The organism is Nocardia terpenica, from assembly GCF_013186535.1.
Lineage (GTDB): Bacteria > Actinomycetota > Actinomycetes > Mycobacteriales > Mycobacteriaceae > Nocardia > Nocardia terpenica.
In genome coordinates this window covers 2272339-2328880 of sequence record NZ_JABMCZ010000003.1, presented here as the reverse complement: position 1 = coordinate 2328880, position 56542 = coordinate 2272339, and the positions used below count along the sequence as shown (strand labels likewise).

Annotated in this window: 51 protein-coding genes and 2 tRNA genes (2 of these 53 running past the window's edge); 19 read left to right on the top strand and 34 right to left on the bottom strand. The window is 69.0% G+C overall.

The genetic code is table 11. The annotated features are described in order from the left end of the window. Positions 1–965: the 3' portion of a short-chain fatty acyl-CoA regulator family protein gene (locus HPY32_RS32355; RefSeq protein WP_082870615.1), read on the top strand. It extends 457 nt beyond the left edge of the window; the window shows 965 of its 1422 coding nt (coding positions 458–1422); its start codon lies beyond the left edge, outside the window; it ends in the stop codon at positions 963–965. A gap of 1 nt (position 966) precedes the next feature. Here the strand turns inward: HPY32_RS32355 and HPY32_RS32350 are convergent, their stop codons facing one another. The 3 genes from HPY32_RS32350 to fakA form a co-directional block, all read right to left on the bottom strand. Next, complete coding sequence (locus HPY32_RS32350; RefSeq protein ID WP_067578554.1) at positions 967–1869, bottom strand: EamA family transporter; 903 nt, start codon at positions 1867–1869, stop codon at positions 967–969. A gap of 100 nt (positions 1870–1969) precedes the next feature. After that, on the bottom strand, positions 1970–4249 hold the full coding sequence (recG, locus tag HPY32_RS32345) for an ATP-dependent DNA helicase RecG (RefSeq protein WP_067578552.1): 2280 nt from the start codon (positions 4247–4249) through the stop codon (positions 1970–1972). Positions 4250–4252: 3 nt separating this feature from the next. Beyond that, positions 4253–6031 carry a DAK2 domain-containing protein gene (gene fakA / locus HPY32_RS32340; protein ID WP_373686685.1) on the bottom strand — a complete coding sequence of 593 codons (1779 nt, stop codon included), beginning with the start codon at positions 6029–6031 and terminating at the stop codon, positions 4253–4255. Positions 6032–6115: 84 nt separating this feature from the next. Here fakA and HPY32_RS32335 point away from each other — a divergent pair, with 84 nt between their 5' ends. Next, entirely contained in the window at positions 6116–6634 is a 519-nt protein-coding gene (locus HPY32_RS32335) for a GNAT family N-acetyltransferase (RefSeq protein WP_067578548.1), read from the top strand. Here the strand turns inward: HPY32_RS32335 and HPY32_RS32330 are convergent. From HPY32_RS32330 to HPY32_RS32320, 3 genes are read right to left on the bottom strand one after another with little or no spacing between them, the layout of a single operon-like run. Beyond that, complete coding sequence (locus tag HPY32_RS32330) at positions 6618–6890, bottom strand: hypothetical protein (RefSeq protein WP_067578546.1); 273 nt, start codon at positions 6888–6890, stop codon at positions 6618–6620. The genes HPY32_RS32335 and HPY32_RS32330 overlap by 17 nt on opposite strands. Before the next feature lie 43 nt (positions 6891–6933). Beyond that, entirely contained in the window at positions 6934–7611 is a 678-nt protein-coding gene (locus tag HPY32_RS32325) for a uracil-DNA glycosylase (RefSeq protein WP_067578544.1), read from the bottom strand. Between the two features lie 39 nt (positions 7612–7650). Continuing rightward, on the bottom strand, positions 7651–8562 hold the full coding sequence (locus tag HPY32_RS32320) for a thiamine-phosphate kinase (RefSeq protein WP_231951327.1): 912 nt from the start codon (positions 8560–8562) through the stop codon (positions 7651–7653). A gap of 232 nt (positions 8563–8794) precedes the next feature. Between HPY32_RS32320 and HPY32_RS32315 the strand changes: the two genes are divergently transcribed. Next, complete coding sequence (locus HPY32_RS32315) at positions 8795–9445, top strand: DUF3515 domain-containing protein (RefSeq protein WP_067578540.1); 651 nt, start codon at positions 8795–8797, stop codon at positions 9443–9445. Here HPY32_RS32315 and HPY32_RS32310 read toward each other — a convergent pair whose 3' ends face one another. Then, a complete protein-coding gene (locus HPY32_RS32310) occupies positions 9446–10549 on the bottom strand; it encodes a D-alanine--D-alanine ligase family protein (RefSeq protein WP_082870612.1) in 1104 nt (367 codons plus the stop codon). It abuts the gene before it with no gap. Between the two features lie 34 nt (positions 10550–10583). Next, positions 10584–11579 carry an NAD(P)H-dependent glycerol-3-phosphate dehydrogenase gene (locus HPY32_RS32305; RefSeq protein ID WP_067578538.1) on the bottom strand — a complete coding sequence of 332 codons (996 nt, stop codon included), beginning with the start codon at positions 11577–11579 and terminating at the stop codon, positions 10584–10586. Between the two features lie 188 nt (positions 11580–11767). Between HPY32_RS32305 and cofC the strand changes: the two genes are divergently transcribed. The 3 genes from cofC to HPY32_RS32290 all read left to right on the top strand — a co-directional run bounded on the left by cofC (position 11768) and on the right by HPY32_RS32290 (position 15729). Continuing rightward, complete coding sequence (cofC, locus tag HPY32_RS32300; protein ID WP_067578537.1) at positions 11768–12490, top strand: 2-phospho-L-lactate guanylyltransferase; 723 nt, start codon at positions 11768–11770, stop codon at positions 12488–12490. A 69-nt stretch (positions 12491–12559) separates the two neighbouring features. Continuing rightward, entirely contained in the window at positions 12560–14782 is a 2223-nt protein-coding gene (locus HPY32_RS32295; RefSeq protein WP_067578535.1) for an RNA degradosome polyphosphate kinase, read from the top strand. Beyond that, on the top strand, positions 14779–15729 hold the full coding sequence (locus HPY32_RS32290) for an NUDIX hydrolase (RefSeq protein WP_171983139.1): 951 nt from the start codon (positions 14779–14781) through the stop codon (positions 15727–15729). The genes HPY32_RS32295 and HPY32_RS32290 overlap by 4 nt, the downstream gene beginning before the upstream one ends. Before the next feature lie 99 nt (positions 15730–15828). Here the strand turns inward: HPY32_RS32290 and HPY32_RS32285 are convergent, their stop codons facing one another. From HPY32_RS32285 to leuC, 3 genes are all read right to left on the bottom strand, one after another. Beyond that, positions 15829–16461, bottom strand: coding sequence for an HU family DNA-binding protein (locus HPY32_RS32285; RefSeq protein ID WP_067578533.1), 633 nt, complete (start codon positions 16459–16461; stop codon positions 15829–15831). A gap of 156 nt (positions 16462–16617) precedes the next feature. Next, on the bottom strand, positions 16618–17226 hold the full coding sequence (leuD, locus tag HPY32_RS32280) for a 3-isopropylmalate dehydratase small subunit (protein WP_067578531.1): 609 nt from the start codon (positions 17224–17226) through the stop codon (positions 16618–16620). A 35-nt stretch (positions 17227–17261) separates the two neighbouring features. Further along, on the bottom strand, positions 17262–18686 hold the full coding sequence (gene leuC / locus HPY32_RS32275) for a 3-isopropylmalate dehydratase large subunit (RefSeq protein ID WP_171983138.1): 1425 nt from the start codon (positions 18684–18686) through the stop codon (positions 17262–17264). A gap of 107 nt (positions 18687–18793) precedes the next feature. Here leuC and HPY32_RS32270 point away from each other — a divergent pair, with 107 nt between their 5' ends. Together HPY32_RS32270 and HPY32_RS32265 are read left to right on the top strand one after the other, a co-directional pair. Then, complete coding sequence (locus tag HPY32_RS32270; protein ID WP_067578527.1) at positions 18794–19495, top strand: IclR family transcriptional regulator; 702 nt, start codon at positions 18794–18796, stop codon at positions 19493–19495. A 57-nt stretch (positions 19496–19552) separates the two neighbouring features. After that, positions 19553–20053 carry a pyridoxamine 5'-phosphate oxidase family protein gene (locus HPY32_RS32265; RefSeq protein WP_067578525.1) on the top strand — a complete coding sequence of 167 codons (501 nt, stop codon included), beginning with the start codon at positions 19553–19555 and terminating at the stop codon, positions 20051–20053. 215 nt (positions 20054–20268) lie between these two features. Here HPY32_RS32265 and HPY32_RS32260 read toward each other — a convergent pair. The 4 genes from HPY32_RS32260 to HPY32_RS32245 form a co-directional block, all read right to left on the bottom strand. Beyond that, positions 20269–20341: transfer RNA gene (locus HPY32_RS32260), tRNA-Glu, on the bottom strand. A 114-nt stretch (positions 20342–20455) separates the two neighbouring features. After that, positions 20456–20527 (bottom strand) — tRNA-Gln (locus HPY32_RS32255). A gap of 120 nt (positions 20528–20647) precedes the next feature. Next, positions 20648–22120, bottom strand: coding sequence for a glutamate--tRNA ligase (gene gltX, locus HPY32_RS32250; RefSeq protein WP_067578523.1), 1473 nt, complete (start codon positions 22118–22120; stop codon positions 20648–20650). Between the two features lie 13 nt (positions 22121–22133). Further along, the gene (locus HPY32_RS32245; RefSeq protein ID WP_067584557.1) at positions 22134–22907 is read right to left on the bottom strand and encodes a fumarylacetoacetate hydrolase family protein; all 774 of its coding nucleotides are present in this window, start codon (positions 22905–22907) and stop codon (positions 22134–22136) included. 119 nt (positions 22908–23026) lie between these two features. On the opposite strand from HPY32_RS32245, the gene HPY32_RS32240 reads away from it, so the two are divergent. Together HPY32_RS32240 and HPY32_RS32235 are read left to right on the top strand one after the other, a co-directional pair. After that, positions 23027–24211: an MFS transporter gene (locus HPY32_RS32240; RefSeq protein WP_067584555.1), complete on the top strand. Its 1185-nt coding sequence runs from the start codon at positions 23027–23029 to the stop codon at positions 24209–24211. 32 nt (positions 24212–24243) lie between these two features. Continuing rightward, a complete protein-coding gene (locus HPY32_RS32235) occupies positions 24244–24852 on the top strand; it encodes an MFS transporter (protein ID WP_067578521.1) in 609 nt (202 codons plus the stop codon). A gap of 193 nt (positions 24853–25045) precedes the next feature. On the opposite strand, the gene HPY32_RS32230 is transcribed toward HPY32_RS32235, so the two are convergent. Together HPY32_RS32230 and serA are read right to left on the bottom strand one after the other, a co-directional pair. After that, entirely contained in the window at positions 25046–26053 is a 1008-nt protein-coding gene (locus tag HPY32_RS32230; RefSeq protein WP_067584552.1) for a 3-isopropylmalate dehydrogenase, read from the bottom strand. A gap of 943 nt (positions 26054–26996) precedes the next feature. Further along, positions 26997–28595, bottom strand: coding sequence for a phosphoglycerate dehydrogenase (serA, locus tag HPY32_RS32225; protein WP_067578519.1), 1599 nt, complete (start codon positions 28593–28595; stop codon positions 26997–26999). Between the two features lie 675 nt (positions 28596–29270). Here serA and HPY32_RS32220 point away from each other — a divergent pair. Then, entirely contained in the window at positions 29271–29459 is a 189-nt protein-coding gene (locus HPY32_RS32220) for a hypothetical protein (protein ID WP_197696340.1), read from the top strand. Here the strand turns inward: HPY32_RS32220 and HPY32_RS32215 are convergent. From HPY32_RS32215 to HPY32_RS32165, 11 genes are all read right to left on the bottom strand, one after another. Further along, positions 29456–31492 (bottom strand): ATP-binding protein, encoded by a 2037-nt coding sequence (locus tag HPY32_RS32215; protein WP_067578517.1) that lies wholly within the window; start codon positions 31490–31492, stop codon positions 29456–29458. The genes HPY32_RS32220 and HPY32_RS32215 overlap by 4 nt on opposite strands. A 268-nt stretch (positions 31493–31760) precedes the next feature. After that, positions 31761–31964: a cold-shock protein gene (locus tag HPY32_RS32210; protein WP_067584549.1), complete on the bottom strand. Its 204-nt coding sequence runs from the start codon at positions 31962–31964 to the stop codon at positions 31761–31763. A 575-nt stretch (positions 31965–32539) separates the two neighbouring features. Further along, complete coding sequence (locus HPY32_RS32205; RefSeq protein WP_067578515.1) at positions 32540–32749, bottom strand: cold-shock protein; 210 nt, start codon at positions 32747–32749, stop codon at positions 32540–32542. A gap of 96 nt (positions 32750–32845) precedes the next feature. Further along, positions 32846–34687, bottom strand: a complete 1842-nt coding sequence (gene iolD, locus HPY32_RS32200) for a 3D-(3,5/4)-trihydroxycyclohexane-1,2-dione acylhydrolase (decyclizing) (RefSeq protein WP_067584546.1) — start codon at positions 34685–34687, stop codon at positions 32846–32848. Positions 34688–34728: 41 nt separating this feature from the next. Beyond that, positions 34729–35619, bottom strand: coding sequence for a 5-deoxy-glucuronate isomerase (gene iolB, locus HPY32_RS32195; RefSeq protein ID WP_067578513.1), 891 nt, complete (start codon positions 35617–35619; stop codon positions 34729–34731). Further along, positions 35616–36512: a Cgl0159 family (beta/alpha)8-fold protein gene (locus tag HPY32_RS32190; RefSeq protein ID WP_067578511.1), complete on the bottom strand. Its 897-nt coding sequence runs from the start codon at positions 36510–36512 to the stop codon at positions 35616–35618. The genes iolB and HPY32_RS32190 overlap by 4 nt, the downstream gene beginning before the upstream one ends. Before the next feature lie 25 nt (positions 36513–36537). Beyond that, entirely contained in the window at positions 36538–37479 is a 942-nt protein-coding gene (gene iolC, locus HPY32_RS32185; RefSeq protein WP_067578509.1) for a 5-dehydro-2-deoxygluconokinase, read from the bottom strand. Then, the gene (locus HPY32_RS32180; protein WP_067578507.1) at positions 37476–38258 is read right to left on the bottom strand and encodes an ATP-binding cassette domain-containing protein; all 783 of its coding nucleotides are present in this window, start codon (positions 38256–38258) and stop codon (positions 37476–37478) included. The genes iolC and HPY32_RS32180 overlap by 4 nt, the downstream gene beginning before the upstream one ends. After that, on the bottom strand, positions 38255–39307 hold the full coding sequence (locus HPY32_RS32175) for an ABC transporter permease (RefSeq protein WP_067578505.1): 1053 nt from the start codon (positions 39305–39307) through the stop codon (positions 38255–38257). The genes HPY32_RS32180 and HPY32_RS32175 overlap by 4 nt, the downstream gene beginning before the upstream one ends. A 17-nt stretch (positions 39308–39324) precedes the next feature. After that, positions 39325–40311, bottom strand: coding sequence for a sugar ABC transporter substrate-binding protein (locus HPY32_RS32170; RefSeq protein ID WP_067584544.1), 987 nt, complete (start codon positions 40309–40311; stop codon positions 39325–39327). 32 nt (positions 40312–40343) lie between these two features. Then, a complete protein-coding gene (locus tag HPY32_RS32165; protein ID WP_067578503.1) occupies positions 40344–41246 on the bottom strand; it encodes a TIM barrel protein in 903 nt (300 codons plus the stop codon). 264 nt (positions 41247–41510) lie between these two features. On the opposite strand from HPY32_RS32165, the gene HPY32_RS32160 reads away from it, so the two are divergent. From HPY32_RS32160 to HPY32_RS32150, 3 genes are read left to right on the top strand one after another with little or no spacing between them, the layout of a single operon-like run. Next, the gene (locus tag HPY32_RS32160; protein WP_067578501.1) at positions 41511–42515 is read left to right on the top strand and encodes a LacI family DNA-binding transcriptional regulator; all 1005 of its coding nucleotides are present in this window, start codon (positions 41511–41513) and stop codon (positions 42513–42515) included. A gap of 32 nt (positions 42516–42547) precedes the next feature. Then, on the top strand, positions 42548–44047 hold the full coding sequence (locus tag HPY32_RS32155) for a CoA-acylating methylmalonate-semialdehyde dehydrogenase (RefSeq protein WP_067578500.1): 1500 nt from the start codon (positions 42548–42550) through the stop codon (positions 44045–44047). Positions 44048–44071: 24 nt separating this feature from the next. Next, a complete protein-coding gene (locus HPY32_RS32150; RefSeq protein WP_067578498.1) occupies positions 44072–45079 on the top strand; it encodes a Gfo/Idh/MocA family protein in 1008 nt (335 codons plus the stop codon). A 107-nt stretch (positions 45080–45186) separates the two neighbouring features. Here HPY32_RS32150 and HPY32_RS32145 read toward each other — a convergent pair whose 3' ends face one another. Continuing rightward, positions 45187–46797, bottom strand: coding sequence for a peptide ABC transporter substrate-binding protein (locus tag HPY32_RS32145; protein WP_231951325.1), 1611 nt, complete (start codon positions 46795–46797; stop codon positions 45187–45189). A 143-nt stretch (positions 46798–46940) separates the two neighbouring features. Further along, positions 46941–47861 (bottom strand): LLM class flavin-dependent oxidoreductase, encoded by a 921-nt coding sequence (locus tag HPY32_RS32140; RefSeq protein WP_067578496.1) that lies wholly within the window; start codon positions 47859–47861, stop codon positions 46941–46943. Positions 47862–47935: 74 nt separating this feature from the next. Between HPY32_RS32140 and HPY32_RS32135 the strand changes: the two genes are divergently transcribed. Together HPY32_RS32135 and HPY32_RS32130 are read left to right on the top strand one after the other, a co-directional pair. Continuing rightward, positions 47936–48334 carry a MerR family transcriptional regulator gene (locus tag HPY32_RS32135; RefSeq protein ID WP_067578494.1) on the top strand — a complete coding sequence of 133 codons (399 nt, stop codon included), beginning with the start codon at positions 47936–47938 and terminating at the stop codon, positions 48332–48334. A 5-nt stretch (positions 48335–48339) separates the two neighbouring features. Continuing rightward, complete coding sequence (locus HPY32_RS32130) at positions 48340–49449, top strand: alpha/beta hydrolase family protein (protein WP_067578492.1); 1110 nt, start codon at positions 48340–48342, stop codon at positions 49447–49449. 6 nt (positions 49450–49455) lie between these two features. Here the strand turns inward: HPY32_RS32130 and HPY32_RS32125 are convergent, their stop codons facing one another. From HPY32_RS32125 to HPY32_RS32115, 3 genes are all read right to left on the bottom strand, one after another. Beyond that, positions 49456–51030 carry a peptide ABC transporter substrate-binding protein gene (locus HPY32_RS32125; protein WP_067578490.1) on the bottom strand — a complete coding sequence of 525 codons (1575 nt, stop codon included), beginning with the start codon at positions 51028–51030 and terminating at the stop codon, positions 49456–49458. A 172-nt stretch (positions 51031–51202) separates the two neighbouring features. After that, positions 51203–51907 carry a hypothetical protein gene (locus HPY32_RS32120; protein ID WP_171983137.1) on the bottom strand — a complete coding sequence of 235 codons (705 nt, stop codon included), beginning with the start codon at positions 51905–51907 and terminating at the stop codon, positions 51203–51205. Positions 51908–52452: 545 nt separating this feature from the next. Next, positions 52453–53214, bottom strand: a complete 762-nt coding sequence (locus HPY32_RS32115) for a bestrophin-like domain (RefSeq protein ID WP_067584538.1) — start codon at positions 53212–53214, stop codon at positions 52453–52455. A 189-nt stretch (positions 53215–53403) separates the two neighbouring features. Here HPY32_RS32115 and HPY32_RS32110 point away from each other — a divergent pair, with 189 nt between their 5' ends. Continuing rightward, on the top strand, positions 53404–53820 hold the full coding sequence (locus tag HPY32_RS32110; protein WP_067578486.1) for a PPOX class F420-dependent oxidoreductase: 417 nt from the start codon (positions 53404–53406) through the stop codon (positions 53818–53820). A 776-nt stretch (positions 53821–54596) separates the two neighbouring features. Further along, positions 54597–55169, top strand: coding sequence for an HNH endonuclease (locus HPY32_RS32105; RefSeq protein WP_216676401.1), 573 nt, complete (start codon positions 54597–54599; stop codon positions 55167–55169). Positions 55170–55268: 99 nt separating this feature from the next. On the opposite strand, the gene HPY32_RS32100 is transcribed toward HPY32_RS32105, so the two are convergent. Then, positions 55269–55676, bottom strand: coding sequence for a very short patch repair endonuclease (locus HPY32_RS32100; protein WP_228787810.1), 408 nt, complete (start codon positions 55674–55676; stop codon positions 55269–55271). 185 nt (positions 55677–55861) lie between these two features. Here HPY32_RS32100 and HPY32_RS32095 point away from each other — a divergent pair, with 185 nt between their 5' ends. Continuing rightward, positions 55862–56542: the 5' portion of a DNA cytosine methyltransferase gene (locus HPY32_RS32095; protein ID WP_067578484.1), read on the top strand. Its footprint extends 663 nt past the window's final position; only the first 681 of its 1344 coding nucleotides appear in the window; its start codon is at positions 55862–55864; its stop codon lies beyond the right edge, outside the window.

Below are 56542 nucleotides of genomic sequence, written 5' to 3'. Positions count from 1 at the left end.
ACAACCACATCGCCCAGCTGGACCTGGCCGCCGAGCGCCTGTTCGAGGAGTGCGGCCTGTCGATCGGATCGCTGGACCGGCAGCTGGCCCGGGTCGCCGAGGAGAGGGCGGGGGTGACGGTGCTGGTGCGCGGCGACGGCGCCGACCCGTCGATTCCCAAGCGGCACTTCGAACCCGAGACCCGCGTCCTCACGCTGGCGCGGCGGCTGCGCCCCGGCCAGCGCGCCTTCCAGATCTCCACCACGCTGGCCTTCCTGCTCTACGGCAAGATGCTCGACGAGGTGCTGGCCGAAACCCCCTCGCTCACCGGGGAATCGCGGGCGCTGGCGCGGGTCGGGCTGGCCAACTACTTCGCGGGAGCGCTGATCCTGCCGTACGGGAAGTTCCTGCGCTCGGCCGAGGAACTGCACTACGACATCGATCTGCTCGGGCTGCGGTTCGAGGTCGGCTTCGAGACGGTGTGCCACCGGTTGAGCACGCTGCAACGGCAGGGGCAGCGCGGGGTGCCGTTCTTCTTCGTGCGCACCGACCGGGCCGGGAACATCTCCAAGCGCCAGTCCGCCACCGCGTTCCACTTCTCCCGGGTCGGCGGAAGCTGCCCGCTGTGGGTGGTGCACGACGCGTTCGCCCATCCGGGCCGCATCCTCACCCAGGTGGCCGCCATGCCCGACGGCCGCCGCTACCTGTGGACGGCCCGCACCACCGGTCCCGGGCCGCACGGATTCGGCACGGCCACCAAGGAATTCGCGGTCGGCCTGGGTTGCGACATCGAATACGCCGACCGCCTGGTGTATTCGAAGGGATTGCAGCTCGACGAGCCGGCGGCGGCGGTGCCGATCGGCGCGGGCTGCAAGGTGTGCGAGCGCTCCGCGTGCCCGCAGCGCGCCTTCCCGCAGATCGGCCGCCCGCTGGCCGTCGGCGAGAACACCTCCGTCGATCTGCCCTATCCGCGGGCCACCCGCTGAGCTACCGCCCGGTCCGGGTGGCCCCCGCGGAAGCCGCCACCACGCAGGCGATTCCGGCCCACTGCGCGAAATTCATGAGCTGCCCGAGGACGACGAGCCCGGCGAGCGCGGCCACCGCGGGCTCGAGGCTCATGAGCACGCCGAACACCCGCGGCGGAATCCGGCGCAGCGCCTCGAGCTCCACCGAGTACGGCACCACCGACGACAGCAGGGCCACCCCGAATCCGGCGAGCAGCACCGACGGCTGCAGCAGCGAGGCGCCCGCGCCGAGAATGCCCATCGGGGCCGACAGCAGCCCGCCGAAGGCCATGGCGATCGCCAGACCGCCTCCGCCGCTGGTCCTTTCGCCCAGTTTGGCGCCCACCAGGATGTAGCTGCCCCAGCACGCGCCCGCGGCGAGGGCGAACAGCACACCGGTCCACAGCACGGGACCGTCGGCATGGGTGAGCAGCAGCACGCCGCCGCCCGCGAGCACCGCCCACACCGGATCGATCCAGCGCCGCGAATGCGCGAGCGCGACGACCAGCGGCCCCAGGAACTCCAGGGTGACGGCCATGCCCAGCGGGATGCGGTCGATCGCCTCGTAGAAGGCGAGATTCATGACCGCGAGAATGGCGCCGTAGGCCAGCACCACGGGCAGCGCGCGGCGCTCGATCCGCAGCGACGACCGCCAGCACACCAGCAGCACGACGCCCGCGAAGAACAGGCGCAGGCTCACCGCGCCCGCCGGGCCGGTCGCGGCGAACAGCTGCTTGGCCACCGCCGCCCCGACCTGAACGCTGACGATGCCCGCCAGCACCAGCACCGTCGGCGGCACCCCGCCCACCCGCTGCCGGGCCGCCGATCGCGAAAACCCCCACGGCAGCGCGGGTTTGCGTGCCCACCCGAAATCGATCGCGACCATCGCCGCCCCTTCCACCATGCTGCCGATCGGTATTGCTCACCGGCAGCATCTCACCCCCCGGCAACCGATTTCCAGCCGTTAGCGACGACCGTCACGCGGCTCACGACTTGGCGAGATACTCCAGCCGCTCGCCGTCCACCGCGGCACGCATCATCGTGGCCAGGCCCGGATGCTTGCGCAGCCCCGGGTCGGCGGCGACGACCTCGCGGGCGAGTTGCTGCGCGGTGGTGATCACCTCGAGATCGTCGAGCAGCGACAGCAGGCGCAGGCTGCGCGCGGTGCCGGACTGCGCCGCGCCGAGCACGTCGCCCTCGCGGCGCTGCCGCAGGTCCAGCACCGACAGCTCGAAGCCGTCCAGCGTCCCGGCGACCGCCTCGAGCCGGGCCATCGCGGTACCCATCGGCGAGGATTCGGTGACGAGCAGGCACAGCCCGGGATGTTTACCGCGGCCGACGCGGCCGCGCAGCTGATGCAGCTGGCTCACGCCGAACCGGTCGGCGTCGACGATCACCATGACCGTCGCGTTCGGCACGTCCACGCCGACCTCGACCACGGTGGTGCACACCAGCACGTCGATATCGCCGTCGTTGAACGCCCGCATCACCGCGTCCTTCTCCTCGGCGGGCAGGCGGCCGTGCAGCAGGCCGACCCGCAGGTCGGCCAGGGCACCGGTCGACAGCGTCGCGAACACGTCGAGCGCGGCGTGCGTGGCGGGGGCCTCCCGCTCCTCGGGCGACTTGGCTTTCCCCTTGCGGCCCTTGCCGTTTCCGCTGCCGTCGTCGTCCTCGTCGCCGATCCGCGAGCACACCACGTACGCCTGCCGCCCGGCGGCGACCTCCTCGCGGATGCGTTCCCACGCCCGCTCCACCCACGCCGGTTTCAGTTTGGCGGGAACGACTTTCGTGCTGATCGGGGAGCGGCCGCGGGGCAGCTCGGTGAGCGTGGAGGTCTCCAGGTCGCCGAGGGTGGTCATGGCGATGGTGCGCGGGATCGGGGTGGCGGTCATCACCAGCAGGTGCGGGCTGACACCGTCCTTCGCCTTGGCGCGCAACGCATCCCGTTGCTCGACGCCGAACCGGTGCTGCTCGTCGACGACGACCATGCCCAGGTCGAAGAATTCGACGGCGTCCTGGATCAGGGCGTGCGTGCCGATCACGATCCCGGCCTCGCCGGTGACCGCGGCCAGCAGCGCCGCCTTCTTCGCGCCCGCCGACATCGATCCGGTCACCAGGACCAGCTTGGTCGCGTGCTCGGCCGCGCCCAGCTCGCCCGCGGTGGCGAGGTCGCCGAGCATGCCGCGCAGCGACCGATAGTGCTGGGCGGCAAGCACTTCCGTCGGGGCGAGCAGCGCGCACTGCAAACCGGCGTCGACCACCTGCAGCATGGCGTGCAGGGCCACGATGGTCTTGCCGGAGCCGACCTCGCCCTGCAGCAGCCGGTGCATGGGGTGGCTGCGGGCCAGGTCCGCGGAGATCTCCTCGATCACCTGCCGCTGCCCGGTGGTCAGCTCGAACGGCAGCCGCTTGTCGAAAGCCGTTGCGATGCCGCCGGTCCGGGGCGGGCACGGCCGCGCCGCGCGGCCCTCGACGTCGTGGCGGCGCTCGGCCAGCACCAGTTGCAGCGCCAGCGCCTCGTCGAAGCGCAGCCGCTCGCGGGCCTGCTCGATATCGGATTTGCGCTCGGGCAGGTGGATCAGGCGCAGCGCGTCCGAGACCGCCAGCAGGTTGCGTTCCTCGCGAATATCCTGCGGCAGTGGATCATCGATGGGGTCGAGCTGGTCGAGCACCTGGCGCACGCAGGCCAGCACGTCCCAGCTCTGCACCTTCGCGGTGGCCGGATACACCGGGATGTATTCCCGCTCGAAGAACGAGACATCCACGCCGTCGGCGCCTTTCGCGCTCTCGGCCAGCCCGCGCAGGCTGCCGCCGCCGCGCACCGAGGTGAGACTCTCCATCGACTCCCCCGCCTCGGGCAGGATCAGATACGACGGGTGCGACAGGTTCCACCGGTCCGGCCGCCACCAGTGCACGGTGCCCGACATCATGGCCCGAACACCCTGTTTGACAAGGTAATTCACCTTGTCGCCGTTGAAGAAGGTGATCTCCACCGGGCGGGCGGAGCCGGTGTCGAGCTCGACCTTGAGCAGCTTGCCGCGGCGCTGGCGCATCGGGCGCAGCTCGGTCTTGGTGACGTGCCCGACGACGGTGATGTGCGCGCCCTCCTCGGGCTGCTCCTCGGTCAGCGGCTGGCCCTGGGTCGCGTAGCGCAGCGGATAGTGCCGCAGCAGGTCCTCGACCGTGTGCATGTCGAAGGCGTCGGCCAGCGGCTCGGCCGCCTTCACGCCCAGGACGTGGTCGAGCCGGTCACGCAGTGTCGCCATGGGCTACTCCACCCCGATCTGCACCAGGTCCACCGGCTGGCCGCCGTCGTAGGCGACGACCTCCACGCCGGGGAAGGTGGCGGTAATGTGCTGGGCCAGTTCGTCACCCAGCCCGGCCGGGGCGGCGGCGCCCAGCAGCAGGGTGACCAGTTCGCCGCCCAGGCCCAGCATGCGGTCCAGCAGCGTGCGGGCGGCGGCGCGTGCGTCGGGATCGATGACCACCACGTCGTTCCCGACCAGTCCGAGCCCGTCGCCGCGCGCGCAGGTGCCGACGATGGTCAGCGCCCGCTCGGCCGCGATCCGCAGCGCGCCCCAGCGGGTGCCCGCCGCCGCCTCGGACATGGCGAACGCGTCGTCGACCGCGATCCGCCCGGGGTCGTGCACGGCCAGCGCGGCCAGGCCCTGGACCATGGACCCGCTGGGCAGCATGAGCACATCCCGTGCGGCCGAACGGGTTCCGCCCACGCCGCCGCGGGCGGCCACGCTGACCGCGACCAGTTCGTGGGCGGGCAGCGCCCCGTTCGGCAGCACCAATACCTCCCGATGCGGCAGCTCGCGAATCGCGGTCAGCAGGCGGTCGGCGGTGACCTCGCCGTCGAGCACCATCGCGCCCGCGTCCTCGAACAGCCGCGCGGCCCCCGCCCCGGACGCCACGGCCAGGATGCCCCGATCGGCCCGGGGCAGCTCCGCCGACCGCGCCGCCAGCCCCTCGATCCGAATCCGGCTCAGCCGCCCCGCCGCCAGCCCCGCCTCCACGGCGGCCCCGGCATCACCACAGTGCACATGGGCCGACCAGCCCCCCGCTCCGTCCCCCACGACGGCAACCGAATCGCCCAGCCCCGCAAGCTCATTCCGCAACGCCGCTATCCGCTCACCGTCCGTGTCGCTCAACAGATACATGACCTCGTACTGCGGCCCCGCCCAACGATCGCCGCGAGCGGCCGCGACCCGCGCGGCGGCGTCGGGTGCCGTGGGCCGGATATCGGTGTAGGCGGCCGTGATTCGGCCCGTGTGGTCGGTGGCTGCCGGGTGGGGGGTCGTCGGGGATGCGGGCGGGCGTGGGGAGCGGTGTTCGGGGTGAGTGGGGATGATCGGGCCCTCGTAGGCCGGGCGGGTGGGGGCGGGGACGCCGGTGACTTCAACGAGCGCGTCGAGCAGGACCAAAAGACCGCGGGCGCCCGCGTCGACCACTCCGGCCTCGCGCAGCACGGTCAGTTGCGACGGGGTGTCGCCGAGGGCTTTCACCGCACCGTCGGCGGCGGCGAGGGCGACATCGGCAAGAAGCGCGTCGGGTGGGCAGTCGGCGGCGCGGTCGGCGGCGGCCTCGAGCACGGTGAGCATGGTGCCGTCCACGGGGGTGCTCAGCGCCTCGCGCACCAGGATCGCGGCGCGGCGCAACATGATTCGCACGGTGGCGGCCGTCAGCGGGCCGTCCTGTACCGCCTCGGCCAGGCCGCGCAGCACCTGCGACACGATGATGCCCGAATTGCCGCGCGCCCCGGCGGTTCCGGCGCGCGCCATGGCCCCGGCCACCGCGTGCGCCGGGGATCCGGCGGCCAGCGGCTCGGCGGCGGCGACGGCGGCGCGCATGGTGGCGAGCAGATTCGTTCCGGTGTCGGCGTCGGCGACCGGGAAGACGTTGAGCGCATTGATCTCGTCACGGTGACGCCCGAGACCGGCCACGCAGAGCCGACCCCAGCGCGCCAGCGCCGCTCCGTCGAGCGTCTCCGGGACCCCGGGCACGTCACCGTCCTTCCACGCCGTCACTGCGATCTCGTCCACACCCCGTCCACCAGCCTAGTCGCCCGCCCCGACACGACTCGCCACCGTGTACCGTGGGCCATCCGGTCGTCGACAGGGGGAACCATGACGGGGAACGCGTGGCGGCTGCGCCCGCTCGCCGCCGAGCACACCCGCGGTCTCGCCGAATGCCATATCGAATGCTGGCGCGAGGCGTACCGGGGGCTGGTCCCCGACCACGTGCTCGACACGTTCGATCTCGACGGGCGTGCCGAGATGTGGGAAAGCCGCCGGGTGCGGTATCCGGGCGCCACCACCGTCGCCCTCGACGGCGACACCGTCGTCGGCTTCGCCAGCGCCGGAGCCCCGCTCGACGAACGGCCCGTCGCGGAGCGCGCGCTGTACGCCCTCTACGTCCGCGCGGCGTGGTACGGCACCGGCGTCGCCCACGACCTGATGCGCGCGGCCCTCGATCCCACCGTCGGCACGTATCTGTGGGTGTTCGAGGAGAATCCGCGCGCCCAGGCGTTCTATCGGAAGTACGGCTTCGCCCTCGACGGCGCGCGCCGGGCCGAGGCGTTCACCGTGGCGTGGGAGGTCCGCATGGTGCGGCCCGCCACCACCACGCTCAGTTCTGGCCGTTGAGGCAGTCGAGCCCGCCCGCGGCGCTGATGCTCTGGAACACGCACAGGAACCGCGCGTTCACATTGGACGACAGCGACGCCGAGCCGGTCTGGGGATCCCACAGCGCCAGCACCGGGGCGGCCGGCTGGGTGGACACCTGCTCCTGCGGGGCGGGTTCCAGAGGGATCGTCGCCGCCTGCGCCACCGCGGGGGCGCCCAGGATGGCCGCTCCGGCAGCGACGGTCACGACGGCACCGCGCACGGACTTGATCTGCATGCAACTGCTCCTGATTCGCTCGAACGTCTACACACCCCGCGGCCTACGGCAGCCGCCAGTCGACCGGGGCGGCACCCAATGTACCGAGCAATTCGTTGGTTCGGGAGAACGGCTTCGATCCGAAGAATCCCCGCGACGCGGACAGCGGTGAGGGATGGGCGCTTTCGATGGTCGGCACGGAGCCGAGCATCGGCTTCAGCGTCGACGCGTCCCGGCCCCACAGAATGGCCACCATCGGCTGGTCGCGGGCGACGAGCGCGCGAATCGCCTGCTCGGTCACCGCTTCCCAGCCCTTGCCGCGGTGCGAGGCGGGCTGGCCGGGCTGCACGGTGAGCACCCTGTTGAGCAGGAGCACGCCGTGATCCGACCACGGCGACAGATCGCCGCAGGACGGTGTCGGCAGGCCGAGGTCGCGCTCGTATTCGGCGAAGATGTTGGCGAGGCTGCGCGGAACGGGCGAGACATCCGGCGCCACCGAGAAACTCAATCCCATGGGATGCCCCGGCGTCGGATAGGGATCTTGACCGACGATCAGCACGCGCACCTTGTCGAAGGGCCGCTGGAACGCGCGCAGCACATTCTCGCCCTTCGGGAGATACCCGCGCCCGGCCGCATTCTCCGCGCGCAGGAACTCACCCATTTCCGCGATACGGTCGGCGACCGGTGCGAGTGCGTCGGCCCAGCCCGTATCCATGATCTCCGACAGTGGTTTAGCGCCCATGGCCGCCCAACATAGCGTGGCCGGTTTCCGCGCGGAAGCTCACCCGCCCTCCGTGAACGATTCCCAGCCGACCGGTCCCGTCCACACCGCGCCGTCGACCGTGACCCCGGACCCGGCCGCGACCCGGCCGACCGCGACCCATCCGGCCGGAAGGTCCTGTCCCGCCGGGAAAGTCGCGGCGAAGGCGTGGTCCTCGCCGCCGGTGAGGCCCCAGGCCAGGGCGTCGGCGCCGAGCAGCTCGGCGACCGGCCGCAGCGCCGGGTCCGCGATCGCGGCGGAGTCGAGATCCACGGCCACACCGGAGGATTCGGCGATGTGCCCGACATCGGCGAGCAGGCCGTCGGAGACGTCGGTCAGGGCGTGGATCGGCACCGTCGGCGGCAGCCCCAGCACGGCCTCGTACGGCGGCTGCGGAAGCCGGTGCGCGGCAACGACTTCCGGGAACCTACCGGGATCGATCCCGGCGGCCAGCACGGCCAGCCCGGCGGCCGAGGCCCCCAGCCGCCCGGCGACGGCGACGACATCGCCCGGCCGCGCGCCCGACAGCAGCACCGGCTCCCGGTCCAGCGGATCGCCGAACGCGGTCACCGAGATCACCAGCAGCGGGCTGCGCACCACATCGCCCCCGGCGATGGAGCCGCCCGCCCGCCGCGCCTCGGCCCACATGCCGTCGACGAACCCGTCGACGAACTCCACCGGGGTGTCGGCCGGGCAGCCCAGCGACACCACGAATCCGCTCGGCGCCGAGCCCATCGCGACCACGTCCGCGGCGTTCTGCGCGATCACCTTGCCCCCGATGTCGTAGGGCGTGGACCAGTCGAGCCGGAAGTGCCGGTCCTGCAACAGCATGTCGGTGCTCACCACGAATCGCCCGGCCGGCGCCGCCAGCACCGCGGCGTCGTCGCCGGGGCCGAGCAGCACCCCGGCCGCCTGCGTGCGCCCGGCGGTCATGCGCGCGATCAGCCCGAACTCCCCCAGTTCGCGGACGGTGCGCGGACGGGTGTCAGCGATGGTCGTCTCCTTCCGTGAGCCGCGGCGCGGCGGACCTGCCGACGCGCGACGGATCGACGCTACCGGTCCCCCGGGTCCGGGACACGACCGCGCTGGTCGCTACCCTCGGAGCGACAATCCACCGGCCCCGGGGACCGCGCATCCGGCCCCACGAGCGGAGACGAACTCTCGAATGAGCAGCGACACGGAACGGTCCAACGGGACGACCGAACAGTCGGACGCGACGACGACCCCGGCGGGGCCATCGACGGAATCCGGCGATCGCTACTCCGCCGAGTCGAAGACACCGAGGCTGCACCCCGCGCTCATCGCCACCGCCGTGGCGCTGCCCGTCGCACTGGTCGTCGCCGTCCTCGTCATCGCGGTCATGTCGAACCGGCACGCCACCCGCGAGCCGCTGGCCCTCGGATCGGTGCCCGCCCCCGCCGCGGCGGGCCAGGCGTGCACCGCGCTGCTCCCGGCACTGCCGGACAAGCTCGGCGACTACACCCGCGCCGAGCTGGCCCAGCCCGCCCCGCCCGCCACCGTCGCCTGGCAGCTGCCCGACGGCGGCGATCCGATCGTGTTGCGCTGCGGCCTGGATCGCCCGCTGGAGTTCAACAAGGCGTCCGCGCTGCAGGTGATCAACGGCGTCAACTGGTTCGAGGTGCGCGACCAGACCAGCGGCGTCACCTCGGGCACCTGGTTCGTCGTCGACCGCGGCACCTACATCGCGCTGACCATGCCCAACAGCGCGGGCCCCACACCGCTGCAGGCCATTTCGGACGCGATCACCAAGGTGCTGCCCGCCCGGCCACTGGACCCGGGCCCCGTCCCGAACTAGTCAGCGCAGCCCGGTACCGCGGGCCAGCGCCGTCTCGACGAGCGTGCTGACCAGGGTGCGGTTGTCGATTCCGGTCGCGTCCCACATGCGCGGATACATCGAGATCGAGGTCATGCCCGGCATGGTGTTGATCTCGTTGATCACCGGTCCGTCGGCGGTGACGAAGAAGTCGACGCGGGCCAGCCCCTGGCAGTCCAGCGCGCGGAAGGCGCGCACGGCCAGTTCGCGGACCCCGTCGGCCACGGCGTCGTCGAGCTTGGCGGGGATGTCGAATTCGCAGACGTCGTCGAGGTATTTGGTATCGAAGTCGTAGAACTCGGGGGCCTGCTCGCCCGCGGCCTCCTCGGGCATCCGGATCTCGGCCACCGCACTGGCCGCCACGCGACCGTCCGGGAATTCCAGGACGCCGCACTCGACCTCGCGCCCGACCACCGCCGCCTCCACCAGCACCTTCGGATCATGCTGGCGCGCCAGGGCGATGGCGTCGTCCAGCGCGTCCCACGAGTCCACCCGGGAGATGCCGATGGACGAGCCACCGCGGGCCGGTTTGACGAAGACCGGCAGCCCCAGCCGCGCCCGATCCCGCTCGCCCACGGTCTGCGTCCCGGGCCGCAGCACCACGTAGTCGCCCACCGGAATGCCCTCGGCGGCAAGGAGTTTCTTCATGAACTCCTTGTCCATCCCGGTGGCGCTGGCCAGCACGCCCGGCCCCACGTACGGCAGCCCGGCCATCTCCAGCAGCCCCTGCACCGTGCCGTCCTCACCGAACGGGCCGTGCAGCACCGGAAAGACGACATCGACCGCATCCGGCCCCGCGGCGCGACCGCCCAGCGGAATCAGGCTGCCCGCCCGCCCCGGATCGGCCGCCAGCACCAGCTCGGTCCCCGTCGAATCCACCGACGGCAGTGCGCGATCGGCGATGGCCAGCTCGCGGGCGTCGGATCCGGCGAGCACCCAGGTGCCGGTACGGGTGATGCCGATCGGCACCGCCTCGTAGCGTTCGGGATCCAGGTTGCGTAGCACGAACCCCGCCGACACACAGGACACGGCGTGCTCGTTGCTGCGCCCGCCGAAGACGACGGCCACCCTGATGCGGTCAGTCATAGAGCGAACCGTACCCGTAGGACGCCGCATCCAATCATTCCGGCTTCATCCGGCGGCCCAGCAGCTGCCCGACCGCCTCGGCCACCGACAACCCCTCGTGGCACACCCGGTGCACCGCGGTGGTGAGCGGCATCTCGACCTCGTGCCGCTCGGCCAGCGCCCGGATCGAGGTGCACGACTTCACGCCCTCGGCGACCTGCCCGTGGGTGGCCTCCTGCGCGGCGTCCATGGATCCGCCCGCGCCCAGCACGTGCCCGAACGAGCGATTGCGCGACAGCGGCGAGGTGCAGGTGGCCACCAGGTCGCCGACCCCGGCCAGGCCCGCGAGGGTGACCGGATTCGCGCCCAGCGCCACCCCCAGCCGCATGATCTCGGCCAGCCCGCGGGTGATGAGGCTGGCGATCGTGTTGTCGCCCAACCCCATTCCCGAGGCGATGCCGCAGGCCAGCGCGATCACGTTCTTGCACGCGCCGCCGAGCTCACAGCCCACCACGTCGATATTGGTGTACGGGCGGAAATAGCCGGTGCCACAGGCGTGCTGCACGACCTCGGCGCGGGCGGTGTCGGTGCACGCGACCACCGAGGCGGCCGGTTGCCCGGCGGCGATCTCGCGGGCCAGGTTGGGACCCGACAGCACCGCGATGCGATCGGTTCCGGCGCCGGTGACCTCGGCGATCACCTGGCTCATCCGCAGCAGCGTGCCGGTCTCGATGCCCTTGGCCAGGCTCAGCAGGGTGGCGTCGGCCCCGATGACCTCGCGCCAGTCGGCCAGATTCGCGCGCAGCGACTGCGAGGGCACGGCCAGCACCACGATGTCGGCGCCGTCGAGCGCGACCCGGTGATCGTCGGTGGCCGCGATGCCGGGCAGCTCCACATCGGGTAGATAGGCGGGGTTGCGGTGCTCGGTGTTCAGCGTCTTGGCCACCTCGGGCCGCCGGGCCCACATCGTCACGTCGGTACCCGCGTCGTTCAACACCTTCGCGAACGCCGTGCCCCACGACCCCGCACCCATCACTGCCGCCCTCGTCATGCAAGCCAATATGCCACCCCCGCGCAAACGACCCGCAGAAAGCGGCGAACCCGCCCGCGGCGAGCAGCGAACGGCCCGCACGGCGGGCGCGAACACCGGAGAATCCCCGTTCGATACCGTGTCCGACCGACCGGTATTCAAATTGGGCATGACCTCCGCCACTATGGCGGACGTGCGACGATTGGCACATGCGTCCGGATGTTGTGCACGCCGTGATCGCGGTCAAGAACCTCGATCGGGCGAAGAGCCGACTGGCCGACCGGCTGCCGCCCGCGGTGCGGGCCCGGCTGGTCCTGGCCATGGTGTCGGACACCGTCAGCGCGGCCGTCACGGCGGGGCTGGGCTCGGTGACGGTGGTGACTCCCGACCCCGATGTGGCCGACACGGTGTCTGCGCTGGGAGCCGTGGTCCATCCGGACCCGATGGGCGCCGCGGTGACCGCCGACGCCGCCGAGGCCGACGGCCTGAACGCGGCGCTCGCCGACGCGGCCGCCGCGGTGCGCGCCCGCCACGGCGCGGTGGATCTGCTTGCGCTGCAAGCCGATCTGCCCGCGCTGCGCGCCGACGAACTGGCCGCCATGCTCACCGCCGCCCCGGCCGCCGGGCGCGCGATCGTCGCCGACCACGCCGGGCACGGCACCGCCGCGCTGCTGGTGCGCGACGGAAACGCCCCGCTCGCACCGCTTTTCGGCGCCGATTCGGCCCGCCGCCACATCGCCTCGGGCGCAATGGATCTCGTCGGCGACTGGCCGGGACTGCGGCTGGACGTGGACACCGCCGCCGATCTGGAGCGGGCCACGGCGCTCGGCGTCGGACCGGCCACCGGCGCGCTGCTGGCCGACATCGGGTGGCCGAGCCCCGTTCACACGGATCTCACACGGAGGTACGCCAGCCGGTCACATGTGTGCTAGATGATCGCGGGACCGGCGTCCCGATTCGCCATCGCGATGCCGCAGGCGGCGTCGCCCAGTCGTTAAGGAATGATCGTGAGCGTGAGCGAAACGGAAACCGTCCAGCAGCCGCGACTACCGGCCGCGCCGCCGGCGGCGACCCCGCCGCCCACCGCCACCGCCGCGCAACGGTTGCCACAGGATCGCTACCTGAATCGGGAACTGAGCTGGCTGGATTTCAACGCCCGGGTGCTGGCCCTGGCCGAGGATCCGTCCGAACCGCTGCTCGAGCGCGCGAAATTCCTCGCGATCTTCTCCTCGAACCTCGACGAGTTCTACATGGTCCGGGTGGCCGGTCTCAAGCGCCGCGCCGAGGCGGGCCTGTCGGTGCGCTCCGCCGACGGCCTGACCCCGTCCGAGCAGCTGGTGCTGATCGCCGAGCGCACCCAGGATCTCGCCGTCCGGCACGCCCGGGTCTTCCTCGACCAGGTGCAGCCCGCGCTGGCCCGGGAGGGCATCGCGATCATCGGCTGGGCCGACCTCGACGACGATGAGCGGCAGCGGCTTTCGGGATACTTCCAGGACCAGGTCTTCCCGGTGCTCACCCCGCTGGCCGTGGATCCGGCGCACCCCTTCCCCTACATCAGCGGCCTGAGCCTGAATCTGGCTGTGACGGTGAAGGATTGCGACACCGGCGGCGAGCACTTCGCCCGCGTCAAGGTGCCCGACAACGTGGACCGGTTCGTGCGCGTGCGGCGCAGCCCGGGCACCCGGGAGCCGCGCACCGCGGCCAGCCGCGAGCCCGACGGCAGCACCGGGGTGAACCTCGCCGCCTTCCTGCCGATGGAGGACCTGATCGCGGCGCACCTCGATCAGCTGTTCCCGGGAATGGATGTGGTGGAACATCATTCGTTCCGCATCACCCGCAACGCCGACTTCGAGGTGGACGAGGACCGCGACGAGGACCTGCTGCAGGCGCTGGAACGCGAACTGGCCCGCCGCCGGTTCGGTTCCCCGGTGCGCCTCGAGGTGTCCGACGACATGACCGAGCACATGCTCGATCTGCTGCTGCGCGAGCTCGACGTCGACCCCGGCGACGTCATCCAGGTGCCCGGCCTGCTGGATCTGTCGTGCCTGTGGCAGGTCTACGGCGTGGACCGGCCCGCCCTCAAGGACGCCCCCTACGTCCCGGCCACCCCGTCGGCGTTCGGTGAAAGAGAAACCCCCCGCAACGTTTTCGCCGCCCTGCGCGAGGGCGACGTGCTGGTGCACCACCCGTACGACTCGTTCTCCACCAGCGTGCAGCGCTTCATCGAGCAGGCCGCCGCCGATCCGCAGGTGCTCGCGATCAAGCAGACCCTCTACCGCACCTCCGGCGACTCCCCCATCGTCAACGCCCTCATCGACGCCGCCGAGGCCGGTAAGCAGGTGGTGGCGCTGGTGGAGATCAAGGCCCGCTTCGACGAGCAGGCCAACATCAAGTGGGCGCGGCAGCTGGAACAGGCCGGGGTACACGTGGTCTACGGCCTCATCGGCCTGAAGACGCACTGCAAGACCTGCCTGGTGGTGCGCCGCGAGGGCGCCACCATCCGCCGCTACTGCCACATCGGCACCGGCAACTACAACCCGAAGACCGCGCGCCTGTACGAGGATGTCGGATTACTCACGGCCGCACCGGAAATCGGCGCCGACCTGACCGACCTGTTCAATTCGCTGACCGGATACTCGCGAAAGGCCAACTACCGCAACCTGTTGGTGGCGCCCAGCAGCGTGCGCTCGGGCATCGTGGAGCGGATCCGGCGCGAGACCGAGCTGGCGCAGCAGGGGCTGGCCGCCCGGATCCGGTTGAAGGCCAACGCCATCGTCGACGAGCAGATCATCGACGCGCTGTATCGGGCCTCCCAGGCGGGGGTGCCGGTGCAGATCGTGGTGCGCGGCATCTGCGGGCTGCGCCCGGGCGTGCCCGACATGAGCGAGAACATCGAGGTGCGTTCGATTCTCGGCCGCTTCCTGGAACATTCGCGGGTGCTGCACTTCCAGGCCCAGGACGAGTACTGGATCGGCAGCGCCGACATGATGCACCGCAACCTCGACCGCCGCGTCGAGGTGATGGCCCAGGTGAAGGACCCCAAGCTGTGCGAGCAGCTGGAGGTGGTGTTCGATTCCGCCCTGCATCCTTCGACCCGCTGCTGGGTACTCCAGGCGGATGGGGGCTGGCAGGCCCAGCCCACCCAGGAGGCGATCGAACACGGTGAACAGGTGCGCGACCACCAGGAGTTCCTCATGCGACTGCGGCGACCGGATCGACCATGACCCACCCGGCGCTACCGGACTGCGACGAGATCTCGTTCTCCGATCCCCGGGTGACCGCCAATATCCTTGCCGCCGGGGCGGTGCTGTGGCGTCGCGCACCGGACGGGTGCGTCGAGGTCGCGCTGGTCCATCGGCCCAAATACGACGACTGGTCGCTGCCCAAGGGCAAGCTCGACCCGGGTGAGACCCCGATGGTCGCCGCGGTGCGCGAGGTGGCCGAGGAAACGGGCCTGCGGTGCCGCCTGGGGCGCTATCTGGGCCATGTGACCTACCCGGTCACCGGGCACCGCAAACTCAAGCGGGTGGACTACTGGGCGGCCACGGTGACCGACGGGACGTTCATCGCCAATCCCGAAGTGGACGAGCTGACCTGGCAGCGCGTCGACGGCGTAATGGAGGCGCTGTCGTATCCGATGGACCGCCACATGGTGCGCAATTTCCTGCGCCTGCCCCCGGATACGGCGACGCTGCTGCTCGTCCGGCACGGCAAGGCGGGCCGGCGCGACCGGTTCACCGGCGACGACGACGAGCGCCCGCTGGACCGGACGGGCCGCGCACAGGCCCGGGCGCTGGCGCCGAATCTGCTCGCCTTCGGTGCGGCGGATATCTATTCGGCGCCGCCATTGCGTTGTGTGCAGACGATGGAACCGCTCACCGAACAACTCGGCGGCGACATTCGATTGGAACCTTTACTATCCGAAACCGGTTATGCCGCAGCGCCGGACGCGGCGCTGGCCCGGATGCGCGAGTTGGTGTCGACCGACACCGTCCGCGCGATCTGCAGTCAGGGCAAGGTGATTCCCGATCTGCTCGCGCGCTGGGCCGAAACCGACGGTGTCGCACTGCCACCCGCGCGCAATCGCAAGGGCAGCGCCTGGGTGCTGTCCTTCTCCGACGGCCGCCTCGTCGCCGCCGACCACCTCGACCGCGCCCTCCGCACGGAATAATCGGCTGACGGGGCGCGCTATTGCGCCGGACCGCCGCCCCGGCCCCAGAAACGAACGAGCCCCGGACCCAAAGGTCCGGGGCCGTCGTGCGTTCCGGCGTCAGCGACGACGGGCGGCGGGCCGCTTGGCGGCAGTGCGCTTGGCGGCGGTCTTCTTCGCGGTCGTCTTCTTCGCGGTCGTCCTGGCCGTGGTCTTCTTGGCCGCGGTCTTCTTGGCGGTCGCCTTCTTGGCGGCCGTCTTCTTGACCGTGGCCTTCTTGGCGACCGTCTTCTTGGCCGGAGCCTTCTTGGCGGCCGTCTTCTTGGCCGGAGCCTTCTTCGCGACCGTCTTCTTGGCCGCGGCCTTCTTGGCGGTCGTCTTCTTGGCCGCCTTCCTGGCCGTCTTCTTGGCGGTGCCACCCGACACCGGCGCTGCCACACCGCGTTTCACGGCCGGACCCGCAGCGGCGATCTTCTGCTTACCCGCAATGATCGCCTTGAACTGCGCGCCCGGACGGAAGGCGGGGACCGAAGTCGGCTTCACCTTGACGGTTTCGCCGGTACGGGGGTTACGCGCCACCCGTGCCGCACGCTTGCGCTGTTCGAAGACACCGAATCCGGTGATGGTGACGCTCTGTCCCTTGTTCACAGCACGCACGATCGTGTCGACAATCTGCTCGACTGCCGCAGTGGCCGTGCGCCTGTCAGTACCCAACTTTTCGGTCAGAACGTCGATCAGTTCCGCCTTGTTCATTGAATCCTCCGCAGACTAATGGCCCGTCGTCGGACCGACTAGGTACCACGGTAAACCTTCAATGGGCAAGAGTCTATGTGCCACGCCAAATTTCATGTGGTGTGGCACACGCCCAGCAACCGCGATTGGTAGCTCTCAGCTAACACCCAGGACTGTTTACGCCCGTGAAATAGGGTCCGGAATGGTGGTGGGTTTCCAAGCCGGCCTTGCCTTTTCGAACCGGGAGATGGCGTCTTCCTGGCGGAGTGTCAGCCCGATGTCGTCCAGACCCTCGAGCAGACGCCACCGGGTGTAGTCGTCAATATCGAAGCGCAACACGGTGGTTCCAGCGGCCACCGTGCGGGCCTCGAGGTCCACGATCAATTCCAGACCGGGATGTTCCTCGAGCAACTTCCAGAGCAATTCGACATCATGTTGTGACATACGGGCCGCCACCAGGCCGCCCTTCCCGGCGTTACCACGGAAGATGTCGCCGAACCGGGACGAGATCACGACCCGGAAGCCGTAGTCCATCAGGGCCCAGACCGCATGCTCGCGTGAGGATCCGGTGCCGAAATCCGGACCGGCGACCAGGACTGACCCCCGGTTGTACGGCTCGGTGTTCAGAATGAAGGTCGGATCCGAACGCCAGGACGCGAACAGGCCGTCCTCGAAACCCGTTCGGGTGACCCGCTTCAGGTAGACGGCGGGGATGATCTGGTCGGTGTCGACGTCGGATCGGCGCAGCGGCACCCCGATCCCCTTGTGCACCTTGAAAGGTTCCATGAGTTCTCCTCGAAAATCCGGTGAAAGTGGGCCGATCAGTTCAGATCCGCAGGTGAGGACAGGGTTCCGCGCACCGCGGTGGCCGCCGCGACCGGCGGCGAAACCAGGTGTGTGCGCCCGCCTTTGCCCTGCCGGCCCTCGAAGTTGCGGTTGGAGGTGGAGGCACAGCGCTGACCGGGCGAAAGCTGATCCGGATTCATGCCCAGGCACATCGAGCATCCCGCCTGCCGCCATTCCGCGCCGGCGGCGGTGAAAATATCGCCCAGCCCCTCGGATTCGGCCTGCGCGCGCACCCGCATGGAGCCGGGCACGATCAGCATGCGCACGCCGTCGGCGACCCTGCGGCCGCGCAGCACCTCGGCCACCGCCCGCAGGTCCTCGATGCGGCCGTTGGTGCACGATCCCACGAATACGGCGTCGACCGGCACCTCGCGCAGCGGAGTTCCGGGCTTCAAATCCATGTATCGCAGCGCCTTCTCGGCCGACTCGCGCGCGGTGTCGTCGGCGATATCGGCCGGATTCGGCACCGACTCCGCCAGCGGCGCACCCTGTCCCGGGTTGGTTCCCCAGGTCACGAAGGGGGTCAGCGCGGAGGCGTCGAGGTGCACCTCGGCATCGAAGACCGCGCCCGGATCGGTCTTCAGCGCGTCCCAGGCCGCCACGGCCGCATCCCAATCCGCGCCCCGCGGGGCGTGCGGGCGGCCCTTCAGGAATTCGTAGGTGGTCTCGTCGGGGGCCACCATGCCCGCCCGGGCGCCCGCCTCGATGGACATGTTGCACATGGTCATCCGCGCCTCCATGGACATGGCGCGCACCGCCTCGCCGCGGTATTCGAGCACATAGCCCTGGCCGCCGCCGGTGCCGATCTGCGCGATGACCGCGAGAATCACGTCCTTGCTGGTGACCCCGGGCGGCAGCTGGCCGTCGATGTTCACGGCCATGGTCTTGAACGGCCGCAGCGACAGCGTCTGCGTGGCCAGCACGTGCTCGACCTCGCTGGTGCCGATGCCCATGGCCAGCGCGCCGAACGCGCCGTGGGTGGAGGTGTGCGAATCACCGCACACCACGGTCGTTCCCGGCTGGGTCAGGCCCAGCTGCGGACCGACCACGTGCACGATCCCCTGCTCGAGATCGCCCATCGGGTACAGCCGGACACCGAATTCGGCGCAATTGCGCCGCAGCGTCTCGACCTGGATGCGGGAAACCGGGTCCGCGATCGGCTTGTCGATATCGACGGTCGGGACATTGTGGTCCTCGGTGGCGATGGTGAGGTCGGGCCTGCGCACCGGCCGCCCGGCCGCGCGCAGGCCGTCGAACGCCTGCGGGCTGGTGACCTCGTGCACGAGGTGCAGGTCGATGTAGATGAGATCGGGTTCGCGCGATTCCCCCTCGCCCGCGCCGCGGGCCACCACGTGCTGCTCCCAGACCTTCTCCGCCAGAGTGCGCGGCCGATCGGCCATCCGTATCACCTCTCTGTGTTTGATTGCGCCGCCTCCGGCGGCGCTGTTCGCGTTTCAGCAGAGCTATAATTTGGGAATCTCACTATGTAAGACGTTAGTATCGAGCTATGAGACAGCATAGCGGTATCGGGGTACTCGACAAAGCCATGGCCGTGCTCTACGCGGTGGCCGAGCAGCCCTGCGGCCTCAACGAGCTGTGCATCCGCACCGGCCTGCCCCGCGCGACCGCGCATCGGCTGGCCGTCGGGCTGGAGGTGCACCGCATGCTCGCCCGCGACGCCAACGGGCTGTGGCGGCCCGGTCCGGCGCTGTCGGAGCTGGCCACCTCCGCCGAGGACCCGCTGCTGGAGGCCGCGGCGGCGGTGCTGCCGCGGCTGCGCGAGATCACCGGGGAGAGCGTGCAGCTCTACCGGCTCGACGGCCATTCCCGCATCTGCGTGGCGGCCATGGAACCGGCCGCGGGGTTGCGCGACACGGTGCCGGTGGGCGCGCGGCTGCCGCTGACCGCGGGTTCGGCCGCGAAGGTGCTGCTGGCCTGGGCCGATCCGGAGCTGCAGCGCAGCGTGCTGACCGACGCGGTGTTCGGCGACCGGGCGCTGGCCGAGGTGCGGCGGCGGGGCTGGGCGCAGAGCGCGGCCGAGCGGGCGGCCGGGGTGGCCAGCGTGTCGGCCCCGGTGCGGGATTCGACCGGCGGTGTGGTGGCCGCCGTGTCGGTGTCGGGCCCGATCGATCGGATGGGTCGGCGGCCCGGGGCGCGCTGGGCGGCGGATCTGGTCGCGGCCGCGGACGCCCTGCACAAACGGCTGTAGCCGCGCCGGTCACGCGGAACCTGTTGTCCGCCATACGCCGTAAACTACAGTCGCCGCATGGGAGTGAATCAACGCGAGCAGATCGTGATGTCCGACGCCGAGGTGGGACGATTCCTGGAGCGCAGCCGGGTCATGACGCTGGCGACGCTCGGGAGGTCGGGCCTGCCGCATCTGACGGCCATGTGGTACGGCCTGGTCGACGGTGAGATCTGGTTCGAGACGAAGGCCAAGTCGCAGAAGGCGGTGAACATCCGCCGCGATCCGCGGGTGACGGTGCTGGTCGAGGGCGGCGACACCTACGACACGCTGCGCGGAGTGTCGATCGAGGGCCGCGCGGAGATCGTGGACGACCCCGAGGCGCTGTTCCGGGTGGGGGTGAGTGTCTGGGAGCGCTACACCGGCCCGTACTCCGAGCAGGTGCGCCCGCTGGTGGAGGCGATGCTGAACAAGCGGGTGGCGATCCGGGTGGTGCCGGATCGCCTGCGCAGCTGGGATCACCGCAAACTGGGCCTGCCCGCGATGCCCGCGGGCGGCTCGACCTGGCCCTCCGAGGAATGAGATTCCCGCCGAAAGCACGCGGGGATCACCGGCCTGGCACGGCCTATACCTGATCCCGGCATGCGCCTACACCTGACCCCGGCATGACCTGACCCCGGCATGCGCCTACACCTGATCCCGGCACGGCCTACACCTGATCCCGGCATGCTTTTGGCCGGGATCCACCCTGGAACGCGAAAAAGGCCCTCAGCTCATCGAACTGAGGACCTTCGCTGTAGCCCCGACGGGATTTGAACCCGCGCTACCGCCTTGAGAGGGCGGCGTCCTAGGCCGCTAGACGACGGGGCCAGGGGATCTTCCGATCCGAGATGCCCGGCCAGCTTAACCGGCCGAGACCCGGCGACCAAATCGCCAGGATGTTGTTCGTCTCGACCGCGAAGCGAAGCGAATCAACACTCTCTGCTGGGGTACCAGGACTCGAACCTAGAATGGCTGAACCAGAATCAGCTGTGTTGCCAATTACACCATACCCCAATGACCTGGGCGTTCGGGCCCTCCCTGGCTGGGTGGGGCGCCGTTGTCCGGGCCGGGAAGAAGATTACCAAACCCTGCCCGGTCAACTACAAATCGCCTGATCAAACCCCCGTTTTCGGGCTATTCGACGCCGATCGAACCGGCGGCGGCACGCAACCGGTCCATGGTCGCCGCCCGGCCCAGCAACTCCAGCGACTCGTACAGCGGCGGGCTGATGTGCGATCCGGTCACGGCGACCCGCACGGGGGCGAACGCCTTGCGCGGTTTCAGGCCCAGATCGTCCACCAGCGCCGTTTTGAGCGCTTCCTCGAGCACGGTCGCGGTCCACTCCGAAATGCCGTCCAGCGCCGCGATGGCGGCCCGTAACACCGGCGCGGCGTCGGGCCCGAGGTTCTTTTCGGCCGCGGCCGGGTCGACGGTGAACTCGCCGGCCGGGACGAACAGGAATTTCAGCAGGTCCCAGGCGTCGGCGAGGACCACGATCCGGGTCTGCACCAACTCGGCCGCGGTTGCGAAAAGCTTCTCGTCCACTTCCGCACCGATGTGGCCGTGCTCGGTCAGGTACTCCCGCAGCCGGTGAGCGAAATCACCCGGCTCCAGCAAACGAATGTGCTCGGCGTTGATCGCGTCGGCCTTCTTCTGATCGAAGCGGGCCGGATTCGAATTCACTTTCGATATATCGAAGGCCGCGACCATCTCCGCCATCGAGAAGACGTCGCGGTCCTCGGCGAGGCCCCAGCCCAGCAGCGCGAGGTAATTCAGCAAACCTTCCGGAATGAATCCGCGGTCCCGGTGGACGAACAGATTCGACTCGGGATCGCGTTTGGACAACTTCTTGTTGCCCTGCCCCATCACGAACGGAAGATGTCCGAACCTCGGGGTGAAGTCCGCGGCCCCGATTCGCTGCAACGCCTCGTACAGCGCGATCTGCCGCGGCGTGGAGGAGAGAATGTCCTCGCCGCGCAGCACGTGCGTGATCTTCATCGCGGCGTCGTCGACCGGATTCACCAGCGTGTACAGCGGTTCGCCGGTGCCGCGAGTGAGCGCGAAATCGGGCACCGACCCGGCCCGGAACGTGGTTTCCCCGCGCACCAGATCGTCCCAGGACAGATCGTGGTCGGGCATGCGCAGCCGGACCACCGCGCCGCGGCCCTCGGCCTTGTAGGCGGCGATCTGCTCGGGCGTCAGGTCGCGATCGTGGTTGTCGTAGCCCAGCTTGGGATCCCGGCCGGCGGCGCGGTGGCGGGCCTCGACTTCTTCAGGGGTGGAGAAGGATTCGTACGCCTCCCCCGCCGCCAGCAACCGGCGGACCACGTCGAGATGCAGCTCACGCCGCAGCGACTGCCGGTAGGGCTCGTAGGGTCCGCCGACCTCGGGGCCCTCGTCCCAGGTGAGGCCGAGCCAGCGCAGCGCGTCCAGCAGCGCCCGGTAGGAGTCCTCGGAATCGCGTGCGGCGTCGGTGTCTTCGATGCGGAACACGAATGTTCCACCGTGGTGCCGGGCGTACGCCCAGTTGAACAGGGCGGTCCGGATCAGGCCGACATGGGGGGTGCCGGTCGGTGACGGGCAGAATCGGACCCGTACGTCAGTCATGTCTCTCTCTCGATCAGCGTTTGGCGGCAACGGGATTGGTCAGCGTGCCGATGCCCTGGACCGTCACGGACACTGATTGCCCATCCTGCACCGGTCCTACACCTTCCGGTGTTCCGGTGAGGATGACATCGCCCGGGAGCAGCGTCATCACCGTGGTGACCCATTCGATCAGCTTCGGAATGTCGTGCAGCAGAAGCGAAGTCCGGCTGCGCTGGCGGACCTCGCCGGACAGCTCGGTAGTGATCTCCAGATCCGTTGGGTCCAGCTCGGTTTCGATCCACGGGCCGAGCGGGCAGAAGGTGTCGTAACCCTTGCCGCGGGTCCACTGGCCGTCGTGTCGCTGCTGGTCACGGGCGGTGACATCGTTGGCGACGGTGTAGCCCAGGATCACCTCGCGGGCCCGGGCGGCGGGCACGTCCTTGCACGGGCGGCCGATCACCACGGCCAGTTCGCCCTCGTAGTCCACCTGAGAGGAACTGGGCGGCAACAGGATAGGAGCGTTCGGTCCGATGATGGCGGTGCTGGGCTTGAGGAAGATCACCGGATCCTCCGGGGCCTCCCCGCCCATCTCGCGGGCGTGCGCGGCGTAGTTCTTACCGACGCACACCACCTTGCTGGCCAGGATCGGCGCGAGCAGCCGGACATCGGCCAGCGGCCAGCTGCGGCCGGTGAACGTCGGCGTCCCGAACGGATGTTCGGCGATTTCCCGCGCGACGCTGTCCGAATCCGATCCTTCGATACTGACGAACGCGACCCCATCGGGGCTGGCTACACGACCTAGACGCATGAATCGCAGTCTATCCACCTGGGTGTATGCGGCCGACCACCCGGGTGTATCGTTTTCACGTGTTCAACCTGTAGGAATATGATCCCATTATTTGAGATAGAGGTGAGGCCGTGGGCACCATGACCCAGATGCGCACGACGAGGCGGTGGACGATGCTCGGGCTCGGGGTGTTCGCCCAGAGCGCCACCGCGGTGGCCGTGCAGGGCGCCCCGTTCCTGCTCCCCGCCCTGACGGCCCGTGGAATGCCTTTGGCCACAGCGGGTCTGCTGGTCGCCATGCCGATGGTCGGCATGGTCTGCACGCTGATCCCCTGGGGCTACGTGATCGACCGGGTCGGCGAGCGGGTCGCGCTGGTGGCCGGTCCGGCGGTGATGCTGGTCGCGGGCGCGGCGGCCGCCTCGGTGACGAATTACCTTGTGCTGGGGGCGCTGCTGCTCGTCGCGGGCATGGGCGCGGGCAGCACCAACGGCGCCAGCGGGCGGGTGATCGTGGGCTGGTTCCCGCCCCGGCAGCGCGGGCTGGCGCTGGGAATCCGGCAGACCGCCCAGCCGCTGGGGGTCGCGATCGGCGCGCTGACCATCCCGACCATCGCTGCGGCACACGGGTTCTCCACCGCCATCCTGGTGTCGGCGCTGATGGCAGGGGTGGCGGCGATCGGCTGCGCGGTCGGCATCGTAGATCCGCCGCGACCGGCCGCGACGGCAGATGCCCGGCCCGCCAACCCGTATCGCGGCTCGGCCACGCTGTGGCGGATTCACGGCGTCTCGATGCTGCTGGTGATTCCGCAGGCCACGGTGTGGACCTTCGCGCTGCTGTGGCTGCACCGCGACGTGGGGCTGTCGCTGGCGACGGCCGGTGCGCTGGTCACCGCGACCCAGATCCTGGGCGCGGCAGGGCGAATCGGCGCGGGGGCGTGGTCGGACCGGGTCGGGAGCCGGTTGCGGCCGCTGCGGACGGTCGCCGTCGCGGCCGTGATCTCCATGTCCGCCTTGGCCTTCGCCGCCTGGCTGCACTGGTGGTGGGCGGCGATACCCATCCTGATCGCCGCCTCCGTCATCACCGTGGCCGACAACGGACTGGCCTTCACCGCCGTCGCCGAGATCGCCGGACCCTATTGGAGCGGACGGGGTCTCGGCGTCCAGAACACGGGGCAGTACCTCGCCTCGGCCGCGGTCGCGCCGCTGTTCGGCGCGCTCATCAGCGCCGCCGGATTCTCGGCCGCGTATCTGGTCGCGGCGGCGACGGCCGTGGCCGCGGTTCCGCTCGTCCCGATGGACCGGACGCGGGCGACTACCCGCGAGTAGACCGGCACCGCTGTCCTTTTCGCGATGTTCCGGTGTCGGTGCTCGGCGTCCTCGCCCGGTGCGCCAGTGTGATCATCGTGCGCGGCACGCCGTTTCCGCTGCCGTCGCGCGCCGCCGCCGGAATACCCTTGGCCGCAGTGGATCTGCTGATCGCCATGCCGCGGGTCTGGGTGGTGGTCGCGCTCGTCGGCCGGGGGTACGCGACAGATCGCTTCGGCGCGCGGGAGGCGGTGTTCGCCGGTCCCACAGCGGCATTCGTCGCCACGGCACTCTGCATACTCACGACGAATCATGGTGTGCAGGGTGCATTGCTGTTGGTCGCGAGCATGGGCACTGCGAACATGAACGGGGCGAGCGCCGGGTGGTTCCCGCCGGATCGGCGCGGCGTCGCCCTGGGCATCGTGCAGGCGTCGCAGCGCTGGTCGTGCCGACAGTCGCTGCGGCGCACGGATTTTCCGGCGCGATCGGCCGGTGACCGAAATGTCCGGCCTGCCAACCCTCCCCCGCCGCCGTCGCCCTCACGGCCGGAATCGCCCCCGCCGCAGTCCCGCTCGCGCCGATCGACCGCACCGCCGCGCCCGCCGCCGACCGACATCCGAGCTATCGCCCGGCATCGGTTGCTGGAGGGGATCGGAAGTTAGCTGAGTCGACAAGAGCCGCAACCGGTTCCGTCCGGAGTGCGGCGAAAACCCTACGGCACGAAACGGTTCCGTTCGGCATGATAAACGGCTCAACTTCAGACCTGGGCGCCGCCGGGGCGGAGATGGTACCGACCGGAAAGTGAAAAGCCCTGCACTCGAATCGGATTCGAGCACAGGGCAACTGGTCAAGCGTTCAGACTGCGGCGGCGATGCGGTCGCCGATCGCCACGGTGGACGCGGGGGCGGTCCGCGCGGCGAGATCCTTGGCGACGGCGGCCTCGATGCGGGCGGCGCCGTCGGTGTTGCCGAGATGGGTGAGCAGCAGCGCGACCGACAGGATCGCGGCGGTGGGGTCGGCCTTGGACTGCCCGGCGATATCGGGGGCGCTGCCGTGCACCGGCTCGAACATGCTGGGGTTGACGCCGGAGGCATCGATATTGCCGGAGGCGGCCAGGCCGATGCCGCCCGAGACGGCGGCGGCGAGGTCGGTGATGATGTCGCCGAACAGGTTGTCGGTAACGATCACGTCGAAGCGGCCCGGATCGGTGACCATGAAAATCGTTGCGGCGTCGATGTGCTGGTAGGCGACCTCGACGTCCGGGTACTCGGCGCCGACCTCGGTCACCGTACGCTGCCACAGCGAGCCCGCGAAGGCGAGCACGTTGGTCTTGTGCACCAGGGTCAGATGCTTGCGGCGGCGCTGCGCCGCGTCGAACGCGTACCGCACCACGCGCTCGATGCCGAACCGGGTGTTGGTGCTCACCTCGGTGGCGACCTCGTGCGGGGTCTGCACGCGGATCGCACCGCCGGTCCCCGTGTACGGCCCCTCGGTCCCCTCCCGCACGACGACGAAGTCGATATCCGGCGCCCCCGACAGCGGGCTGGTGACACCCGGGTACAGCCGGGACGGCCGCAGATTCACATGATGGTCGAGCGCGAACCGGGTCCGCAGCAGCAGCCCCCGCTCCAACACACCGCTCGGCACCGACGGATCCCCGATGGCCCCCAACAGAATCGCATCATGCCCCCGCAGCTCGTCGAGCACCCCGTCCGGCAGCACCTCCCCCGTCGCGTGATACCGCTTGGCCCCCAGGTCGTAGTGCGTCCGCTCCACCCCCGGCACCACCACATCGAGCACCTTCAACGCCTCGGCAACAACCTCAGGCCCAATCCCATCCCCTGGGATGACAGCAAGCTTCATCGACAACGCTCCATTCCAGTTCACTCACCACAGACATCAAGCTCAACGACCCCCGCCACCATATCGACCACCCCACCCCCATTCCACACCAGGGCACTCTGTTCCCAAATATTGAGACCCCCACCGCTCGCTAACGCTCGCGGCGGGGGAAATAGGTACGGGAACGCTCCGTCAGGGGAATAGGTACGGGAACGCTCCCGTCGGGGGAATAGGTACGGGAACGCTCGCGGCGGGGGAATCGAGAATCCGCCCAGCGCAGGAGAAGAGATGCCGCCCTCGCACGGAGGGATGTCGCTCGCACAGGAGGGATGTCGCTCGCACAGGAGAGATGCGGCCCAGCGCAGGATTAGAAATGCCGCCCAACCAGGAGACCGAGACGCGTCCCCAACGTAGGTAATCGAAGTGCCGCCTGGCGAGGGGCAAGACATGCTGCCCGACAGGAAGATACGAGATGCCCCGACAGGAAGACACGAGTTCCCGCCCGAGAGGGAAACACGGATGCCGCCCGACACGAAGACATATGGGTCTGCCCTGAAGGGGACAAAGTACGCCGACCGGCAGGACGACACGAGACGCCGCCCGACACGACTGTCCCGCCGAGCACAGAGAAGTCGCGTGGCGGATAAGAGGGCAGACCGGTCCCAAGATGCGCATCACCGACCGCACGATCCGGAACGGACAGGTGGCCGACTCGGGCGGCGCTGAGAAATCTTGGCCGAACCAGGGACCCGGCTCCCCACTGCGACCCTGTCCCCGCTGCCCGGCGGGCCACAGATCCCCCTGCCGGGCGGGCCACAGACTTCCCCTACCAGGCGGGCCACAGACTTCCCCTACCAGGCGGGCCACAGACTTCCCCTACCGGGCGGGCCACAGACTTCCCCTACCAGGCGGGCCATTGATTTCCCCGCTGCCCGGCCCCCTAGGGCCGGGCAGCGGGGATCTCTCAGCTCAGGTCGACCAAGGCGATCTTGGCGGCGCCAACCGTGGTGGCGATGGCGGACTGGACGTCGGCCGGGACCTGCTGATTGACCCGCAAGATGACGGTGGCGCCTTCCTTGTCCACATCCTGGCTCAGCTGGGCGGCCTGGATGTCGATGCCTGCTTCGCCGAGTTTGGTGCCGATCTTGCCGAGGGCGCCGGGGCGGTCTTCGTAGTTGAGGACGGCCAGGTTGAGGCCCTCGGCGCGCATGTCGTAGTTGCGGCCGTTGATGTTGACGATCTTCTGGACCTGGTCCGGTTCGGTCAGGGCGCCGGCCACGTTCATGGTGCGGCCGTCGCCGAAGACGGCGCGCAGGTCGACGAGGCTGCGGTGGCTGGGGCTTTCGGTCGCGGTGGCGACGGTGGCCTCGATGCCGCGATCCTTGGCCAGGGCGGGGGCGTTGACGAAGGTGACCGAATCCTCGGTGAGGGCGGAGAAGACGCCGCGCAGCGCCGACAGCTCGAGCACCGCGACATCGTGCGCGGACAGCTCACCGCGGACCTGCACCTCCACGCTGACCGGCAGCTCGTCGGCGAGCGCGCCCAGCAGCGCGCCCTGCTTGCGCACGATCTCGAGCCAGGGGGCGACGAACTCGTCGACCGTCCCGCCGTGCACATTCACCGCGCCGGGCACGAAATCGCCTGCGAGCGCGAGCAATACCGACTTGGCCACATCGGTCCCCGCCCGATCCTGCGCCTCCGACGTGGAGGCGCCCAGGTGCGGGGTCACCACGACCTGCGGCAGCTCGAACAGCGGGCTGTCGGTGCACGGCTCGGTCGCGAACACGTCGATACCCGCCGCCCGCACGTGCCCGGAGGTGATGGCATCGGCCAGCGCCTGCTCGTCGATCAGCCCACCGCGCGCGGCATTGACGATGACCACGCCCTTCTTGGTCAGCGCCAGCTTCTCCTTCGACAGCAGACCCTTGGTCTCGGGCGTCTTCGGCAGGTGCACCGAGATCAGATCCGCCCGGCCCAGCAGCTCGTCCAGCGACACCAGCTCGATACCCAGCTGCGCGGCCCGCGCGGGCGAGACATAGGGATCGTAGGCAATGATCTTGGTTTCGAACGCCGCCAGCCGCGCCGCGAACAGCTGACCGATCCGGCCCAGCCCCACCACGCCCACGGTCTTGCCGTAGATCTCCACACCGTTGAACTTGCTGCGCTGCCAGGTGTGCTCCCGCAGCGTGGCATCCGCGGCCGGGATCTGCCGGGCGGCGGCCAGCAGCAGCGTGACCGCATGCTCGGCGGCGGTATGGATATTGGAGGTCGGCGCGTTCACGACCATCACCCCGCGCTCGGTCGCCGCGGGCACATCCACATTGTCCAGACCCACGCCCGCGCGGGCGACGATCTTCAGCCGCTTACCCGCCTCCAGCACCTCGGCATCGACGGTGGTCGCCGACCGCACCAGTAGCGCATCCGCCTCCGGCACCGCCGCCAGCAGTTCGGGCCGGTTCGGGCCGTCCACCCAGCGAACCTCCACACCCTCACCCAGCGCATCGACAGTCGACTGGGCAAGCTTGTCCGCGATCAGAACAACAGGACGGCCTTGTTGGCTCACTGGGAGTACTCCTGAGAGGAAGGGACCGGCATTTACCGCCGTCAGCTTAATCGTCCGGATTCACGATGTCCGTACCCCCCGGCAGTAGGGCGGGGGTACGGACGACCGGTTCTGTAGGGGCCCCGGCCAAAAGCACGCCGGGGACAAGATGAACGCGCGCCAAGGGACGAGATGAGCGCGCCGAGGGACGAGATGAGCGCGCCGAGAGGACAACGCGAGCGCGCCAAGGGGACAACGCGAGCGCGCCAAGGGGACAACGCGAGCGCGCCAAGGGGACAACGCGAGCGCGCCAAGGGGACAACGCGAGCGCGCCAAGGGGACAACGCGAGCGCGCCAAGGGGACAACGCGAGCGCGCCAAGGGGACAACGCGAGCGCGCCAAGGGGATGCGATGCTCGCTCAGGGGACAAGACGGGCACGCCAGGGGACGCGATGCACGCCCAGGGGGCAAGACGGGCACGCCGGGGGACGCGATGCACGCCGAGGGGACGAGACGGGCACGACGAAGGCGCGGTGGGTGCGCCGAGAGGATGCCACTGCGCCCATTCGTAGCGGCAAGGGGAACGATTGCGTGAACCCGATTCGTCGGTGGTGTGCCGGTTGCGCGAATCCTTGGCCAATCCAACAGGCCCGAGGGCGGCCAAAGTGCTTACGAGGTGGCCAGTTTCGTGATTGCGTGGGGTCCGGACTTCGCGGCGGGGCGCGAATACAACGGCTACTCGCTGATCGACCTCACCCCACCGTGCCGGATCTGCCGGGCCTGCCGCCGGTGTCCGAGCTGGACGGAAAGTCGTTGCGCGCGGGCGGTTCCGGGCATCCGGCCGATGCGGGCTGCAAGGTGACCACCGGGGCCGCAATCGACTAGACGGCCCGCACGCCACCGTCCTCCTCGTCCTCGACCGCCCGCATCTCGTACACCCGCTCCAGGAAGTCGCGGTGCGCGCGCAGCGTGGAGTCGAGCAGTTCCCGCCAGGTGCGGCGGTCGATGCGGGAGTCGCTGTCCAGCGACGACCGCGAGGCTGGGCGCAGCTTGTCGATGTGGTCGACGATGAACGTCAGCCGCCGGCGCGGGAATTGCGCACCGATGCGCGGATTCTCGGTGAGGAAGGTGTCCAGGGAGTAGAGGTAGTTGATGGCGCGGTTGTACTCCTCGTCGGTGAGGTGGTAGTCCATCCGCTTGATCTCCACGATCCACAGCTCGCCGGAGTCGTGCAGCAGCACGAAGTCCGGCTCGCGCTTCTCGCTGCCGATCGAGGTGGTCACCAGCGTCGCCCCGAACTTCTGCAGGTACCAGCGCTCGAAGCTGGCCCGCACCCGCTTGAGCGATTCGTTCATGCCCAGCGGCGTCCACTCCGGCGCGAGCAGCCACGGCGCGCGCTCGATCAGTTCCTGGAAGGGACGCTCGAGCGAGCGGCGATCGTCGATCAGGCGGCGCAGCCGGTCCACCACGGCGACCCGCTCGCTGGCGATCTGGCCCAGCGAGTAGATCTCCGCGACCCGGGCGCGCTCGAACAGCGCCACCACCATGTCCAGCCGCGGATCGGTGTCCTCGGCGATCTCCTTCATCGTCGCCAGCAGGCTGCGCTGCGGTCCCAGCGAGAGGGCCAGTCGCACAATGCTTTCCACGTGACCGTGATCGTCGAGGGCGGCGCGGTCCTTGCTGGCCACCAGGATTCGCGCCGCGTCGATGACAGAATCGCGAAACATCCTGTCGCCCGGTGCGATCGCCTCCAGCGACTCGTAGATGCACGACTTCTCGACGAACTCCTCCCACACCCGCCGCCGCAGCGAGCGCTCTCCCATCCGGCCGATCTCGCGGATCAGCTCCCGGCCCCACGCCGCCAGCGCCTCCCCGCGCGGCGAATTCCACATGATGTCCTGGCGATCCGAGCGCACCAGGTCCTCGTCGTCGTCGAGCCAGTCCACGTGGATGGCCCCGACCAGATACGACCGCAGCTTGAACTCCCCGGTGAAGCCCGCCGGGATGCCGAAATCCCGGGTCTGGGCGACGATCTTGCCGCGCGCGTAGATGCGCACCCCGGCCATGGCCTCGTCGCGGTAGGGCTGCTTGGAGTAGGCCACCCAGCCCGTCACCGGCAGCTGGGCGCGGCCGACGCGAACGGGCCGGTGCGCCAGGTCGATTCGGGTCTCCTCCATCACGTCGATCGGGAGGTCGCTGAGGATGAAGCTCTCGCCCGCGACGGCGCCGTTGTGCACCTCCACCCGCCAGTCCGAGCGTTCGATGCCGAAGCGGGCGGCCAGCTGCCGGTTGAGTTCCGGGCCGGAGTTCACCCGCTTGCGGAAGAAGTCGCGCAGGATCACCGTGGTGCCGCGACGGTCGCTGAACATGCCGTCGCGCGCACCGGGTTTCGGGTAGTAGTCGCTCTCGGTGTCGGAGAGCATGTCGTAGAGGTCCATGACGATGTGCGAGACCGGCCAGCCCGCGGGGGTGCGGTCGGCGGACCCGCTGCCCGCGGTGATCACCTCGATGGTCCGGCAGATGCCGAAGGCGGCGAGCTTGCCGATTCCCTTGCGGCCCATGACCGGTCGCCGCCGCTCGCGCGACAGGTCCGAGCCGGTACGCAGCCGCCGGTCGGAACCGACCATCAGGTAGTGCGCGTTGACCTCGTCGGCGGTCATGCCGTGGCCGTTGTCGGTCACGATGATCTCGTACTGCGGCTCCTCGGCCGCGCGCACCGTGCCCGCCAGGGTGACGCCCCACGGCAGGGTCACCCGCACCAACGTCGCGTCCGCATCGTAGGAGTTGGCGATGAGCTCGGCCAGAACCGCCGAAACCCGGTCGTAGAGTTTGATTCCCAGTTTGTCGATCGCCAGCCGACTGATCCGCATCGTGTACTTGTGGTCGTCCGGCTCGACGGTGCCCACGTCGATATCCATGCGTCGGGCCTCCCACTCGCCCGTCGGCAGCCGCCCTTCAGCTACCGGTCCCACCATCCTTCAGTTCGCCGTTGACCAGGGACTTAACGAGGAACGTCCGGCTCGTCACAACCCGATCCCGGCGTTTGCTCCACGTCTCGAAACGATCACCGACCGCCGCTGTGACGCAGGCAAAATGGGCTGCGCCCGGGGTGTGCCGATCCGTAGCATCGGCTGAGACGAGACGAGGCCCCGCACGGTGGTGCGGGGCCTCGTCTGAAGTCTGCTGTCAGAGCACGCGGACTTCCTGAGCCTGCGGGCCCTTCTGGCCCTGGCCGATCTGGAACTCCACGCGCTGGCCCTCGTCGAGGGAGCGGAAACCCGAACCGGTCACAGCCGAGTAGTGCACGAACACGTCGGGACCGCCGTCATCCTGCGCGATGAACCCGAAGCCCTTCTCGCTGTTGAACCACTTCACAATGCCTTGCGCCATTTCATACCTTCTGTAGACGAGCCAGGGCCAACCTGTGAGCACCCCGGTCTCGTTCGTCCACCTTGCCATGCCGACGCACGAACGCGCCACGAGGGGCACCCCCTGAATCGGACTCGGCAGTGCCGCACCGCGCATTCCACGAGCGCACAATTATCGGGACGTGATTATGCCGTGATACGCGAACACCCCCGCGCGCCGGACGCACAGCAATGATTCCGGCAATACGCGCGGGGGTAGTCGACGTATTCGATGAATCGACCCCTGCCATTCCCTGCCCGGGGTCGGCCCGCAGGTCGCGTCAGGCGACCATCGAGCAAGCTCAGCGACCGAACGAACCGGTCCAGAGGGTGTCGACGAGACCGTGGAAAGCGGCACCGAAGGTGCTGAACAGACCGTTCAGGGCGGCGCTACCGGTGTCGATGATAACGGGGATCATGGAATACCTCTCCTTGAGACAACCCAGTCGAACTGGCTGACAAAAAGCTTATCGAGAGGTGTGAAAAATCCGTTACCCAGAAGATTAGGGGAGTGACGGGAACAACAGGAATTCGGTGTCCGTGCCCCGGCTCACAGACCTAGCCGAGCAGCAGGCGCACGCCGCGCGCCTCGGGGCCCGCCTTGGCCCGGCGCACCTCGAACTCCACCCGCTGGCCCTCCCGCAGCGAACGGAATCCGGCGCCCTGCACCTCGGTGTAGTCGACGAAGACGTCCGGCCCACCGCCGTCGGAGGCGATGAAGCCGAACCCCTTCTTGCTGTCGAACCACTTCACCGTGCCGCTTGTCATCTCCCACACCTTCTCGCCGTTCGGACCAGGCAGGAGAGTAACGACACGCGGGCGCGGAGTCCAGGGCCGAATTTGGGTCAATCGTCCCCGCGTCGATCACGAACCCAGGTAACGCACCTGACCCGGCTTGGCGGCCTCGTAGGCGGGGCGGCCGGACAGATGCTCGGGCACCCCGACCTCCCACCAGGCCCCGGCCTCGGTCCAGGCCGAGGGCTGCGTGCGCACCACGACCACGGCCGGGCGGGAGTGCGCGATCGCGGCCGCGCGGGCGTTCTCGTACGCCTTGCGGAACCCGGTCAGGTCGGTGGCCCGGAACACCTCGCAGCCCAGCGCCTTCGCGTGCGCGGCGAAGTCCACCCGCGGCGGTCTCGGGCTGTTGGTGCGGCATTCGGTGTAGAAGTTGTTGAAGGCGTTGCCGCCCTGCCCCTCCTGCAATCGCGCGATGACCGCGTAGCCGTCGTTGTCGCACACGACCGCGACCAGCGGGTGCCCGGCGAAGGCCGCGGAGAACAGCTCGGAGTTCAGCATCAGATACGAGCCGTCGCCGAGCATGGTGGTGACCAGGCCGCGGCGGTGCGCCATGGCCGCGCCCCACGCGCCCGCGAGTTCGTAACCCATGCAGGAGAATCCGTACTCCACGTCCATCGTCGGCTCGCCGCCACCGGCCCGCCAGCCGCCGACCAGCTCGCCGGGCATGCCGCCGGAGGCGGTCATCACGTAGTCGGTGGGCGCGCTGAGATCGTTGACCGCGCCGACGATCTGGGCGTAGCTGGGCACGCCGGGGGTGGGGGTGCGCAGCTTGTCGATGTAGGTGTCCCATTCGGCGCGCACCGCGGCCGCCCGCGCCGACCAGCCGCCCTCGACCCGCCAGTCCGCCAAGAGCGGCGCCAGATCCTCCAGTGCCGCACCGGCATCGGCGACCACCTCGAGCGCGCCGTGCTTGACCGCGTCGAACCGGGCCGCGTTGATGCCGACCAGCCGCACGCCGGGCGCGAACACCGTCCACGACGCGGTGGTGAAGTCCTGCAACCGCGTTCCGACCGCGAGCACCAGATCCGTCTCGGCGGCCAGGGTATTCGCGGACAACGATCCGGTGATGCCCAGCGGTCCCGCGTACAGCGGGTGGTCGTGCGGGACCAGGGTGCGCCCGGCGGTGGTCTCGGTGACCGGAATGCCGTGCCGCTGCGCGAGTTCCAGCGCCCGTCGCCCCGCGCCCGAGTACCGCACCCCGCCGCCCAGCACCAGCAGCGGCCGCTCGGCCGACCGCAGCGCGCGGGCGGCCTCGGTGATCGCCCCGCGATCCGGGCGCGGGCGCCGGATGGGATGCACCACCGGGGCGAACAGGGCTTCGGGGAAGTCGTAGGTCTCGGCCTGCACGTCCTGCGGCAGCGCCAGCGTCACCGGGCCCGCGTCGGCGGCGTCGGTGAGCACCCGCGCCACCTGCGGCAGCGTCGCGATCAGCTGCTCGGGCCGGGTGATGCGGTCGAAGTAGCGGCTCACCGGGCGGAACGCGTCGTTGACGGTGGTGGTCGGGTCGTCGAAGTGCTCGACCTGCTGCAGCACCGGGTCCGGGGCGCGGCTGACGAAGGTGTCACCCGGAAGCAGCAGCAGCGGCAGGCGATTCGCGTGCGCGACACCGGCGGCGGTCACCATGTTCAGCGCGCCCGGGCCGATCGAGGAGGTCGCGACACCGACCTGCCGCCGGTGGGTCGCCTTGGCCAGGCCGACCGCGGCCAGCGCCATGCCCTGCTCGGTGTGCCCGCGCCAGACCGGCAGCACGTCGCGCCGCTCCTCCAGCGCGGTGCCCAGGCCCAGCACGTTGCCGTGCCCGAAGATCGCGAAAACCGCGGGGAACAGCGGTACCTCGCGACCGTCGAGGGTCTCCGAGTGCTGGGCGATCATCCAGGCGACGAGTGCCTGCGCGGTGGTCAGTTTCATGGACATCGCCCCTCAGTCGTGAACAGTGGAACAGGGAACCGTCATTGCGCCCGCCCCCGGTGATCGGTGACCGGGCAGCGCGGGTCGGTGGGCTGTTCCGCCCAGGTGTCGCGGACCCAGCCGTGCGCGGGATCGTCGCAGAACGCCATCGACCGCTCGTCCGCGGGTCCGGCCAGCACGTTCAGGTAGTACATGGGATAGCCGGGCGCGGCGATGCACGGGCCATGGTAACCGCGCGGGACCAGGAAGACGTCGCCGTCGCGGACCGCCACGTTCTCGTCCAGCTCGCCGTCGGCGGTGTAGGTGCGGTGCAGGCCGAAACCCTCGGGGCCCGGGGTGATTCCGTCGCGGCCCGCGATGCGGAAGTAGTAGATCTCCTCGTTGACGACCTCGCACTCGCTCGCCTCGTCGTGCTTGTGCGGCGGGTACGACGACCAGTTGCCGTCCGGGGTGATGAGCTCGCAGGCGTTGAGCTTGTCGGCGTGCTCCCACGCCCCGGGCGCACCGAAGTTGGTGACCTGGCGGCTGGCCTGCCCGCCGCCGCGCACCTCGACCGGAACGCCCTCGGCCGGACCGTATCTCGGCTCCAGCCGCCGGGTGCAGCGGGCCATCGGCAGCGCGATCTCCGCGCCCGCCGCCGAGATCAGCTCGACCTCCGCGTCGCGCGGCACGTAGGCGAAGTCGGTGACGCGGGTGAATACCGTGTCGCGCCCGGCCAATTCGAACACCTGCCCGTCCACCCGCACCGTGCACGAGCCCGCGAGCGGCAGCACGAACGCCTCGTACTCGCCGGTGCGCACCGCGCGCGCCACGCCGGGGGCCAGCCGCAGCACGCGCAGGCCGGTGTAGGCCCAGCCCGCCGCGTCGGCGGTCAGCAGCACGGGATCGGTTCCGTCGGACAGGCTTCCGGCCGGTCGATGCAATGCGCTCACCGCGCCTCCTTCAGAATATCGGCGGCCGCCTGCACGGCGCGCGCCACGTCACCATCGGGGGGATAGAGCAGGCTGCGGCCGACGACGAGACCGCGAGCGGCACAGTGACTCAGCGCACCGCCCCAGGATGCCAGATCCGCGGCGATATCTCCGGAGGGGGCGCCGCCGAGCAGCAGCACCGGCAGCGTCGTGGCGTCGAGCACCGAAAGATCCTGCGGCGCGGGAATCTTCAGCCAGGTGTGCGCGGAGGTGACGCCGAGGCCGGAGGCGACGGTGATCGCCCGCTGCAGCGAGGCCGCGTCGGTTTGCAGGCGCAGCGTGCCGGATTCGTCGCGGCGATACGGCAGCGGCTCGACCATCGCCATCAGCCCGTGCGCGGCGAGTTCGGAGACCGCGTCGGCGCAGGCATGCAGGGTGGGGATGGTGCCCGGGTCCGAATCCACCAGGCGCAGCAGCATTTTGCCGCCGTCGAGCCGGGACTCGACCAGCGAGCGGGCGTTGTAGCCGGTGAACCGGTCGTCGATCTCCCAGTCCGCGCCCGCCAGGCCGCCGCGATTCATCGAGCCGAGGACGATCTTGTCGTGCAGGGCGTCCAGCAGCAGCAGTTCCTCGATGATGTCGGGCGAGCCGAGCACGCCGTCCACCTCCGGGTTCTCCAGCGCGATGAGCAAGCGCTCCAACAGGGTTCGCCGGTCCGCCATCGCGGTGGGATCGGCCCCCACCCCGAGCGCGCCGCGCGCGGGATGGTCGGCGGCGACCAGGAACAGGGTGCGCTTCGCGGACAGCAGTGCCGGGCGGCGTCTTCGCCCGGCGTAGGCGCGCGCGATCGCGCCGGGGTCGCCGGCGCGCACCCACAGCAGCTCGTGCCAGCGCTTCTCGGTCAGATGAACCATCACAACTCCTCGCTCCCACTCCCCCTCAACGACACAGCAATTCCTCGATCTCGTCCGCGGTCGGCATGGCGTCGGCGCAGGCCAGCCGCGAGGCCACCAGCGCCCCGGCGGCATTGGCGTAGGCGCCGATCCGATGCGGATCCCAGTCCGACAGCAGCCCGTGCACGAGCGCGCCGCCGAAGCCGTCGCCCGCGCCGAGCCCGCACACCACCTCGACCGGGCACGGCGGCACGGTCCAGCGCTCGGATTCGGTGGCGACGAGCACGCCGTCGGCGCCGCGCTTGATCACCGCCAGCCGCACGCCGCGCGCCAGCAGCCGGTCGGCGGCCTCGTCGGGGTCGGCGCTGCCGACCGCCACCTGCGCCTCGGTCCGGTTGCCCACCACCACGTTCACGTGGTCGAGCATCCAGCCGATCTCCCGCCGCGCGGTCGCCATGTCCGGCCAGAACATCGGCCGGTAGTCCAGATCGAGCACGGTGTGCCCGGCGCGGGCGCGCCGCCGCAGGATCTCCCGCTGCGTGCCGCGGCCGGGTTCGGCGCTCACCCCGGTGCCGGTCACCCACAGCAGCGGCACCGATGCCACGACGTCCCAGGGGACCTCGTCCGGGGTGAGGGTCAGGTCGGGCGCGATCGGGGCGCGGTAGAACAGCAGCGGCGGATCGGCGGGCGGGTTCAGTTCGCAGAACACCACGGGCGTCTGCAGATTCGGCGCGGTCGACACGTGTTGCGCCGAGACGCCGAAGCCCGCCAGCGCGGTGCGCACGTAGTCGCCGAAGCCGTCGGGGCCGACCTTGGTGAGCACGGCGCTGCGCCGTCCCAGCCGGGCGGCGGCCACCGCGACATTGGTGGCGGTGCCGCCCAGCGACTTCGCGAAGGTCCGCACGTCGGCCAGCCGCACGCCGCTCTGTTCCGGATACAGGTCCACCCCGACCCGGCCGATCGTCAACGCCTCCAGGGTCTCACTCATGACACCACCCGTTGCAATTCGTGTTGCAGCGCATCCAGTTCCGCGCCGCCTGCCATCTGCCGGGTCAGCTCCGGCAGGTCGATATCGGACTTCTCGTAGGAGCCCAGCTGGGCGCCCCGCTTGAGCAGCAGGAACCGGTCGCCCACCGGGTAGGCGTGATGCGGGTTGTGGGTGATGAGGATGACGCCGAGGCCGCGATCGCGGGCCTGCACGACGTAGCGCAGCACCACCCCCGCCTGTTTGACGCCCAGCGCCGCGGTCGGCTCGTCCAGGATGAGCACCTTCGCGCCGTAGTGCACCGCGCGGGCGATGGCGATGCACTGCCGCTGGCCGCCGGACAGCGTGCCGACCGGCTGCTCCATGTCGCGCAGCTCGATCCCCATGTCCGACAGCGCCTTGCGGGCGATCTCCTGCCCCTTGCGGCGATCCAGCAGCCGCAGCGGGCCGACGCCGAAGGTCGGCTCGGAGCCGAGCACGAAGTTGCGCCACACGCTCATCAGCGGGACCACCGCCAGATCCTGGTACACGGTGGCGATGCCGTGGTCGAGCGCCGAACGGGGCGAATCGAATCGGGTCGCCGCGCCCTGGATCTTCAGCTGGCCCGCGTCGTGCCGGTGCACCCCGGCCAGGATCTTGATCAGCGTGGACTTGCCCGCGCCGTTGTCGCCGAGGACGCAGGTCACCTCGCCCGCGTTCACGACGGTCGACACGTCGCGCAGCGCGACCACGCCGCCGTAACTCTTTCCGATACCAATGGTTTCGATCAGCGGAACGCTCATCGGCGTACCCTTTCCGCGCGCTTCTTGAAGGCGTTGTTCACCAGAACGGCCGACAGCAGCAGGATGCCGAGGAACAACATGAACCAGTCGCTGTCCCAGCGGGCGAACACGATGCCCTGCCGGGCCATGCCGAAGATCAGCGCGCCGATCGCCGCGCCGACCACCGACCCGAATCCGCCGGTGAGCAGGCAACCGCCCACCACCGCGGCGATGATGTACTGAAACTCCAGTCCCACACCCTGATTGGCCTGCACGCTGGCGAACCGCAGGATATTGCAGGAGCCCACGATCCAGCCCGCGAACGCGGTGCCCATGAACAGCAGGATCTTGGTCCGCACCGCGGGCACGCCGACCGCGCGGGCGCTGGGCAGCGCGCCGCCGACGGCGAAGATCCAGTTGCCGAACCGGGTGCGCACCAGCAGCAGCGCGGCGAGCAGCGTCACCACGATCCACCACACCACCGACGCCTGGATGCGGGCGTCGCCGAGGTTGGTGGTGGCGGCGAACACCCAGCCCGCCGAGGAATAGCCGGGGGCCGAACGGATTCCGGACACCTGCACGGTCCCGGTCACCAGCCGGGTGACGCCGAGGTTGAGGCCCTGCAGGGCCAGGAAGGTGCCGAGGGTGACGATGAAGCTCGGCAGCCCGGTGCGCATCACCACCCAGCCGTTGAGCGCCCCGACCGCCAGCGCGAACAGCAGCGAGGCCAGCAGCGCCAGCCACACGTTCCACCCCGCGTGCACCGCCAGCAGCGCGGTCACCAGCGAGGTGGACGCCGTCATCACACCGGCGGACAGGTCGAATTCGCCGCCGATCATCAACAGCGCCACCGCGACCGCCATGATGCCCAGCGTGGAGGCGTCGTCGAGCCAGGTGGCCACGCCGAGCGGGCTCAGGAACTTGTCGGTGATGATCGAGAAGAACGCGAACACCACCAGCGCGCCGAGCGCCGAACCCAGCTCCGGCCGCACGATCAGTCGGTTCAGCAGCGTCGAGCCCTGCTCGGACGGCGCGGGTAACGCTCCGGATGTGGTTGCGGCAACACTCATTTCATCCACTCCTGTCCTCACCGGGTGCCCTGCGCCACGAGCTTGGCGATGGCGTCGACGTTGCCCTTGTCGACGAAGGCCGGTCCGGTCTGCACCGGTGCGCCGCCGCCGATCGTGTTGAGGTTCTTGCGATAGGTCAGCAGCATCACCACCGGCAGGTAGCCCTGCTCGTACTGCTGCTGGTCGACGGCGAACAGCAGCGTGCCCGCGCGAATCGCCTCCACCACATCGTTGTTCAGGTCGAACGTCGCGACCTCCGCCGGGGAGTGCGACTCCCGCGCCCCGGCCACCGCGCGGGCGGCGATCTGCGAATTCAGCGTCAGCACCGCGTCGATCGAATGGTCGGCCTCGAGCGCGCCCTTGATGCGCGACTGGACGTCGGTGGGATTGTTGATGTCGACCTGCAGCGTGGTCGCGTTGCCGCCGAAGCCCTGGATGGCGCCGGCGCAGCGATCGTTGGCGCCGATATTGCCCGCCTCGTGAATCACGCAGAGCATCTTGGTCTTCCCGGCATCCTTCAGGCGCTTGCCCGCGGCCTGCCCGGCCAGCCGTTCGCTCTGGCCGACATGGCCGATGGCGCCGTACTGCGCGCTCTCGGCCTCGCCGGAATTGATGGTGACCACCGGAATGCCCGCGGACACGGCGCGTTCGATGGACGGGCGCAGCGCCTCCGGATTAGCCATCGAGACCACCAGCCCACCCACGCCCTGCGCGACCGCGTTATCGATCAGCTTGGCCTGCTGCCCCGGATCGCCCGCGGAGTTGTACTCCACCCGGATTCCGAGATCCTTGCCCGCCGCCTCGGCGCCGTTCTTCACCACGTTCCAGAAGGCGTCGCCGGGCGTGCCGTGCGTGACCACCGCGACCGAGTCCAGCTTGCCCGCGGCGACCGGGGCCGAGGTCTGGGTGACCGGCCCGTCGGCGCCCGGGCCGCTGCACGCGGCCAGCACCGTCCCGGCGGCCAGCCACGGCAGGATGCGCCGCCAGCGGCGCGGTCGAGACATCGTTGTCATAGTTCCCACCTGACTCTTTCCAGCTAGATCCGAGCGGACTCCAGGGCGGCGCCCACGTCCGCCAGATAACGTAGGCTGCGCGCGGCGTCGCGGCTGGCAGCCTCGGCCGCATCCCCCGGCGACAGCGCCGTGTCCTGCTCGATCACGTACCAGCCCCGGTATCCGGCCGCGGCGGCGAACCGGATCAGCGCCGCGACGTCGACATCGCCCTCACCCAGCGGGACGTACAGGCCCCGGCGCACGGCCTCGCTGTATTCCATTCGCCCGCCGCGGATCTCGTCGGCGACGGCCTTGCGGACGTCCTTGAGGTGAATGTGGCCGATGCGGTGCGCGTGACGCCGCGCCAGCGCGACCGGATCGGTGCCGCCGACCAGCAGGTGGCCGGTGTCCAGGCAGATGTCGAGTTCGGAGTCGGCGAGGAAGCGCTCGACCTCTGCCTCGGTCTCCACGTGCGTGCCCACGTGCGGGTGCAGCACCGCGCGCAGGCCGTGTTCGGCGGCGATGTCGCGGATGCTGGCCGCGGTGTCGATCAGCGTGCGCCATTCGTAGTCGCTCAGCGGCGTCCGCGCGTCGTAGCCGTCCTGCCCGGTGGCCGCGGCCAGCACCAGCACCTCCGCGCCGGTCGCGGCGAACAGTTCCGCGCTCTCGCGGGCGGCGGCCAGCGCCCTGCTCGGCTCGGTGTGCAGGGGCAGCGCGAGGAATCCGCCGATCGCGGTGATGCCGTACGGCTCGAGCAGGGCGCGCAGTTCCCGGGGCTCGGTCGGAAGGTATGCGGGCGGCCCGAATTCGGTCGCGGTCAGTCCGAGGGCGGCCATCTCGGACAGTACGGTCCGCGCGTCGAGCACCTCACCCCAGCCGGGAACTTCGCAGACTCCCCAGGAGATCGGTGCGGCGGCGATGCGCAGCGGGTGCAACGGTTCGGTCATCAGGACTTCTCCGGCCTGTCGGTTGCGAGTTGGAGCGCTCCACATCGTTGGAGCGCTCCAACTATGTAACCTGCATCACGGCGTGTCAAGAGTCTCTTCTGCACCTAAATACGGCTATCTACCTCGGAAGATGCGCTCACGCAGGACAAATGCCGCATCGAGGGATCGCCGAAATTGTCTCGTTAGAGCGCTCTATTGATTGGAGCGCTCCAACGCTGTAACGTGCGACACACCGATCTCGCCGACCGATGGAGGACCACCACGATGACGCGACCCACGATGGAGGACGTCGCCGCCCGAGCCGGCGTCTCCCGCGCGCTGGTCTCGCTCGTCATGCGCGGCTCACCGAAGGTCAGCGAACACCGCCGCCACGCGGTGCTGGAGGCGGCGAAAGAGCTGGGCTACCAACCGCATGCGATGGCGCGCTCGCTGGCCAGCCGCACCTCCGACATCGTCGGCGTCATGGTCTCCGACCTGCACAACGCCTTCTTCGCGGACGTGGTCGAGAGCATGGACACCACCGCGCGCGAGTCCGGGCTCGAGCTCATCCTCAATACCGGCCGCCGCAGCGCACCGCGCGAACGCACGGCGCTGGCGAGCCTGCTGGCCTTCCGCCCGGGCGGGGTCATCCTGCTGTCGCCGGTGCTGCCCGCGGCCGCGATGCGCCCGGCGGCGCAGCAGTGCCCGGTGGTGCTGGTGTCGCGCACCTCCACGGTGGCCGAGATCGACACGATCAACGACGACGGCGAGGTCGGCGTCGGACTGGCGGTGGATCATCTGGTGTCGCTGGGGCATCGGCGGATCGTGCACTTCGACGGCGGCGGGGCCTTCAGCTCCGCGCCGCGCCGCCGGGGCTATGTCGCCGCCATGGAGCGCCACGGCCTGGAGCCGATGGTGGTGCCCAGCGAGCACACCGACGCGGCCGGCCTCGCCGCGGTGCGCAAGCTGCTGAAGGTGTTCTCCCCCACCAACTTTCCCACCGCCCTGGTGTGCGGCAACGACTTCAACGCGGTCGGCGCGATGTCCGCGCTCCAGGAGGCGGGACTGCGTGTTCCGCACGATGTTTCCGTGGTCGGCTACGACAATTCGTCGCTGGCCGCGCTGCGGCACATCTCGCTGACCACCATCGACCAGCCGCGCATCGAGATCGGCCGGCTGGCGGTGCAGGCACTGGTCGAACGCCTGCGCGAGGGCCGCACCGCGCCGGTCCGCCGCCGGGTGCAGCCGTCGCTGGTCGTCCGTGCGACGACGGCCGCCCCACTCAACTGAAATCCCCCGAAATCCCCTCCCCTCGAGCCCGAATGGAGTCAGTCGTGCCCGACCTGGTATCCCATTGGATCGACGGCGCATCCGCCGCCGGATCCTCGCCTCGCCGAGGCCCTGTCTTTCAGCCCGCCACCGGGCATGTCGCCCGCGAGGTGGCACTCGCCGACGCCGATGATGTCGACGCCGCGGTGGCCTCGGCGGTGAAGGCGGCCGCCGACTGGGCCGACAGCTCGCTGTCGATGCGCACCCGGGTGCTGTTCCAGTACCGGGAGCTGCTGCACCGCCACCGCGACGAGCTGGCCGCGCTGATCACCGCCGAGCACGGCAAGGTGCTCGACGACGCCGCCGGTGAGGTGCAGCGGGGGCTGGAGGTGGTCGAATTCGCCTGCGGTGTAACGCAACTGCTGAAGGGCGAGCACTCCGAGCAGATCTCGCGCGGCGTCGACAGCTACTCGGTGCGCCAGCCGCTCGGCGTGGTCGCGGGCATCACCCCGTTCAACTTCCCGGTAATGGTGCCGCTGTGGATGGCGCCGGTGGCGATCGCGTGCGGAAACGCGTTCGTGCTCAAGCCCTCCGATCGCGACCCGTCCGCGTCGCTGCGGCTGGCCGAGCTGGCCACCGAGGCGGGCCTGCCGCCCGGCGTCTTCAATGTGGTGCAGGGCGATGCCCAGGCGGTGAACCGGCTGCTGGCCCATCCGGATGTGGACGGGGTGTCGTTCGTCGGGTCGACGCCGATCGCCAAGCACGTCTACACCACCGCCACCGCGGCCGGGAAACGCGTGCAGGCGCTGGGCGGGGCCAAGAACCACATGGTGGTGCTGCCGGACGCCGATATCGACACCGCCGCCGATGCCGCGGTGTCGGCGGGCTACGGCAGCGCCGGGCAGCGCTGCATGGCGATCTCGGTGCTGGTCGCGGTGGGCGATACCGCCGACGCGCTGGTCGAGGCCGTGGCGGCGCGCACCCGGGAACTGCGGGTCGGGCCCGGCACCGACCCCGAGTCGCAGATGGGTCCGCTGGTCACCGCGGCGGCCCGCGACCGCGTCGTCGCCAATGTGGAATCGGCTGTGGCGCAGGGTGCCCGGATCGTCGTGGACGGCCGGGACGTGCGGGTGCCCACCGAGGGCTTCTGGGTCGGACCCACCCTCGTCGACCACGTCACCCCCGAGATGCGGGTCTACACCGAGGAGATCTTCGGGCCGGTGCTCGCGGTGGTGCGGGTCGACACCTTCGAGGAGGCGTTGCAGCTGGTCAACGGCAATCCCTACGGCAACGGCACCGCCATCTTCACCGACAACGGCATGGCCGCACGGGAATACCAGCGCCGGGTGCGGGTCGGCATGGTGGGCATCAATATCCCGATCCCGGTGCCGATGGCGTACCACAGCTTCGGCGGCTGGAAGGATTCGCTGTTCGGCGACACCCACATGCACGGCCCGGAGGGCGTGCGGTTCTACACCCGCGCCAAGGTGACCACCGCCCGCTGGCCCCGTCCGGCGCGCGGCGTCGAACTCGGATTCCCCACCGCCCACTGATCTTTCGTCGACAGGAGCACTCTCATGACCATCCGGTTGGGCCTCGCCGGCACGGGCCGCATCGGCACCTCGCACGCCGAAATCCTCAAGGCCCTGCCCGATGTCGCGGCGGTCGTCGTGACCGACACGGACACCGAGCGCGCCCGCACCACGGCCACCAAGCTGGGCGTGGAGTTCGCCCCCGATATCGACGCGCTGCTCGATTCCGGCATCGGGGGCCTGGTGATCACCACCGCCACCGATTCGCATCCCGAGCTCATCACCCGCGCGGTCGATCGCGGCATCCCGGTGTTCTGCGAGAAGCCGGTCGCCGCCGATATCGAGGGCACCCTCGAGGTCATCCGGCACATCGAGGGCTCCCCGATCCCGGTGCAGATCGGCTTCCAGCGCCGATTCGACGCCGGATATCGGGCCGCGCGGGCCGCGGTCGCGTCGGGCGAATTGGGTTGGCTGCACAGCCTGCGCGCCACCACCCTGGATCCGGCGCCGCCGCCCGCGGAGTACATTCCGCGCTCCGGCGGCCTGTTCCGCGACTGCGGCGTCCACGATTTCGACATCATCCGCTGGGTCACCGGGCGCGAGGTCACCGAGGTGTTCGTGCTCGGGGCCAATCGCGGCGAGCGATTCTTCGTGGACGCGGGCGATGTGGACACCGCGGCGGTGGCGATGCGAATGGACGACGGCGCGCTGGCGACGGTATCGCTGGGCCGCTACAACGGCGCGGGCTACGACGTGCGCCTCGAGGTGCTCGGTTCGAAGGGCAATGCCATTGTGGGACTGGACGATCGGGCGCCGCTACGCTCGGTCGAGCCGGACTACCCGGCCTCGGCATATCCGGCCTATCCCGGATTCATGGACCGCTTCCGCCACGCCTACGCCGAGGAACTGGCGATCTTCCTCGACGTGGCCCGCGGCCGAATCGAAAACCCCTGCAGCCCAACCGACGCGGTAGAGGCGTTCTACATCGCCGAGGCATGCGAACTGTCCCGACAGGAGCGACGACCGGTAGCGGTCGACGAGGTCCGGCACTAAAAGCCTTCTCCTTCAGTGTCGGCCGACATCGTCGCCCACCTATGATCCCGGTCTGCCCGCCTATGATCCCGGCGTGCTTTTGGCCGGGATCATAGGCGGGCTCCCCCTCACGACTTCACGATGTTCTCGAAGTCGAACAGACCACTCCAGGTCAGCGGCGCCTGCTGCACCTTGGTGGACCGACCCGCATTGGAGATGTAATTGAGCACCGGGATGTCGGCCATGTCCTGCAACAGGATCGACTGCGCCTGACCGCTCAACTTGTAGGACTCCTCCGGGGTCCGCGCCGACAGCGAGGCATCGATCAGCTTGTCGAATTCCGGATTCGAATACTTGATGTCGTTGGTCGCCGAGCCCGTGTAGTACTGCGAGGTCAGGAATTCCAGCATCGACGGGTAGTCACCCTGCCAGCCGTAGCGGAACGCCTTGCCGATGGTCTCGCCGACGACCTGATCGCGAATGGTCTTGAAGGTCGGGAACGGCACCGCCACGGCATCGATGCCGAGGGTGTTCTTGATGCTGTTCGCGGTCGCCTCCATCCACGCCTGATGCCCGCCGTCGGAGTTGTAGGCGATCTCGAACCGGCCCGACCACGGCGACATGGCATTGGCCTGCTCCCAGAGCTTCTTGGCCCCGTCCGGATTGAAGTCCAGCGCATCCGAACCGGGCAGTTTGGGATCGAAACCGGGCAGGGTGGACGCGGTGAAATCGCGGGCCGGGATCTTGGTGCCGTGCCAGATGGTGTCGCAGATCTGCTGCCGGTTGATCGCCATGGAAATGGCCTTGCGCCGCAGCACGCCCTCCGGGCCGCTGAAATGCGGCACATTGGGCTGAATGCCGATGTGCTCGTTCTGCGCGGTGGGCTTGCTGATCGCGCGGTCGCCGAGGTCCTTCTTATAGGTGGCCAGCGCGCTCTCCGGCATGGTGTCCAGGGCGTCGAGATTGTCGGCGAGCAGGTCGGCGTAGGCGGTGTCGTAGGACTGGTACATCACGAACCGCAGGCCCTTGTTCTTGGGCACCCGGCCGCCGTGATAGTCCGGATTCGGCACCAGGTCGATCTTGACATTGTGCTGCCAGGCCGTGGAATTGGCGAACTTGTAGGGGCCGTTGCCGATCGGATCCTCGCCGTAGGCCTTCATATCCTTGTAGGCGACGGCGGGCAGCGGATAGAACGGGGCGAAGCCCAGCTCCAGTTCGAAGTCGATGGACGGGCGGGTCAGGTCGACGGTGAAGGTGTTGTCGTCGACCACCTTCAGGCCCGACATGGTCTGCGCCTTGGGCGGGCTGGCCGCGACGTCGTCGTAGCCGACGATCGGGGTGAACACCCAGTTCTGCAGCTGGGCATTGGTGCTCAGCGCGCCGAAGTTCCAGGCGTCGACGAACGACTTCGCGGTGACCGGGGTACCGTCGGTGAACTTCCACCCCGGCTTCAGGGTGATCTTGTAATGCTGCCGGTCGGTCGAGTCGATCGCCTGGGCGACCTCGTTGTACGCCTTACCGTCGGCGTCGTAATATTTCAGCCCCGCGAACAGCCGGTCCACCACCCGCCCGCCCATGTTCTCGTTGGTATTGGTCGGTACCAGCGGGTTCTGCGGTTCGGCCCCATTGACGGTGACCACGCCGTCGTCGCCACCGCCACCGGACGAACATGCGGTCAGCCCCAGCCCCGTACACAGCAGGGCCGCGCCGATCAGCGCTCCGAATCTTCTGAATCTCACGCGCTCAATCCGTTCTCGAGATCGTTCAGCGCCCCGGGAACGCACCGCGACGCCGCCGATACGTCACGCAATCGACATATCGGATTGCTCTGGGACAGTAGCCAGGTAAAGACAGCTTGTCACCCGATTGACCACCCGTATTCTCAATCGGCCAACAATTCCCGGGTTCGAGCGAGCAGATCGTACTGCCCGGGTAGATCGCTGCCGGACAGGTTGACGACGAAGGTGTTCGCGCCCGCCTCGCGGTAGCGGTGCAGCCGATCGGCCAGTTTCGCGGGCGGGCCGCTGACCACCAGGCGGTCGGCCTGCCGCTCGGACAGTCCGCGCGCGCCGGTCAGCGAGCGGAGGAAACCGATCACGCGGGTGTGGCCGGAATGTTCCCGTTCGCCACCGGCATTCAGGTCGGCGAAGACCGTGGTGCCGATATCGGGTGTGCGCGAGCCGGTTTCGGACGCCATGGCCGTCAGGCGGGCGGTGTGTTCGGCGAGTTGCCCCGGGGTCAGCAGCGAGGCGAGCCACCCCGTGCCGTGCTCGAGAACGCGGCGCAGGGCGCGGTCGGACATGCCGCCGATCCAGATCGGCGGCGCGGAAACCGCTGGCGCGAGCGTGATTACGGGCTCACCGGGTACGGTGCCCAGCGCGGTCGGATGGCCCGCGAACAGGTCGGGCAGGGCGCGCAGCATGACCTCGGTCCGGCGTCCGCGATCGCCGAATTCGATGCCACCGGCGGGCCATTCGTCCGGATGCCCGCCCGCGCCGATGCCGAGGACCACCCGGTCGCGGGACAGATACTGCAGGGAGGACAGCTGTTTGGCGGCCCACGCCTGCTGCCGCAGCGCGAGCAGCATGACCCCGAAGCCCAACCGCACCCGCTCGGTGACCGCGGCGGCGGCGCTGAGCGCGACCACGCTCTCCAGAAACGGTGTCGGCCCGCCCAGATGGTCGCCGACCCACACCGCGTCCAGCCCGGCCCGCTCGACATGCCGGGCCAGGGCCGGAATGTCGCCGATCGTGGCGCCGCCGGACACGAAGGTGGGCAGGGAAACACCGAGTTGCACGGGCATGGGGCCTCTTTCACGTCGCAATGCTGTCGCGACCGACCTTGCCCGCTCAACCGCGGTTGAGTTCAACTGATGCGGTGAACGACCTGGCTTCGATCCGGCAAGTCGCCGACCACTTCGCCATCCCCCTGTCGACGCTGCACTACTGGGAACGCCGCGGCCTGCTCACCCCCGCCCGCCGCGGCGGCCAGCGCTACTACGACCGAGACCAGCTCTACCGCATCGCCCTGATCCGCCTGTGGCGCTCCACCGCCCACATGTCCATCGACGAAATCGCCACCATCCTGGGCGATTCCACCCGCCCCCACAACTGGCGCGACATCGTCACCGCCCGCATCACCACCATCGAAACCACCCTGACCGAACTGGCCACCGCCCGAACCTACTTGCACCTCCTCCTCGCCTGCCCCCACGACAACGCTCTTGACCACTGCGAGGGTTTCCGAGCACAGGTGAACGATTCGCTGCTTGGATGAGGACCATGAAGATCCGTGCAGTCCTGGCCGCAGGGCTCATTGCGGCGCTGAGCTGTGGTGGGGCGGCACACGCCGATTCGACCGTCGAACATGAGCAGTTCAGCTTTCAATTCGGGGATTTCACTGCCACCGGGGAGCTGGATTATCCGACCGGGGCACGCAATGCGCCTGTCGTAGTGCTGATTCCGGGCTCCAACGCCGAGGACCTGAACGCCGACATCGGCAGCTCGCACATCTTCCTGGATATCGCCAACGACTTGACAGGGCGCGGCTACGCGGTCATGCGGTACAACAAGCGGTATGTCCGCGGACCCGGCGATGTGGACTCTGCGAGCTACTACACCAAGCTGGATCTGAACGGCATGCGCGACGATGCCGAGCAGGTTCTCCAAGCGGCCGAACATGATTCGCATGTGGACCCACATCGGGTGTTCCTGTACGGCTGGAGCGAGGGCAGTACGGTCGCGGCGGCGCTCGCGGCTGCGCACCCAGAGCTGGCGGGGACGGTATTCCAAGGGGCCGTGACGGTTCCGTGGCGGGCGGTGTTCGCGTATCAGACCGAGCAGGTGCAGGCGGCATACCTGCACCGGTTCGCGGTGAACGGGAAGTTGGGACCCGAGGAACTGCGGCGGGCCTGGTCCGGCGGCGGAGGATTGATGGCTCGTAGCGGCGTGCTCGGTGCCGCGGTCGATGCGACGGCACGAGATTTCAGCGTCCAGCCCATGTTCGACTTGAATCACGATGGCCTGTTGGATGTAGATCTCGAATACCGCCCTGTGGCAGAGCAATACACCGATGAACTCATGCGACCCGGCGGCGAGTCCATCTACGGACCCGGCCGCGCGCTACCGACGGTGCTCGACCAAGCCCCGAAGCTGACCGGACCGGTGCTGGTGCTGCAGGGCGCGGAGGACGCGAATGTCCCATCCTCCGGTGCGATTGCCCTCGACACCGCCCTACAGCTCACCGGAAACCACGACCACACCCTGCGGATGTTTTCCGGCCTCGGACACTCTCTCGGCCACACACCGGATGCGCTCGCCGACAACTTCCAGCCGATCGATCGGACAGCGCTCGACGCCCTGGCGCAGTGGCTGGACGCGCACACCCGGTGACCGCGACTACTTCTGGATGTTCTCGTAGTCGAACAGACCGCTCCAGGTGAAGACGACGTTCTTGACCTTGGTCGAGAAGCCTCCGGTGGCGACGTAGTTGAGCACGGGGATGTCGACCATGTCGCGGAACAGCATTTCCTGGGCTTGGGCGACGATTTTGTAGGCGTCCTGTTCGGTGGGGGCGGAGAGGGCGGCGTCGATCAGGTGGTCGTAGGCGGGGTTCTTGTAGTCGACGTTGTCGGTGCCGGAGGCGCTGTAGTACATGGCGGTGAGGAACTGCAGCATGGTGGGGTAGTCACCCTGCCAGCCGTAGCGGAACGCCTTGCCGACGGTGTGGTTGGTGATGTCGGCGCGCAACTGGCTGAATGTCGGGTACGAGACGCCGATCGCGTCGATGCCGAGGATGTTCTTGATGCTGTTGGCCACGGCGTCGATCCATGCCTGGTGGCCGCCGTCGGCGTTGTAGGCGATCTCGTAGCGGCCCGACCAGGGCGAGATCGCATTCGCCTGCGCCCACAGCTTTTTCGCCTCGTCCGGGTTGTAGTTCAGCACCTCCGAGCCGGGCAGGTTCGGATCGAAGCCGGGCAGCGTGGCGGCGGTGAAGTCGCGCGACGGGATGCGGGTGCCGTGGAAGATGTTGTCGCAGATCTGCTCCCGGTTGATCGCCATCGAGAGGGCCTTGCGGCGCAGCACGCCCTCCTGCCCGCCGAAGTGCGGAACATTGGGCTGGATACCGATATTGGCGCTCTGCGCGGTCGGCTTGGTGAGGGCCCGGTCGCCGAGGTCTTTCCGGTAGGTCGCGGCCGCGCTCTCCGGAATCGTGTCCAGCACATCGAGATTGCCCGCCTGCAGGTCGGCGTAGGCGGTGTCCAGGGACTGGTACATGACGAAGCGGATGCCCTTGTTCCGCGCCGGGCGGCCGCCGTGATAGTCCGGATTCGCGGCCACGTCGATAGCGACATTGTGGTCCCACTTCACGAACTTGTAGGGGCCGTTGCCGATCGGGTGATTGCCGAACGCCCGCATATCCTTGAAGGCCACGTCGGGCAGGGGATAGAACGGCGCGAAGCCGAGCCCGTCCTCGAAGTCGATGGAGGGGTGCTTCAGCTGCACGGTGAAGGTGTGGTCGTCGACCACCTTCAGGCCCGACATGGTCTGCGCGGTCGGGGTTTTCGAGTTCACGTCGTCGAATCCCACGATGGGCTCGTACACGTAGCTGTCCAGCTGGCCGTTGCTGCCGAGCGCCGCGTAGTTCCACGCGTCGACGAACGACTTGGCCGTCACCGTCGTGCCGTCGGTGAACTTCCAGTCGGGTTTGATGGTGATCGTGTAATGGATGCGGTCGGGGGTCTGGATGGACTGCGCCATCTCGTTGTGCGCCTTGCCGTCGGCGTCGTAGTACTTCAGTCCGGCGAACAGCCGGTCGACGACGCGACCGGCGTAGTTGTCGTTGAAGTTGGCCGTCGTCAGCGGATTCTGCGGTTCTCCCCCGTTCGCCAGCACGTATCCGGAGGCAGCGTCACCCCCGCCCGACGAGCATCCCGCGAGGCCCAGGCTCGTGGCCAGCAACCCCGCCGCCATCAACGCACCTAATCGTGTGAATCTCAACGCGCTCTCCCGTATTCGAGACAGTTCGAGTCGCCCGCGGCCCACCCGGGATCCACCACGGCGGGCCCAACCGAACGCCACGAAGTGAAACGGACACTAGCCAGGGCGCGGGCCGTTGTCCCGGGAATCGGACCAGAATGCGTCGCTAGCGGGCCCGCCCCCGCCCCCGCGCCGCCACCCCGCCCGCCCCGAGCAGCGTCGAAACGACCAGAATCGTCATGATTTTCACCGTCCCCAGGCCGGTCGGCGGCGGAGCGGCGCTCTCCGGCGGAGGCGGGACATACGCGGCGCGCGGCGGGACCACCACCGGCTTGGGCGGCGCCGGGGGCGGCACCGCGAGCGGCGGCGGGGGCACGGCGACGGGCGCGACGACCGGGGCGAACGGCACGATCGGTGCCACCCGCGGCGGCGACAGCTGCAGGGGACTCTCCGGCGCGGGCGGCTGACTCGGCAGCGCAAGCAGGCAGGTCAGAATGGCACTCCCGGTCGCCGCACTCCCCACCGCAGCACTCCCGAGCGCGGGACCGGCCGACCCCACGCCGACACCGGAACCCGCCGACCCCACGCCCGCGAACGAACCAGCCGGTCCCACACCCACTCCGGCCCCGGCAGACCCCACACCCACCCCGACACCGGCAGACCCGACGCCGACACCGGCACCCGCGGACCCCACACCGGCAGACCCCAGCGCCGAGCCGGACCCGCTCAATCCACTGCCGGTCAGCAGCCCCAACAGGATCATCGAACTTCCGGCGACGGCACTGCCCAGACACGCGGCCTGCACACTTCCGCTGTCGACTCCCGGCACAGCGATAGGGGTTTCGGCCGCCGCGGGCGGGCGGTTGGGCACCGAAGTGGTTGTCTTGCCCGGCGCAGGAACAACGAGTTCGCCTCCACCGGAATGATGTTCGGCAACCCGCGGCGGCGGCGAGGGCGCCAGCCGCAACGGACGCCCGAGATCGGCGCTACCGGTATCGCCCAGTCCAGCACTGCCGGTCGAATCGCCCCCTCGACTGCCTGGGGCGCTACTACCGGTCGTGCCGGTCCCGATTCTCAGAACACCACCGCCGGGCGCGGCACCGTCGGTCCCGGGGCTCGGAGCAACACCACCAGGCGCGGCCCAGCCGGTCGCACCGCCCGGGGCGGCGCTACCGGTCCCGATACCGGAGGCAACACCACCTGTCGCGGCGTCGGGCGCTGCGCCGTCCGGCCCAGCGTCACCGGCCCCTATTCCCGGACCTGCACTGCCGGTGTCGATTCCGGGTGGGGTCGCGGCGGCGGGGGCCGTGAGCAGGGCGGTGGCGAGCATGATCGCGAATGTGCCCGTGTAGCAGCGGATGTGCGGACGGGGGTGACGGGATGTCATGGGCGCACCTCGCATTCGTTCGAGAGTGGCTAGTTGATCTGCCCGTAGGCGCTCTGGGCGTCCTCGAATGCGCCGCGCGGCACCACGGTCTGGCCGGAGAAGGGGTGGTCGAGATTGTGAATCTGCAGCAGGACGGAACCGATCACCACGCCGAGCAGCGCCATCATCATGATGGTGCTGCGCGTGATCCGGAAGCCGGACAGCACCGGGCTCACCAGCACCAGGGCCGTGCCGACATACAGTGCGATCATCAGGAATTCGGGCACGCTGCGGGCGGCGTCGGCGGCGCGGTCCTGCCGCGCCTGGACCACCTGCTCGACATTGTCGAATACCTTGCTGCGCACGTCCGAGGCGCCGGAATCGGCCGACGGTATCTCGGCCACGGCCTCGGCCAGCGAGGTGAGCGTGGTCTGCGCGGCCGGGTCGAGGCGGTGCTCGCGGTCCATCAGGCTCCACTCGCGATCCAACACCTCATTGGTGTACTGCCGCACCAGGCCCTGGATGCGCTGATGGGCGGGATCGGGGAGATCGTGTGCGAGCCAATAGGTTCCGACCAGCCCCTTGGCCTCGGTAATGGTGTGGCTCTCGGCATTGTCGTACTGCTGCCAGCCGAGCACCACCACGAAGGCGACGACCGCCACGAAGAAGGTCTTGACCAGGTCGAGCACCAGCTCACCGGCGGACTCCTCGTGCGCCCGCTGCCACCCCGACGGCCAGACCCGCGCGCCGACCATGAATACGATCACCCCCACCACCGCGCCGATACCCGCTACGACTAGTTCCTGGATCATGGGCACCATCCCGGATACTGCGGCCGGAGGCTCGGACGAACCGCCCCCGAACAGCGAAAATAACTGCGGTCGTAGGGTATTCGTCGCTGCGGACAGAGCAGATACTCGCGGCGCGTAGGACAGATTCCCCTGATAATGTGACCTTCGACCCTTGACCTAGAGCTAACTCGAGGTTTTAGGGTCCTCCCCATGACCTTCACCGCCATCGAGAGCACCTACCTGACCGGGCAGCGGCTCGGTCGGCTCGCCACCGTCTCCGCCCAGGGCAAACCTCAGATCGTGCCGGTCTCGTTCCAGCTCAATGCCGACGGGACCATCGACATCGGCGGCCCGAATCCGGATGCGCGGCGGTACCACAACGTGCGGGCCAATCCGAATGTGAGCTTCGTGGTGGACGATATGACGCCCGACGATCCGGCCGAGGTCAAGCCCGGCTGGGGCCGCGGGGTCGAGATCCGCGGCGTGGCAGAGATTCTCACGGTCGAGGTGCCGCCGGTGGCGCCGGAATGGTTCGCCAAGGAGATCATTCGCATCCACCCGCGCCGCGTGCACAGCTGGCACATCGACCACGCCGCCCCCGAAGGCGAATGGCGCACCATCGCCTGATCGAGCCGTCTCAGGGTCTACCCTGATCCCCCTCATCCTCGAGAACGAATCCCACCCCGATCTCCGGCCGATACCCGTGACCGCCCGCCGCCGATGCGCGACAGTGTAAGTGGCGTATCCGGAACTGGGGCCGGAACCGTCACGACCGCTGGGACGACAACCGCGACCCGTTCGGCCGCGCGACACCACCATCCGGGTTGGTGGCGTCGAAATATCGTCCCGCCCGGCCGATTCGGCACCACCCGAACCGGCCGGGCCGACGGCCCGGTGCGTCGGGCACCGGGCCGCCGAGCCCGAAAACCGTTCGCCGCGTTACGAGTTCGCGCCGACTCGATGGCCGTCGCCACCCCCGTCCAGAATCAGCTCGGGCCTGAACGTGAAATCCGCACTGGCCGTGTCCTGCTCCGGAACGGCCATGAGCCGAACAGATCCACCGCCTCCGGAAAGCGTTCCGGACCGACCAGCCCGACCGTCTCGCGCTGATAGGCGTGCAATACACCGGCCTAGTCGAGATCCGCTGCGCTCCTCCTCGTTTCGAGCTGATACCCCACCGTGAAGCCCTGGCGCACATACCCGCCGATCACGGTGATATGACGAAGATCCGACAGGTACAGGTTCCCGGGGACACGTCAGATCCGCCTGCACTTCCACTCCGAGGATGTGTTCCCCCTACCGCGGTTGCGAGCGCCGCCGCTGCGACCGATAGCCTCACGCTGTGAACGAGCAGGACCTGCCGCTACCAGACAGCTCTGAGCTGACTGCGATCCTGCCGGGTGTTGAACACCGGCATCGATGCACGGATTAGTGGCCGCGTTCGCGCACAGGTCCTGCAGCCCGGACGCTGTGCAACGTGCGGCCGCACCCCGCTTGATGATGGTGTCAAACTGGTCGTAGACCATAAAGTGCCACAGGCGTGGGGTGGCTCTAATGACGTCGACAATCTGCAACCGTTATGCGCGGAGTGCAACGCTGGTAAAAAAGACTACTTCAAGACATTCGACCAGTTCGCCGAGCAGATCCGGCAGGCTGCCTCCTACGACGAGCCGCAGCGACGAATCGGCGAACTACTGCTGGCCTTCGGGACCGACGAGTGGATACGGTCGGACCTGCTTGCGGTCGTGGCCAATGCGAAAGAATTTCAAGAAGACTGGCACCGCCGACTACGTGATCTGCGTTTCATCGGCTGGGACTATACCCACAAGAAGCGTCGTGAAGGTGGTCGAGTGCGCAGCTACTACCGGTTGACACGATCTGCGCCGTGGCCGGACAACATCATCGCGGCGATCAGAGCCGAGGAAGTCAGCCGGAAAGCAGCAAAGCCAACTACCAGGACGACGACCCGTAGATGACTCTCAAGATGTTGCCAGCCCATCAGCATATGGCATATTTCGGCCGGACACGCCGACGATGGTTTGACTGCGACACCACATTGTACGAGCCGAAAGATGTCAGTCCGCTAGCTTAGTATCGCTCACATGTTCGGATCCGCCCTCCAGGACGTGCACAACTGCCCCCACCGCAGTCTCGACGGGCTCATGCTCCCAGATCCGGACAACCTTCCAGCCTGCATCGGCCAAGGCAGCATCTGCCGCTCGGTCACGTTCGATATTCCGGCGGAGCTTCGGTGCCCAGTACCACTCGTTGGTCGTCGGCTGTCGGCCATGTACGGGGCAAACATGCCAGAAGCAACCATCAACGAACACAGCGACTTTCCGAGCCGTGAACACGACGTCTGGCCGGACCTTCATCGAGCCGATCTCCAAGCGAAGGTCTTTGCGATAGCGGTACCCCAGCCGATGCAGTGCGCGGCGAAGCGCTACCTCCGGCTTGGTATCAGTGCGACGATTCGCTTGCATGTTCCGCGACCGACCCTCGTCGAGCGGGGCGGGGTAGAGGCCGCGTTCATGCGCCGCTCGTCGGGCTCGTTCTGCCTTGTTCTCAGTCACATCCACACCGGTTGTACGAGGAACCATGGTCTGCGGAAAGATACTCTCAACGATTGGCCCGGACGCCGCCGGCCACAACACCGAAAGGCATCGCTGTGACCGAACTCCGTGTCATCGAGATCTGTGCAGGTGCAGGTGGTCAGGCCCTCGGTCTAGAGTGCGCCGGCTTCGAGCACGAGCTTGCGATAGAGCTCGACAACAATGCCGCCGATACGCTGGAGGCCAACCGTCCCCACTGGAAGGTCCTGCGAGGTGACGTCGCTAGCACGCTGTGGAACCCAGCCGAGTATGCTCCGGCCCCGGATAGACGGCCGATCGACCTTCTAGCCGGTGGAGTCCCGTGCCCCCCGTTCTCGATTGCAGGAAAACAACTCGGAGCAAACGACGAGCGCGACCTATTCGCATGGGCTGTAGAGCAGGTCGACGTTATTAAGCCCCGAGCGCTCCTATTGGAGAACGTTCGAGGGCTCAGCATGCCACGATTTGCCGGTTATCGTCAGCATGTTCTCGATAGGTTACGAAAGTTTGGATACAGTGCAGAATGGAAACTTATCCAAGCTTCAGACTATGGCGTGCCCCAATTGCGCCCCCGGTTCATTCTGATAGCCATGCATCCCGATGACTTCGCATATTTTCATTGGCCCGAGCCAGCTGAGCGTACCCCAACAGTTGGAGAGACGCTGCACGATCTCATGAAACGCAAGAAGGTTTTCAAAAGTAGTGCCGAGCTCAAAAAATGGGTGAACCGTGCGAACAAGATCGCACCTACGATTGTC

What these genes read in the sequence shown, in the direction of transcription:
- HPY32_RS32240 (WP_067584555.1), top strand. Translation starts at nt 23,027, where the DNA reads ATGACCCAGATGCGCACGACGAGGCGGTGGACGATGCTCGGGCTCGGG.
- cofC (WP_067578537.1), top strand. Translation starts at nt 11,768, where the DNA reads ATGCGTCCGGATGTTGTGCACGCCGTGATCGCGGTCAAGAACCTCGAT.
- HPY32_RS32325 (WP_067578544.1), bottom strand. Translation starts at nt 7,611, where the DNA reads ATGGGCGCTAAACCACTGTCGGAGATCATGGATACGGGCTGGGCCGAC.
- HPY32_RS32320 (WP_231951327.1), bottom strand. Translation starts at nt 8,562, where the DNA reads ATGACCGCCGGGCGCACGCAGGCGGCCGGGGTGCTGCTCGGCCCCGGC.
- HPY32_RS32155 (WP_067578500.1), top strand. Translation starts at nt 42,548, where the DNA reads ATGGAGTCAGTCGTGCCCGACCTGGTATCCCATTGGATCGACGGCGCA.
- HPY32_RS32125 (WP_067578490.1), bottom strand. Translation starts at nt 51,030, where the DNA reads ATGGCGGCGGGGTTGCTGGCCACGAGCCTGGGCCTCGCGGGATGCTCG.
- HPY32_RS32230 (WP_067584552.1), bottom strand. Translation starts at nt 26,053, where the DNA reads ATGAAGCTTGCTGTCATCCCAGGGGATGGGATTGGGCCTGAGGTTGTT.
- HPY32_RS32170 (WP_067584544.1), bottom strand. Translation starts at nt 40,311, where the DNA reads ATGTCTCGACCGCGCCGCTGGCGGCGCATCCTGCCGTGGCTGGCCGCC.
- recG (WP_067578552.1), bottom strand. Translation starts at nt 4,249, where the DNA reads ATGGCGACACTGCGTGACCGGCTCGACCACGTCCTGGGCGTGAAGGCG.
- HPY32_RS32100 (WP_228787810.1), bottom strand. Translation starts at nt 55,676, where the DNA reads ATGCAAGCGAATCGTCGCACTGATACCAAGCCGGAGGTAGCGCTTCGC.
- HPY32_RS32215 (WP_067578517.1), bottom strand. Translation starts at nt 31,492, where the DNA reads ATGGATATCGACGTGGGCACCGTCGAGCCGGACGACCACAAGTACACG.
- HPY32_RS32310 (WP_082870612.1), bottom strand. Translation starts at nt 10,549, where the DNA reads ATGACTGACCGCATCAGGGTGGCCGTCGTCTTCGGCGGGCGCAGCAAC.
- iolC (WP_067578509.1), bottom strand. Translation starts at nt 37,479, where the DNA reads ATGAGTGAGACCCTGGAGGCGTTGACGATCGGCCGGGTCGGGGTGGAC.
- HPY32_RS32110 (WP_067578486.1), top strand. Translation starts at nt 53,404, where the DNA reads ATGACCTTCACCGCCATCGAGAGCACCTACCTGACCGGGCAGCGGCTC.
- HPY32_RS32350 (WP_067578554.1), bottom strand. Translation starts at nt 1,869, where the DNA reads ATGGTCGCGATCGATTTCGGGTGGGCACGCAAACCCGCGCTGCCGTGG.
- HPY32_RS32115 (WP_067584538.1), bottom strand. Translation starts at nt 53,214, where the DNA reads ATGATCCAGGAACTAGTCGTAGCGGGTATCGGCGCGGTGGTGGGGGTG.
- HPY32_RS32245 (WP_067584557.1), bottom strand. Translation starts at nt 22,907, where the DNA reads ATGCGTCTAGGTCGTGTAGCCAGCCCCGATGGGGTCGCGTTCGTCAGT.
- HPY32_RS32165 (WP_067578503.1), bottom strand. Translation starts at nt 41,246, where the DNA reads ATGACCGAACCGTTGCACCCGCTGCGCATCGCCGCCGCACCGATCTCC.
- HPY32_RS32150 (WP_067578498.1), top strand. Translation starts at nt 44,072, where the DNA reads ATGACCATCCGGTTGGGCCTCGCCGGCACGGGCCGCATCGGCACCTCG.
- leuD (WP_067578531.1), bottom strand. Translation starts at nt 17,226, where the DNA reads ATGGAACCTTTCAAGGTGCACAAGGGGATCGGGGTGCCGCTGCGCCGA.
- HPY32_RS32175 (WP_067578505.1), bottom strand. Translation starts at nt 39,307, where the DNA reads ATGAGTGTTGCCGCAACCACATCCGGAGCGTTACCCGCGCCGTCCGAG.
- HPY32_RS32140 (WP_067578496.1), bottom strand. Translation starts at nt 47,861, where the DNA reads ATGCCCGTGCAACTCGGTGTTTCCCTGCCCACCTTCGTGTCCGGCGGC.
- HPY32_RS32290 (WP_171983139.1), top strand. Translation starts at nt 14,779, where the DNA reads ATGACCCACCCGGCGCTACCGGACTGCGACGAGATCTCGTTCTCCGAT.
- HPY32_RS32190 (WP_067578511.1), bottom strand. Translation starts at nt 36,512, where the DNA reads ATGGTTCATCTGACCGAGAAGCGCTGGCACGAGCTGCTGTGGGTGCGC.
- HPY32_RS32330 (WP_067578546.1), bottom strand. Translation starts at nt 6,890, where the DNA reads ATGCAGATCAAGTCCGTGCGCGGTGCCGTCGTGACCGTCGCTGCCGGA.
- HPY32_RS32305 (WP_067578538.1), bottom strand. Translation starts at nt 11,579, where the DNA reads ATGACGAGGGCGGCAGTGATGGGTGCGGGGTCGTGGGGCACGGCGTTC.
- HPY32_RS32335 (WP_067578548.1), top strand. Translation starts at nt 6,116, where the DNA reads ATGACGGGGAACGCGTGGCGGCTGCGCCCGCTCGCCGCCGAGCACACC.
- leuC (WP_171983138.1), bottom strand. Translation starts at nt 18,686, where the DNA reads ATGGCCGATCGGCCGCGCACTCTGGCGGAGAAGGTCTGGGAGCAGCAC.
- HPY32_RS32285 (WP_067578533.1), bottom strand. Translation starts at nt 16,461, where the DNA reads ATGAACAAGGCGGAACTGATCGACGTTCTGACCGAAAAGTTGGGTACT.
- HPY32_RS32160 (WP_067578501.1), top strand. Translation starts at nt 41,511, where the DNA reads ATGACGCGACCCACGATGGAGGACGTCGCCGCCCGAGCCGGCGTCTCC.
- gltX (WP_067578523.1), bottom strand. Translation starts at nt 22,120, where the DNA reads ATGACTGACGTACGGGTCCGATTCTGCCCGTCACCGACCGGCACCCCC.
- HPY32_RS32315 (WP_067578540.1), top strand. Translation starts at nt 8,795, where the DNA reads ATGAGCAGCGACACGGAACGGTCCAACGGGACGACCGAACAGTCGGAC.
- HPY32_RS32210 (WP_067584549.1), bottom strand. Translation starts at nt 31,964, where the DNA reads ATGGCGCAAGGCATTGTGAAGTGGTTCAACAGCGAGAAGGGCTTCGGG.
- HPY32_RS32265 (WP_067578525.1), top strand. Translation starts at nt 19,553, where the DNA reads ATGGGAGTGAATCAACGCGAGCAGATCGTGATGTCCGACGCCGAGGTG.
- HPY32_RS32270 (WP_067578527.1), top strand. Translation starts at nt 18,794, where the DNA reads ATGAGACAGCATAGCGGTATCGGGGTACTCGACAAAGCCATGGCCGTG.
- iolD (WP_067584546.1), bottom strand. Translation starts at nt 34,687, where the DNA reads ATGAAACTGACCACCGCGCAGGCACTCGTCGCCTGGATGATCGCCCAG.
- HPY32_RS32205 (WP_067578515.1), bottom strand. Translation starts at nt 32,749, where the DNA reads ATGACAAGCGGCACGGTGAAGTGGTTCGACAGCAAGAAGGGGTTCGGC.
- HPY32_RS32180 (WP_067578507.1), bottom strand. Translation starts at nt 38,258, where the DNA reads ATGAGCGTTCCGCTGATCGAAACCATTGGTATCGGAAAGAGTTACGGC.
- HPY32_RS32130 (WP_067578492.1), top strand. Translation starts at nt 48,340, where the DNA reads ATGAAGATCCGTGCAGTCCTGGCCGCAGGGCTCATTGCGGCGCTGAGC.
- HPY32_RS32295 (WP_067578535.1), top strand. Translation starts at nt 12,560, where the DNA reads ATGATCGTGAGCGTGAGCGAAACGGAAACCGTCCAGCAGCCGCGACTA.